This is a genomic window from Hathewaya massiliensis, from assembly GCF_902143515.1.
Lineage (GTDB): Bacteria > Bacillota > Clostridia > Clostridiales > Clostridiaceae > Hathewaya > Hathewaya massiliensis.
The window spans coordinates 57,672-115,342 of record NZ_CABFVD010000009.1 but is presented as its reverse complement, the minus strand read 5'-3'; the positions used below and the strand labels follow the sequence as shown (position 1 = coordinate 115,342).

Here is a 57,671-nt window from a genome sequence, read left to right as displayed (position 1 = left end):
ACCTGAAAATTTTGCTATAAATCCTGAAGATCCTAAGGCTAATAATAATGTTATGCCTCAAATGTCATTTTTAAGGAATGCTAAAAGTTTAAGAATAGATGTAAGTGATGAAAGTGGGCAAGTACTAAAAATAATTGAAGATAAAAAAGATATAAGAAAAGAAATTCCTATAATGCAGCAAATAGCAAGTAAGGTGAATTTTGATTGGTTATGGGATGGAAGAATTTATGATAAATACAAAGGAGAACGCGTTCCTGTAGATGAAGGACAATATTATATTAATATAAGAGTTAAAGCGGATATTGATAATGCTAAGGAGCAGATTCTAACTTTTCCAATAAAAGTAGATAAAACTGCACCAACAGTAAAGGTACCAAAAATATTTATTGCAGATTCTTCTAATTGTAATATAGAATTTGAGGCACTTGATTATAAAAATGGATCAGGTATAGAACATTTTTTATTCTTAGTTAATGGTCAAAAATATATGGAAGGTGAGGATAAAAAGTTATTTAAACTTGAAAAAGATAAGGTTACAGGAAGCTATAATAAAAATCTTAAATTACCTATAGAAGATGGTAAATCTTCTTATGAGGTTCACATAGGTGCTTCAGATTATGCAGATAATATGGGGGTAGGAAATGCCTTGATAATTTGTCCGTCAAATTCAAAAATAGATATGAAGTTGAATAAAGAAGTTTATAAAGAGGGAGAAGAGATTTTGCTAGAATATAAGCCCCAAAATGCATTAGATGAATCTTCTATAGATCATTATGAAGTGATAACAGACAATAATGAGTCTTCTAAGATTAATGGTAAAAATCTTTCTTATACTATTAAAAATGGTTTATTAAAAGGAGAACACTGCATAGCAGTTAAAGCTATAGATGCTAAAGGTAAAGTATTAGATGCAAATGCTATAAAGCTAAACATTGAAAAAGCACAAGAAGGGGATCTTGATGGAAAAGAAATTAAAATAGAGAATATAACTGGTAAGAGAGAATTTTACAATGGAAAGAATGCAGAAATAAAAATAAAAGCATCAAATTTAACAGATACAGTAAAAAAATTGAATTTTTCTGTATGTTTATATAATGAAAGAGAAGCATTAATAAATACATGTATTATAGAAAAAGAGATAGAAGGAAATGAAGATGTTGTCTTATCCTCTTCATTAGCGATACCAAAGGAAGGAGATTTTAAGATAAAAGTATTTTTCTTAGATTCCTTTGATAATTTAAATAAGTTAGCCGAAACGGCAGAATATAAAGTTAAAAGATAAAAGATGATAAATAAAAGATAATAAATAAAAAGTAGGAGATATAATAAATAAGTGTATTTCCTACTTTTTTAGTATTTTAATTTAATATAAGCAAACTGTTAATTTTATATGTATTAAGTGATATAATGGACATGGTTAAATATTAAACATAATATAGTAATATAGTATTTAAGTTTGGGGGGAGGATATGAAAAAGATAAACGGTATTATATATGCTATTCTGTCTTCTATGGCTTTTGGGGCTATGCCTATATTTGCAAAATTAGCATATAATAATGGATCAAATCCAACTACTGTATTGAGTTTTAGATTTTTAATTACCTGTTTAGTTTTATTAGTATATTTTGGGGTTACTAAAACTAATTTTAAGGTTACAAAAAAACAATTTTTAATTCTATTAGGTATAGGAGTTATAGGGTATACTGTAACATGTCAAATGCTTTTTAGAGCTTATAATTATATGGGCGTAGGCTTGGTTACTGCAATTCACTTTGTTTATCCTGCTTTTGTGTGTATTATAGGATATTTATTTTTCAAGGAAAAGTTAGGCAAAAATAAAGTTATAGCACTTATATTATCTGCTATAGGAGTATATGTTTTAGTTGGATTACAGGTAAAGTCAATAAGTATGATTGGAGTTTTATTAGCATTTTTTTCAGGGATTGCTTATGGAAGTAACATAATAGCATTAAGTATGGAGGAGATTAAAAACTTAGATAATAAGGTTATTACTTTTTATTCTTCATTGTTTGCGGGAATTACCATGGTCATTATTGGGGTTTTAAAAGGGGAATTAGTATTGAAAATTAATTCTCAGTTAGCTTTTTCATACATAGGTATTTCCTTAATATCAACTATTTTAGCCGTAGTATTATTTTTAAAAGCTATAAAAATAATAGGTGCATCTTCTGCAGCTATTTTATCTACTTTTGAGCCTATTGTCAGTATAGTTTTAAGTATATTGATTTTTGGAGAAGTGGTTACAGCTGCTATGATAGTAGGAACTCTACTTATTCTTGCATCTGTTGTACTTTTAGCTATAGAAAAATAAGAAGTTAAGCAGAAAAGTTAAATTTAAAAAGAATAGGATACTTCAAAAGGAGTATACATTAATTTACTATGAATAAAACCATGAATAAAGGGGTACATTTTAGTTTTCCATTTATTCATGGTTTTTTTTATTATTTAAGTCTATTATGTATTATGCAACAGCTCTTTTAACATAATTATTAGAATTCTTTGGTCCATGCCTCTTTATATAGTTTTTGACTTAATGCCTAAATCGCTATGATATTTATAATAGTCCATAGTTTCTATAATATAAGTTTTATTTTCATATTTTGCATATTTAACATTAGTATGTTTTTCATAATTATTGCTAGAGAAAATACCACTAAAGAAATCTCCAATTGCAGTAAAAATCTTTACAAAAAAGTCTTTAATGCTTTCAAAGAAAGTTCCAATTTTAGCAAGAAAACCTTTAGTTTCTTCGCTATTTAAGTTTTCTTTTAACTTCTTTGAAACATCATTTAATTGATCTTTTATTTTGTTAAAATCTAAATCCAAGTCGTTGATTTTAGTCATTAAGGAAGTTATTTTTTTTATATCTTCGTCACTTAGTTTTGATTTGTAGTTATTAGCTACATTAGTAACTATTTTTTCTACTTCTTTTTCATTTTTAGGTTTTTCCTTAACAACATCCTTTTTAATTTCATTTATTAAATTAGCTGCATCTTTCTTTCCTATTTTTTCACCTAATTGTCCAGTAACCATTAGCTCTTCATTTGCAACTTTCTTTTTATTTTCATCAATTTTTTCTCCACCCTTACTACTTTCAAAGCCTTTTAAAATACCTGTAAGGGCTGCTGTACCTGATACAACAAAGGGAGCAGCTGCTTTAACAGTAGCATTTTCTATACCTGCAGTTATTAAGGCATTTTTTATCATATCTTCAGTAACCCAAGAAATATTATGAGTATAGATGTTTAATCCACCTTTATCAGTTGGTTCTACATAGGCACAGGATATGGATCTTGTCCCAATTTGACTTTTAGTTGCTATATTAGCTAGATACTTGTCTTCTTCAGCTTTAGTAACTTCTAAGATATTGGCATCATTTTTAGTAACTCCAAAGTATTTTAGCATTTCTTCTTTTTGTTCTTTGCTTAAATCTGCTCCTAGGGTAACTACTTTAAAAGAATCTGCATAGGCTTCTTGCGATTTAAAAGCTATGGTCATGGATAGTGTAAGTACTAAAATTAAAAATTTACTTATAATTTTTTTAAATTTCATGTCTCATTCTCCTTTATTTATCTGAGGAATAGTTCAAATAGAACTTACCCACTTTAAGAAGTTCTTTCTTTAGGATTTTTAAAGGATTTCTAAGCTTAACTTGAGGGAATACCTCATTTAAAACCTAGAAAGCTTTTTCATTTAGTATATTATATCATATATATATTAATTAAAAATTATAAAAAGATTACAAAATTCTGTATAAAGATTAAAATTATATTTATTTACAATTTTAATCTTTATTTTTGCTTTGTTAAAGATTTTCATCTAAGACAGACTTATTTTTAAATAATTTTAATCTATAATTTTATCAGAAAAAGGTTCTTCTATATTTTCGAAATTCAGTTCAATGATAGATTTAAATAAGTCACCATCAAAATCTATATACATAGTACCACCATGTAGTTCTACTATACTTTTGGCTATGGCAAGTCCTAAGCCACTTCCATCAATCCCAGAATTCCTAGATTTGTCTCCTCTAGTGAACCTTTCAAATATCTCTTTCTTGTCAAAATCAAGTGCAGTAGAAGAGACATTTTTAAATGAAATTCTAATACCTTTTGATATCTCTTCTATTTCTATATAGACTCTTGTATTATTTAAGGAGTATTTTATTGCATTGTTTATTAAATTTTCTAATACTCTGGATAGTTTTTTACCGTCTAAATTCATATCAATTTTAGGAGCATAGGATTTAAAAATAAACTTTAATTCTTTTTGTACATACATATCTGTATCAGAGTACTCTGCTAGAGATTGATTTACCAGTTCTACAATATCTACTGTGCTTTTTTTAAGCTCCATTTTCCCACTATTTATTTTAGATATTTCAAATAAATCTTCTATTAAGTTTTTTAATTTTAGGCTTTTTCTATTTAATATTTTTAAATATTCTTCTCTTTCTTCTTCGGAAATATCCTCTCTTAATAATATATCTGTATAGTTTATTATAGAGGTTAGGGGGGTTTTTAGATCATGAGATACATTAGCAACTAGTTCACTTTTAAGCTTTTCATTTTTAATTTGATCTTCAATTGACACCTTAAAGCCTCTATTTAATTTATTTATATTATTTGCAAGCTTAGAAAGGGAGTAGTCACCATTTTCTTTAATCACATGATCTAAGTTTCCAGAAGTTATCTTCTCTATGCCTCTTATTATAGAATCAAGGTATGTTGAGAACTTAATTGCTTTAGAAAAAATAAATATAAAATGAAAGAGTACTAGAAATAATAAAATAAGGGTGCTTTTTAAATTAAGTAACCCCAATATTATAAGGAATATTGTAAAAAGACTAGATAAAATAAATGTTACTAATTTAAATAGTGTAGATCTACTTTCAAACCAAATTTTTATGGATTTTATGACCTTTAACATTAAGATGTTTTTAAAGCCATTTTTAATCCTATCTTTACCTAGGAAATATAAAAACAATAACATTACTAGAAATACTACGACATATATTACCAACCTTTTTTTGTAAGAAACTATGCCATTTTTAAAATTAGTTATCCTTGTATTGTCGGAGGTTATTTCCTTTTCAGTAGTTTTATATAAATCATAAATAATGCTTTCAATTAGAGGCTTTTCTTTTTCAGAATATGTATAATCCTTTGGAAACCAATAACCTTCTATAAAATTTTTAGAATCTGATACTAAAGATTTGCCATAGACCATACTTGCTGGGGAACTTTCAGAGTTATAAGATAGATTGTACCATTTTCCCCTACTTGAAATATAATTATATAATTCTCCGTTTTCCACAGAAAATTTCTTTAAATTTTTCTTAATAAAGTCTATATTATTAAGGTCATTACTTAAGAAAGTTTGTTTATCCTTATCAATTATAATGAATTTTACTAGGTTATTATAATTTTTGCCACCTTCTTCAATATTTAAAGTCTCTCCTATTTTATCTAATTCACTTTGAGGTTTTTCAGATAAAATACTTAGGTTGTCTAGGTTCCTATATATAAATAAGTTTGATACACTGGCACATTTTTCAACCCAAAGACTATAATCCATCCAGCTAAGATTAGGCTTTGACTTATTATAGGATTTTATTTCACTTAACTTTTTATTATTATCGGAGATTGACTTTTCAATTCTTTTTATCCGTAAAGCATCAGTAGTTATATGGTTTATGGTACTTAGTGTTTTAAAAGAAGAAAAAATTATAATTATTAGAATTAAGACAACACTTTTTTCAAGTAAATACTGTAATTTTGGATTATTTGAAGTTTTATTTTTCAATTTTATATCCAACTCCCCATACAACTTTTATATACCTAGGTTCCTTAGGATTTATTTCAATTTTCTTTCTAAGTCTTCTAATATGTACTGCCACTGTATTTTCAGTTCTAAAAGCAGGTTCATTCCAAACTTTTTCATATATATCTTCAGAAGAAAACACTCTACCACGGTTTTCAGCTAAAAGAAGTAATATATTAAACTCTATAGGAGTTAACTTAACTTCTTCCTCATCTAGGGTAACCACATGATTACTCTTATTTATGACTAAGGTATCTATAATAATCTCATGTTCTGAAGGTATCTGAGTAAAATTACCTAGACTTAAGTATCTTCTAAGTTGTGACTTAACTCGTGCAACTAATTCTAAAGGGTTAAAGGGCTTGGTAACATAATCATCAGCCCCTATACCTAAGCCTAAAATTTTATCTGTATCTTCACTTTTAGCAGATAACATTATAATAGGAATATTTCTTTTTTCACGTATTTTCATACAGGTTCTTATACCATCTAGTTTTGGCATCATAATATCAAGTAATATTACATGTATTTCTGTATTTTCTAAAACATCTAAGGCTTCTAAACCATCGCATACTTTTATTATATTAAGGTTTTCTATACTTCTTAAATAAATTTCAATAGCATCTCTAATTTCCTTTTCATCATCTACAATAAGTACGTTATAATCCACTACAATCCCCTCACTTATATATAAGTTATCAATTCTTATGCATAAAAAAACTAAAAGGTTCCTTTTGGCTATTTTTTATATTTGAAATATTTTTAATATTTCTTGTGTGATATATTTTCCCTTTGTAATCCTTTGCTTGATTGTCACAAATATAGGCATAGTCATATTTACCTTCTTCAACCCAAGACATAAATATATACACATGAGTTGGAGTTCCATTTTTATTTAAGTTTTCATCTGTAGTAAAACATATATCCCCAGGTTTTAATTTTTTATAATCTTTTTCAACTTTCCAACCTTCTTTATTCATTATACCTAAAAGCTCAGTTGTATTACAAACATCTTTAGGTATTTTTTCCTCATTCATTCTAAGAACTTCAGCTAGAAAATAGACACAGGTATTAGAAGAATCACCATTATTAAGATAAATAGCATTATTATATGCTTTAACTCTGTTTTCTTTAATTTTCATTGAATTATATATATTTTCTCTTAATTTATAATTATGTTTCTTATTTTTATTATCTAAATTTTGCTCTAAATAAATTAAGGGTAAGATAATTGTTAGTATAAGAGCTGATATTATAAATTTTGTCCCATTAAATTTTTTTATCTTATGTTTTTTCTTAGTTTTTTTACTATCTACATATTGCATAAACTCATTCCCCCTAAATAAAATTTTATATTAAAATAAGTAGAGCTTTGAATTTAGTAGGAGTTTTATTCCTATTAAAGCTTAGAAATACTATCTAGAGATATAGATGCTCTTATTTATGATTTTGAAGAAGATGGAATATTAGAGTGGATAATCATTGAATAAACTCATACTTCTATACTAGGATAAATATATTAAGAAAGTTATAATAAAAAAATTAAGAATTCCGTACAATTTGGTAATTGACTTAGTAGAGATTTATATTTAAAAGTGTATATGTGATTTACTAAAGATTTGTGATAAAATGATTTTAAATAAAGAGAGTTCTAAGATTTAGCAGAAGTATTTACTCTTATAAAGCTTAGAAATTATTATTCAGGGACACACACTCTTTTTTCTCTTATTTTGAAGAGATGTAGCATTGGAGTTGTTAGTAATCATAAGAATTTTAAAGGAGAGAAGATAGCCATGACTTATATAGCTAATAGAAATAGGTATGAGAACATGAAGTATAATTTTTGTGGCAATAGTGGGTTAAAACTTCCTGCCATAGCTCTGGGATTTTGGCATAACTTTGGAGAAAAGGATTGCTATGCTACAGGAAGAGAAGTGGTAAAAAAAGCTTTTGATCTTGGAATAACATATTTTGATTTGGCAAACAATTACGGATTTCCAGCTGGCTCTGCTGAGGAGACTTTTGGAAGAATTATAGAAAAGGATCTAAAACCCTTTAGAGATGAAATTATAATAGCTACAAAGGCTGGATATTACATGTGGCCTGGCCCTTATGGGAATGGTGGGTCTAGGAAATATTTAATTTCTAGTTTAGACCAAAGTTTAAAAAGAATGAATTTAGAATATGTAGATATATTTTATCATCACAGGTACGATGAGGAGACTCCTCTAGAAGAAACAGTTTTAGCTCTTTCTCAAATTATAAGAAGTGGAAAAGCATTATATATAGGTATATCAAATTATAACGAGAAGTACACTAAAAAAATATGTAAAATGCTTAAGGAAGAGAAAGTTCCTTTTATAGTAAATCAAGTTCCTTATTCAATGCTAGATAGGGAGGTGGAAAAGGGGCTTATTGAAGAGAGTTTTAACAATGGTTTAGGCACTGTGATCTATGAACCACTAGCTCAAGGAATTTTAACGTCGAAATATTTAAATGGGATTCCAGAGGATTCAAGAGCAGCTAGTATATCTCCTTTTTTAAACAAAGAGGATATAACTGAAGAGGTTTTAAAAAAGGTCAGTGAGCTGTCTAATATAGCAAAAGAAAGAGGACAATCTCTTCCACAAATGGCTTTAGCTTGGATACTAAAAGATAAGCGAATAAGTTCTGTTATAATAGGAGGAAGTAGGGTTAGCCAAATAGAGGAAAATGTTTTATGTTTAAATAATACTTCTTTTTCTAGGGAAGAATTAGAGGCAATAGAGAAGATACTAGGTTAAACATATAAATATAATTTATGCTTATCTATATAAATATAATAGCTGTTTATCTATATAAATATAGGGAAATACTTCATGGTATTTCCCTATAAACTTTTATCCCATGACTATCTACTCTAATACTCCTATAGCAATCTTTGGAAGTGATTCCTACCAAATAGAATATTTGGACTCTCTGCTTTTTTAAAAAGTGCTAGAAAAGAGTGTCTACGTCTCTGGATAAGGGTTTTCCCTATATTTTTTGAACGTTTATTGCCATAGGACCTTTTTCTTTTTCAACCATATCAAAAACTACTTCTTCACCTTCATGTAAATCTTTATTATGAGTTTTTTCTTTAACTCCAGATGCATGCACATAAACATCATTACCATTATTACAAGAAATAAAACCATAACCTCTATTATTATCAAACCATTTTACAACTCCTGTGTACATACTCATTATAAATTCCTCTCCTTATAAGATAAGTTTTCTATATTTAGTATTATCAAAATATATTTATAAATTCTATAAATCTAAAAATAATAGAAATTTTTAAGGTAATGAACTTGTGATGAAGTAACTTTCATATTAATATTTTCCTTTAGCATAGTCTTAGAATTAAGTGTTTTTTATTAAAGTTTTTGGAGACTTTCTTCTAAGATAGCTTTAAATTAAATAATCATATTTATATTTGTATACATTTAAGTTAATAAGTTATAATTAAAGGTATAATTATTGTAAAAGGGTGTGAAATTTTTTGACTAATAATTCTTTAGATATTTTAAATAAGTATTTTGGATATGCCTCCTTTAGAAAAGGACAAGAAAATATAATTAAGGAAATTATAAGTGGCAAGGATGTAGCATGTATAATGCCTACAGGTGGAGGAAAGAGCATATGTTATCAGATTCCAGCCTTGATGCTTCAATCTATAACTTTAGTTATAAGTCCACTTATCTCTCTTATGAAGGATCAGGTAGATAGTTTAAAGCTGCTAGGTATAGAAGCAGATTATATAAATAGTTCTTTAAGTAATTCTGAAATTATGGATATTATGAATAGACTTAGAAATAATGAAATTAAAATATTATACATAGCACCTGAAAGGCTTGACTCTATGGATTTTTTTAATGTAATAAGTAATATGGAAGTATCCTTAGTTGCCATAGATGAAGCCCATTGTGTGTCTCAGTGGGGTCACGATTTTAGGGTGAGTTATAAAAAGATAAATAGATTTATTTCTTTATTAAATAAAAGACCAGTAGTTGCTGCTTTTACGGCAACAGCTACAGAAGAGGTAAGAGAGGATATAATAAAGTTACTAGGATTAAGAGAGCCTAAGGTGTTTATAACGGGATTTAATAGAGAAAACTTAGAAATAGAGGTTTTAAAGGGAGTAAATAAAAAATCTTATATATTAGATTACATAGAAAAAAATAAAGATGACAGTGGAATAATCTATGCAGCTACAAGAAAGGAATGTGATTCACTATATACAGCCCTAAAGGATAAAGGATACTCTGCAGGCTTATATCATGCAGGGCTAAATAATGAGGAGAGGGCTAAGGCGCAAGAGGATTTTGTATATGATAAGCTAAATATAATTGTTGCCACCAATGCTTTTGGTATGGGTATAGACAAATCCAATGTACGGTATGTAATTCATTATAATATACCTAAAAATATAGAAAGTTATTATCAAGAGATAGGTAGGGCTGGAAGGGATGGAGAGCCTAGTACATGTATACTTTTATTTTCACCCTCTGATATTCATACTCAAAAGTATTTAATTGATATGAGTATTGAAAATCCAGATAGAAAGGTAAATGAATATAAAAAGCTTCAAACTATGGTGGATTTAGTGTATACCACTTCTTGTTATAAATCCTTTATACTAAATTATTTTGGAGAAGAATCAGAAGAGGATTGTAATAATTGTAGTAATTGCAATTTACAAGGGGAACTAGTAGACAAAACCGTAGATGCTCAAAAAGTTCTATCCTGTATTTATAGAATGAAAAGGCCTTATGGTACTACTATGATTGTAGATGTTTTAAGAGGCTCTACTAATAAAAAATTAAAATCTCTTGGACTAGATGAAATAAGCACTTATGGTATAGTAAAAAACTATACCAAGGATCAGTTAAAAGAATTTATTAACACTTTAGTATCCCATAGATTTATAGACTACATAGAGGGAGAATTCCCGGTTTTAAGGTTAAATAATTTATCTCTTAAGGTTTTAAAAGGAGAAGAAAAAGTATTCTTAAAAGAAGTTGTAAAGGTTAAAAAATCTAATAAAAATAATGAACTTTATGAAATATTAAGAGGGCTTAGAAAAGAAATATCTGAAGCGGACAGAGTTCCACCTTATGTGGTATTTGGAGATAGTTCTCTTAAGGAAATGAGCACTAGATATCCTACAACCTTAGAACAATTCTTAGATATAACAGGGGTTGGGGAGAGTAAAAAAGAAAAATATGGGGAGAAATTTGTAAGTATAATATGCGATTATGTGATAGATAAAAATATAGAAGTAAACTGGGAATATAAAAAAGAAGGTAAAAAATCTTTAAGTACAGCAAAGGATGAGAGTATTATTAAAAAAGAAAGTCTTAGGGAAGAAGAAAATATAGATAAAGAAAAATCAAGTGACATAACTATTAAAATGTTAAAAGAAAAGCCCTTAGGAGAAGTAGCAAAAGAAAGAGGCTTAGTTATTGGAACTATTTTTTCTCATGTTTATGAGTATTTAAAGAAGAATGGAACCTTAGATTTTGAAATAGATTTTGGGGAACTTATTAAAGAAGAAAATGAAGAGGTTATTTTAAAGGCTATAGATAAGGTTGGGTATGAAAGACTAAAACCTATAAAAGAAGTGCTTCCAGATAAGGTAAGTTATGATGAAATTAGAGCAGTAATATTAAAAAAATCCTGTTCTTAAAGTTTAAAATTAAGCTATCTCAAAAGTGAATTTTAAAATCTACTTTTGAGATAGCTTTTTATTATATAACTAGTGATTTTAATACCCTCATATTTTGTGAAAATGTAGTGTGAGAGTTTATTTTTTATATAAAGGTTATTCTAATTTATCTTTAAATTTATCAACTATAATAGCTATAGCATTATCACCACATATATTACATGCAGTTCCAAAGCTATCTTGTGTTATATAAAGAGCTATCATAAGAGAAAGTTGCGCATCTGTAAAACCTAGGGTAGATTTAAGTACACCTAAAGCTGCCATTACAGCACCACCAGGAACTCCAGGTGCAGCTACCATAGTTACTCCAAGCATAGCAACAAAACCTGCTATTTGAGAAAAGCTTGGGGCTTGATTATTAAGTAACATTATAGCAGTAGCACAAGCAGTTAAGGTTATGGTACTTCCAGATAAGTGAATTGTAGCGCAAAGTGGAACTACGAATTCTCTTATACCCTTTGAAACCTTATTATTTTCTGCACACTTTAAGTTTACAGGAATAGTAGCTGCAGAAGATTGAGTACCTAAGGCTGTTAAATATCCTGGAATTTGATTTTTAAGACATTGAACAAAGTTTTTCTTGCCTACTATAGAAGCAATAGCAAATTGAACAGTAATTATAATTAAATGCATTGCAATAATAATTAAAAATACTTTCCAGAATACAGAAAGGACTTTTTGTACTTCGCCTGCATAAGTCATGTTAGCGAATATACCCATTATATGAATAGGAAGTAATGGAATAATAACAACAGAAATAGCTTTTTCAATTATTTCCTGAAATTCTATAGATGCATTATGAAGGGTTTTTCCTTTTATAGAAGCAATACCTAAACCTAATAAGAAAGCTAAGATAAGCGCGGTCATTACAGACATTAAAGGAGGTATTTCCAATTGAAATAAAGGACCCAGCAATTTTTCCTCAGGATTTGCAGCATTTCCTATGGATTCAGTAGCTTTAATGAAGTTAGGGAAAATACTGCTAGATACAAAGTAAGAAAAGAAACCAGCAACTAAGGTTGAAGTATAGGCAAGTAAGGTTGTTAACCCTAACATTTTACCAGCACCAACCCCAAGGTCAGCGATTCCTGCAACTACAAAGCCTAAAATTATAAATGGTATTAGGAAGTTTAAAAAGTTGCCAAAAATTGAATTGAAAGTAGCTAGAACTTGTACTAAAAATTTTGGAGCAATGTTCCCAACTAATATGCCAAGAAAAATAGCGGCAATTAATTTGGGGATTAAACCCAGTTTTTTCATTAGCAATCACCTCTTTGATTTTAATTATCATTTAGTCTTATAATTATTAAAGTTAATTATACAATAAGTATTTAAAATATTCAATAATTAATAAAAGATTTACAAATAAGTATACCAAAATAGTATTTAAACTTAGTATTTAAATTATTTCATAAACATATGCTTTAATTCTATGGTATTCTTCAAAGTTAGAGCAAAAGACATTTCTAAAGCTAAGAATTCCCTTTACTGAATGTAAAAAGTCTTTCAATTTAAAAGTAGAAGCGATTTTTTTATTTTTTGAAATTAAGTGAAATTTAAAAGAAATCTTGCAAAAACTCTTCTAAATAAGAATAAAAAAGATGAGAGGCTTCTAGATGACCTTGTATTTATTTATATTAGTATTATAATTAAAATGAAAGATTTAATTCATTTTATCCGATAACTATGTTTATAACTATGCTTACTAATATTCACATGTTTTTAAAAAGTGCTAGTAAAGAGAAGATGATTATTGGATAACTAGTTTTGAGTCTAAGTGGAGGGAGAAATCTCTTTAAAGCTTAGAGAGCTAATTATGATTTACATATTTTTATGTGTTTAAAGTTTTTTATATAAAATGGAGGGGTATTTATGGAATTTAGAATTGAAAGTGACTCTATAGGTGAAAAGAATGTGCCTAAAGAAGCTTATTATGGAGTACAAACTTTAAGAGGGTGCGAAAATTTTAGAATAACAAACCGTTCTATGCACACACAATTTATAATAAGTCTTGCTGAGGTAAAAAAAGCTTCGGCTATAGCAAACTATGAAGCAAAATTATTAGATAAGAAAATTGAAGAAGCTATTATTAAAGCTTGTGATGAAATAATTAGTGGAAAATTACATGAGGAATTTATAGTAGATCCTATTCAAGGTGGAGCAGGAACTTCTGCAAATATGAATGTAAATGAAGTTGTAGCAAATAGAGCTGGAGAAATATTAGGCGGAGTGAAAGGCGCATATGATATGGTTCACCCAAATGACCATGTAAATATGGGACAATCTACTAATGATGTTATTCCAACAGCAGGTAAGATAACTACTATAAATTTACTAGATAGGGCTTTAGCATCACTTAATGAATTAGAAGATGCTCTTTTAGTAAAAGCTAAAGAGTTTGATGATGTTATAAAAATGGGAAGAACTCAAATGCAAGACGCTGTGCCTATTAGATTAGGCCAAGAATTTAAGGCGTACAGTTCTGCTATTAAAAGAGATATAAAGAGAATTGAAAAGGTTAAAGAAGATTTAAGGGTTGTAAATATGGGTGGAACAGCTATAGGAACTGGAATAAATGCTGATGAATATTACTTTAAAGAGGTAGTTCCAGCTCTTGCTAAGGTAACAGGTATAGAATTTGTACAAGCTGAAGACTTAGTTGACTCAACTCAAAACCTAGATGTAATTGTGGCTGTATCAGGAGCTATTAAAACTTGTGCAGTTAACTTATCTAAAATGGCAAATGACTTAAGGCTTATGTCATCAGGACCTAGAACTGGATTTGGAGAAATTAATCTTCCACCAAAACAAAATGGTTCTTCTATTATGCCAGGAAAGGTAAACCCTGTAATACCAGAGGTTGTGAGCCAAGTAGCATTTAATATTATAGGAAATGATATGACTATAACCATGGCTGCAGAGGCTGGACAATTAGAATTAAATGCCTTTGAACCTGTAATATTCTACAATTTATTTGAATCCATAGATACATTAAAAAATGGTGTAAATACCTTTATTAAAAATTGTATAATAGGAATAACTGCAAATAGAGAAAGATGTGAATCCTTAGTAGAAAATAGTGTAGGTATAATCACTGCAATATGTCCACATGTAGGATATAAAGAAGCAGCTAAAATTGCAAAAACTGCATTAAAAACAGGAGAGCCTGTAAGAAAAATTGCAATAGAAGAAGGGATATTCACAGAAGAACAACTAGATAAAATATTAGATACAAATGGAATGACAGAACCAGGAATATCTGCAAAAGAACTTATTTCTAAATAGATTATTTAAACCATATTAGGATATGAATCTTAATATGGTTTTTTTATACAAACTTATTTGTAACCAATTTGTAGCATCTTTTAAATAATATTGTAGCTTATTCATATAGCATTTAACCTATAATAATAAGTGTAAGGATTTAAAATATTATTTTAGGAGATGTGTATTCATGATAAAGTTATCAAGGATATCAAAGGTATTATTAATATCATTATTAATTACAACTACTGTAGGGGTGAGTGCCTATAGTATATCAAATAAAAAGTCTATAGCGGAGAATGAGAAAACAAAAGTGTTATCAGAAAATAAGGAAAGTTCTGAAAAAGATAATATAAACATTCCATTAACTGATAAAAAAAATAATGAAGAGAAGAAAGATAATTTAGTAACAGTAAGCGAAGAGAAAAAAGATAATGAAAATCAGGCGTTAAAGGCAACAGATAATAAGAAAAATAATTCAGCATTAGTGGATAATAACAAAGTAGAAAAAGAAGTTAAAAAAGAAGCTAAAAAAGAAGTTAAAAAAAATAAAGTTGAAGATAAAAAGTTACCTAAGGATGAGAAAAAACCTGTAGATGTAAATAATACAGAATTAAGTAAAGAAGAAATTCTAAAAAAAGCTAGAACAGCCTTAGATTTATGGTATTCAAGTATAGAAAATTTTGAGAACATTGAGTATGAAACTATACAGGAAAAGATATGTTATACTAGTCCTAGATTTACATCAAAAGATCAAATAGTAGATGTGTTTAAGGGAACCTTTACAGAAAGTGAAGCTAAGAAAATAGCAGACGATGTATCTCTAACAGAAGATGGTAAGCTTTATATAATAGTAGGTCAAATAGGAGATGTAATAACCTATAGACAACCAATAACAGAGTTTAAGGCAATACAAGAAGGAGATAAAATAAAGGTATCTCTTACTGAAAAGAGGGGTACTGTGCATGGTCCTGAGCTTAGAAAACAAGAATTAAAGCTTATTCGTGAAAATGGGAAATGGGTTTTTACTAAGTGTTGGTTCTTATTTAAGTAATGTCCAATTTGGAATTACGGTGTGAAGAGGGATAACTTGTGACGATTAATATTCTTATTTAAGTAATATTCAACTCGGAAACTAAATAAAAAAGGTGCAAAAATTTTTGCACCTTTTTTATATTTCTATAACAACAGGGCAATGATCTGATCCCATAACCTCATTTAAAATGCTAGCTCCCTTAACTTTATCTAGAAAATTATTTGAGACAAAGTGATAGTCAATTCTCCAACCAGTGTTTCTTTCTCTTGCTTTAAATCTATAACTCCACCAAGAATACTTAATTTCTTCGGGGTTAAAATGTCTAAAAGTATCTGTGTATCCTTCCCCAATAAATTTATCTATCCATGCTCTTTCCATTGGTAAGAAACCAGAGGTTTTTTTGTTAGCCTTTGCATTTTTTATATCCATAGGGGTATGAGCTGTATTATAATCTCCACAAATTATAAGATTTTTACCATTATTAACTTCCTTGTTACAGTATTCTAATATTGCATCATAAAAATCCATTTTATAATTTAATCTCTCTTCACTCATTTGACCATTTGGAAAGTATATATTAAGTAGTGTAAAACTAGAGAACTCAGTTATAAAAATTCTTCCTTCAGAGTCAAACTCAGGTATTCCAATACCATGTTTAACGGAAATAGGTTCTTCTTTAGTAAAGGTAGCAACTCCACTATATCCTTTTTTCTCTGCAAAGGAAAAATAAGAATGATATCCTTTTATATTTTTAAGAGAGTCTGTAAGGTCTGCATCTTGAAGTTTGGTTTCTTGTATACATAGTATATCTGGATCATATTCCTCTATAAATTCTAAAAAATTTTTCTTCATTATAGCTCTAAGGCCATTTACGTTCCAAGAATATATTTTCAAATCACTCACTCCTAATTAATAATTATTCTTAATAAGAGATTACCCTATAATAATAAAAATTTCAACTCAAATATTTTAAATGGATAAGTCTATTATTTTAAAAATGGAAAGGGTAAAATATATATATTTAAATTAACCATAAATAATCTATGGAATATATTAATGGTGAAAGCAATTTTAAGAAGGGATTTCTTTGGTTATTCATATAGTTAGAAGGGGAGATACAATTTATTCCATTGCAAGAAACTATGGTGTCACTGAGGCGGATATTATAAACGCGAATAAAATTCAAAGTCCAAACCAGTTAGTCCTTGGACAAAGTTTAATAATACCGGCTAAAGAAAGAACTTATAGAGTAAATCCTGGTGATACCATATGGAGTATATCGAGAAGATTTTTAGTTCCACCTGAGAGGATTCTAGAACTGAATAATATATCTAGCAGTGATTTTATTTATCCTGGACAGGTTTTAAGAATACCTGAAAAGGAGAGAGCTTATGGTGATATAGAAGTAAACGCATTTATTCAGCCTAGTACAGAGGAAAGAGAGAAAAGTGTTTTATCTGAAAGCATACAATACCTAACTTATGTGTCGCCCTTTAGTTATCATGTTAATAAAGATGGTAGTTTAACCCCATTAAAGGATGAAAATATCCTAGCTATAGCAAGGGAAAATAAAGTTGCTCCAATGCTTTCTATAAGTAATATATCTGGAGCAAATTTTGATACACAATTAATAAGTGATATTTTAAAAAATGATGAATTACAGAAAACTTTAATTAATAATATTCTTAATGTATTAAAGGCAAAAAATTATTATGGGGTTATAATTGATTTTGAAAGGATACCTCCAAATCAAAGAGAAGATTACAATAACTTTTTAAGAAAGTTAAAAATGGCTATATCAGCAAGTTATAAACTATCAGCTGCCCTAGCACCTAAGACTTACGATGCAAAAGAAGGAAGTTGGCATGGTGCTCATGATTATAAGACTATAGGAGATATTGTAGATTTTGTAATAATAATGACCTATGAATGGGGATGGTCAGGTGGCCCTCCAATGGCCGTAGCTCCAGTAAATGAAGTTGAAAAAGTTATTAGATATGCTGTTTCAGTAATTGACCCAAAGAAGATAATGATGGGCGTACCTTATTATGGTTATGATTGGACTCTTCCATATACTCCAGGAGGAGAATTTGCAGAGTCTATAGGAAATGTAGAAGCTATAGATAGGGCTAGGAGATATGGAGCAGAGATAAAATATGACATAAAAAGCAAATCACCTTATTACACTTATTTAGATCAGAATGGAAGAGAGCATGTGGTTTGGTTTGAAGATGTGAGGAGCATAGAACGTAAGGCAGACTTAGTTAGAAGGTATGGACTAAAGGGAGTTAGTTACTGGGCATTAGGAAGACCATTTCCACAAAACTGGGAAGCACTAGATAGATTATTTAAAATTAAAAAATTGTATTAATAGAAATAGCCCTAATTGGGCTATTTTTATTAGTACCAACTATATTTTTTCTATTTTAAAATATGATAAGAGGGGAAAAGCAACATATTTTTACTTTATATGTTTTTATTAATAATAAAATTCATGATTTAAATGATTTAAAACTAAAGATAAAACATTTTTATCTAAATGCTGTAGATTAAAAATAATATCATCAATACTTAGAAGTTCTATATTCATAAGAGAACAATAATCGATACACTCCTTAGTATACTTTCCAGTACATGCTATAAATCCCTTTGAAATCTTATTATCAATCATAAATTCTTTTAGGTCCACAGCTAGAGGTTTACATAATGATTCTGTTTTACAGAAAACTCTACATTCTAGAACATAGTTTTGGGAATCTTTATGTAAGTGAAATCTTTTACCTTCAAAAAAAGGATAAAAGGTATCCACAGTAAAGTCTTTTAATTTAAATATATAAAGAATAAGGTCGGAAAACTCTACTAGTGTTAAGGAAGAAATTTTAAATTTAATTTCATCCCAGTTTATAAAAAAAAGATTATTTTTATTATTACTATATGAATAATTTTTGATAATAAAAGCTATTTTGCTCGTAATTTCAGAGAATACTCCAGTGGCTAAATTCATACCACACCTCCAAATGCCTTATTTATCATTTTTATGACATTTTATTACTCATTTTTTATATTATATCATCAAACAACTAATTTTTTAATTAAAATTATCAAAATTAATAGATAAGTTACATAAAATTATAAAATTTAATAATGCTATATATAGATAGTATTATTAAATTCAAAGATTATATACAGATAGTATTAATTAATCCCCAAATTATATACAGATTAAGTTTGAATAATTTGATTTATTTTAAAATACCTATTCACTACAACCTTATAAATATGTTAAAATAATTTAGTTAAGAATTAGAGAGGCGGTAGAAAAATGAGTACAAAAGAATCATACATGTTAGTTTTAGGAGCTTCTGTAGTTGATATATTTGGATTTTGTGTGGAAAATTATATCAAATGTAATTCTACACCAGGAAGGGTGAAAATGTCTTTTGGTGGTGTTTGTAGAAATATTGCAGAAAATATGGCAAGGGTAGGAGTTAAGACTAAGTTTATATCCATTTTAGGTGATGATGAAAAGGGAAGCAGCATGATTCAGCATTCTAGGTATATTGGATACAATATGAGCGACTCTTTAGTTTTAAAGGGGGAGTCCACGCCAACTTATATGGCTATTTTAGATGAAAGAGGTGAAATGGTATCTGCAGTTGCAGACATGAAGAGCATAGATAAGATTTCTCCTGAATTTATAGACTCTAAATCTGAAGTTATAGAAAATGCAGAGTATACTATTCTAGATACAGATAATCCAGCTATATTAGAATATATATTAAAAAAATTCTATGGTAAAACTAAGTTTATATTGGATCCAGTATCAGCCTGCAAAGCAGAAAAAGTTAAGGCTTTAGTTAAGTATTTTCATACCATAAAGCCTAATAGATATGAAGCAGAAGTTTTAAGTGGAATAAAGATAAATGGCATAGATGATTTGAAAAAAGTAGTTAAATATTTTCATTCACTAGGTGTTAAAAATGTATTTATAAGCCTTGATGAAGAGGGGATTTTCTTTTCCGATGGAGAAAAAATGGGACAATTTAAGGCAGAAGATGTAGAAGTTAAAAATGTCACTGGAGCAGGGGATGCTTTTGTAGCAGGAATAGGATACGGTTATATTAATGGACTATCTATAGAAGATACCGTAATATATGCCATAACTATGGCAACTATAACTATACTTCATGAAGACACTATTCATCCTAGCATGAACAAGAATTTTGTAGAAAAGTACATAGATAATATAAAATGGTCTAAGGTTATGATAGAATAACCTATACATATTCTAGTTAAACTGAAATTTTATAATCTATATAAACTAATGGTTACCTTATGTTATAATGGTTTGTAGAAAAGTGAGGTGATTTTATGAGTGGTATAGCAGGAGAAGGTTGCGAGGTTTTAATCCCTTCTAATGAGAGAAAACCTTTAAAAGATATAGAGAGAAGTATAATAACAAAATATAGAAAACATATTTGGACAAAATTTATTAGAGCTATAAAGGATTATAAACTTGTAGAAGAAGGGGATAAAATTCTTGTAGCTATATCTGGTGGTAAGGATAGTTTATTACTTGCAAAATTATTTCAAGAGTTAAAACGTCATGGGCAAATGAATTTTGAATTAGAATTTGTTTGTATGGATCCTGGTTATCATGCAGATATTAGAAAGTTATTGGTGGAAAATTGTGAGTATTTAAATATACCTTTAAAAATATATAATTCAGATATATTTGATGTGGTAGATAACATAGCAAAGGATTATCCTTGTTATATGTGTGCGAGAATGAGAAGAGGTGCTCTTTATTCTAAAGCACAGGAACTTGGGTGTAATAAGGTTGCCCTAGGACATCACTTTAATGATGTTATAGAGACAACTATGTTAAATGTATTATATTCAGGAAATTTTAAGACTATGCTCCCTAAATTAAATTCATCTAATTTTAAGGGTATTCAACTTATACGTCCAATGTATTATATAGAAGAGATACATATAAAGAAGTTTATACAAAAAAGTGGAATATGGCCTTTAAACTGTGCTTGCATGGTAGCTGCAAAGAAAATAGGAAACAAGCGTTATGAAATTAAAGATTTAATTGAAGAATTAAAAAAAGGATTTCCAGATGTAGATAAATCTATTTTTAGGGCAGCACAAAATGTAAGTATGGATTCCATATTAGGATGGGAAATAAAAGGAGAAAAGCATTCTTTTTTAGAAAATCTTGATGATGAATTCAATTAGCTTAAGAGGAATAAAAAAGTACTATAAAGCAAATTTATTTTTATTAGATTATATTTAAACTGTTTATAAGCAATATATAACCCATGCATAAAGTTTTTTAAACTTTTTTGCATGGGTTAATTTTTAGTTATATGCCATTATCTTATGTGAATTAAGTAGAAATAAATTCCCTTATCACCCCAACCTAAATCAAAAGGAACATGATACCTATCAATTGTATGAGAGTTCACCAAAGGATATCCATGGGAATCAAAGCCAGTTATTATAGCATTATGATCTATATCATTTTTTTTAGCATAGGATACCACATCACCAAGATATAGATTTTCAAAACAAGAAGTTGAATTAATCTCATTTTCTTTTAAAAAGTCTTTAAATTCTCCTCTTTTAACAAGTCTACCTTTTCCACTATATAATAAAAAATTCTTAAAGGCATCGGCATTAACCCAAGCAGAACTGCCTTCATGACCGCCAGTAGATACTTTTACAGAATGCCATCCATTACCTTGTTTTAACTCTCCACCTTCTTCGTCACCTAGACATTGAGAAATATAGTTTGTGCAATTTCCACCTATACCAGTAAAGTTCTTATATTTTTTGTTGTATTTTGGAGTCATGCCACCATTAGCCCAAGTTACCCCAGAATATCTATCTGCATATTGCGCAGCTTTTTCTCTATTGTATGCGGATTTATGACTGGGTATAATATTAGAAGAGCTTCTTGGAGGTAATTTTGTTAAATCATATTTTTGCGGCTGTGGCTCTGGAAGTTTTTTTTCTTTTATATCTACATTGTATGCTTTTAGTCCATCTTCAAAACAATCTAAGTAGTAGTCATTGAAAACCTTCCAATTTCCATCACGTTTTTTAAGTTTTAAAGTGTGAAAAAGAGCTACACCAAAGACATTTTCAATTGGATTTTCATCATCCTTATAGATATATTTAAATTTGTATTCTTCATCTACTCTAATTTTCTTTAAATCTCCTGAACCACTTACGTTTTTAACCATAGCTTGAGAAGAAATTTCTGTAAATTTAATTCCTCTTATGGAAGCCCAATCCCTTAAATATCTAAAACGCCTAATTTCATGATCTACAGAATATCTTCCATAGTTTTGAGAGGTATCATAATATTCGAATAAGGGCTCTAAATCACCAGAGAAAAATATTTCGTTTTTTGTGTCAAAAAGTTTTTGTAGATAATTTGTGAATTCTTCCTTCTCTGATAGAGAATTATCTATATTATTATTTTTATTAGTAGCATTATTATTTGCATAGACATTACCAATACTGGGAAATACTAAAGAAATACAAAGTAAAGCTGGTAAGGTTTTTTTTATAAGAGTTTTCCACATAATAACTACGCTCCTTAAAAGTATTTTCCTAAATAGTATAAGTAAGATTAGAGTTTTTATAATAGGATTATTTATGAACTGTTTCAAATAAAGACTAAATATATTATAATAATATAAGATTATATATAATAGTGGTGTAAAATTATATATAATAATAACATACTAATATAAATCTAAACTAAGTGTGTATTAAATTATAATTTATATACACTTATAGAAAATAGAACGGAACACACAGTATCTTATAGGCATAGGATAAAACTTAGAAACATATGGAGAGGAGGAATATTATTATGAAATCAACAAGAAAAAATAAAAAAACTTCAAAAAGTCCTTTTATAATAATTACTATTATAGTTATTGTTGCTTTAAGTATGGGTCTATATTTTAATAATAAAAAGAAAAAGGAATATAATTATATATATACATTAATAACAGAAAATAGATTGGAAGAGGCAGAAAAGGAACTTTCAAAATCTTTAAAGGAAAATGAAGACTATAGAAGTTATTCCTACAGAGCTTATGTAAGAAGCCTTTTAAATAAAAATATAGAGGGCAGAGAAGATATAAAAAAAGCCATAGGTTTAAAACCTGAAGAAGAATTTCCCTATGTAGTTAAAGGCCTTATGGATTTAAAAGATAAAAATATTAAGGATGCAAAAATAGCAATAGATAAGAGTAAAAAGTTTAATCCTAAAAATGAAGTAGACTATGTAATACTAGGAAATATCTATATTACTTCTAATAATAAAGATAAAGCTTTAGAATACTTTAATAAGGCAATAGATAAATCCCCTTCATACTCTATGGCTTATGTTGGAAGAGGTGAATTTTTTACTTCTGAAAAAAAATATGAAGAAGCTATAAGGGATTATGAAAAGGCATTGGAACTTAACCCTACAAATCACTATGCAGTAAAGGGTGAAATAGATTTACTTGTTAGTAAAGGTGATTACAATAAAGCTATTCAGTTTGGAGAGAAGAAGCTTTTAAAAAAAGAAAATATAACAATAGATGTTTTGAGTTCTATTGCTAATGCTTATGATAATAATAAAGATTATAAGGGACTTATAAATTTAAGCGAAAAAATAATAAAAGAAAATGAAGAATCTTACTTAGGATATCTTTATAAAGGATGGGCATATTATAATTTAAATGACTACAAAGATGCCATTAATTCTTTTAATAAGTCTATAGAAAAATACGACAAGGAAAGTTCAGCATACAATATAAGAGGATGGAGTTATAATTCTCTTAGAAAATATAATGAGGCATTAGATGATTTTACAAAAGCTATTAAATTAAATCCCAATTATTTTGATGCTTATAGAGGGCTTGCTTGGACATATAATAATTTAGGTAAGCAAGATAAATCACTAGAGATATGTCAAACAGCTTTAAAAATAGATGAAAAAAATGCAAATTTATATTCATGTATTGGATGGAATTATTTAGAAAAGGGAGATAAAGGGAAGGCAAAGGAATATTTTAATAAAGCAATTTCAATAAATCCTAATGATTTAGATGCTAAAAATGGAATTAAAACTTTAAAACAATAAAATAATAAAAGAAGAAAGTTGTCCCAGTAGTTTCTGAAGGACAACTTTTCTATTTTTTAATATATTAAGTTATTTCAAGGTTTTCATATTTAAGAATTACTTCTCTAAATTCAGAAGTAAATTTAATGAAATTTAACCTAGGATCATCTAGGGCATAGTCTATATATTTAGGATAAAGCTTTATAGCTTGCTGTAGATTTTTAAGGGCACTTTCATTATCTGCAATTTTAGAATAATAACAAGCTTTAATATAATAAGGAAGAGGATATTCAGGACAAGCTCTAATAGTTTTATTTAATATTTTAAGAGCCTTTTTATCATCCTCTAATTTAATTAAGGCATCAGCTTTTAAACAATATGCATGAAATATAGTATTATCTACAGCAATTATTTTATCTAAAAGGGCTATCTCATCCTTATATTGATTTAAAAAATATAAGGTCTCAGCTTTTAATAGCATAGCCTTAATATCTTTTGGAGAACTTTGAAGATATTTTTCTGAAAAATATAGGGATTTTTTATAATCCTCCAAATTGAAAAAAACTAAGGCTTTATTAAATATCAAGTCATTATCTTTATAACCTAAATCTTCTGCAAGCTTAAAATTTTCTAGTGCTTTCTCATATTCACTTTTAAGATTTAAAGCTTTTCCCATATTAAAGTAAGTTAAAGGATTACCTCCAAATGTCTCTAAGACCATATTGGTATACTTTAATGCTTTATCAGAGTTATTTAATAAAATATAAATAGAAGAAATTTCATTAAATAAGGATTTCTTATCTTTAAAATTATCTTCTAAATTTAATAGTTCATTTAGAGATTCATTATAATTACCTACGTTTTTTAATAGCCTAGCTCTTTCAAATGATATACTTTCATCTATGGATTCCATTGAAACTTTATTAATATAATTTTCAATAATCTTTAATGCCATATAATCATGTCCTAGGTTTGAATAATATTTAGCAATTTCTGTGATATTATATTTGGAGTTGCAATTTATAAGACTTATCTTAGGGAAAATTTTTTTGCAACATTCATAAATATATTTTGTATCTTGTCTTCCAATAAGGTGAAAATTTCTATTGTTTAAGTCCTTAAAATTTATTGTAAAAATTCCAGTGCTTTTATAGGGAAAAACTCTAAAAGAAGATCTACTTTTAATATTAATTTCAGAGGCATTTTCTAAATTAACTTCAAAACTACTATTATCCTTAGGAATACATGTTTTTTTATTCAAGTTTAAGTTATCATAAAAAATTTCTCTGCTCAACAAAGACTCTATAAATTTCTTATTATTTGGATTATGCAAAAAGAAATTTTCGCTAATTTTTGTGAATAAGATAGAATCTTCTAGTATATAAGCTTTATACAATTTATAATTGGAAATCCCTTTTATTTCTAGAGCGTAGAAATAAGGTAGATTCTTTGAATTAGTACCTAAAGATTCCCTGTATAGATATTTATTATTAAACATTGTGCATCTCTCCTTCAAGATTTAAAAATGTTTATATAAATTTTACAACAACTGCAATAAAAAGTACATACAGTATTTCAAATATTCAGAAAAATATAAAAATAATTACTATAACAGCTACTTAATATATTATGCATCTACTTACAATTTGTACAGAAATAAAATACAAGAAAATAATATTAGTTATTTTAAAGATTTTGCATAGATTTAAGATAATAAATCTTTATATAACAAAGTATAAGAATTAATGGTAGAATAATATAGTAAAGTATTTAATCCATAGAATAATAATAGTATAAACTAATTTTTAAGGGGAATAGAAGAATATGAGAAAAATATACATAAGTGATTTAGATGGAACTCTACTTAAGAATAATGCAAGACTTTCTGATTATTCAAGAGAAAACATGGAATATCTCTTAGAAAAAGGTGTGAATTTTACTGTAGCTTCAGCTAGAAGTTATACTTCTATAAAATATATATTAGGAGATGTGCCTTTAAAACTTCCTATAATAGAACATAATGGTGCTTATATTTCTGATTATAATACAGGAAAACATATAATAATAAATAGCATAGAAGAGGAGGTTTCAAGGGAGGTAATAAGATTAACTAAGGAGTATGGTTCATCACCCTTAGTATCTGCTTTTACGGGAAAAGAGGACAAGTTGTATTACGGTGAGGTTATTAATGAAGGCATGGAGCTAATTCTTAAGAAAAAATCAGATGATAAAGATCCGAGGCTTACAAAGCTAGAAAATATAGAAGATGCTTTAAAAGATCAAATAACTACTCTCACTATTATAAATAAGAGAGAAAATCTAATAGATTTATATGAATTTTTAAAAGAAAACTATGGAAAGTATCTCCACATGACCTTTGAAGAGGATCAATATTACCCAGGTTGGCACTGGCTAGTCATAACCTCTAATAGAGCTACTAAGGCTAGGGCTATAGAGACTTTACTGGAACTAGAAGGTGTTAGTAATAGTGAGGTTACGGTTTTTGGAGATAGTTATAATGATATACCTATGTTTAAAATAGCTAAAAATGCCGTAGCAGTTTTAAATGCGAAGAAAGAACTTAAGGATTATGCTACAGATATTATAGGTACAAATGAAAAGAACAGTGTAATAAATTATATATTAAAAAAAGAAGGTATAATTAATAGTAAAGATGATATAGATAGGTCTATTTAGTTTTCAGGTTCACAATCTCTTTAATATTGAAAACCACTGATTATACTTATTGAAATAAAAAATAAAATACTGTATAATTATTTATTATAGAAAATATGTTTAAATATGAGTGATTAGAAGCAACCACTTTGAAAAACTTCAAGGCGGTTGTATTTTTTTGTCTTAAGGTATATAAACTAGATGTACAGAAGGGAGAATTTTATGAATAGAGAAGAAAAAATTTTTTCATGGATGTTTAAGGATAAGAAATTATATAAAAATCTTTTAAAAGTTGCATTACCTATTGTAATTCAAAACTTTATAGCCTCATCCTTAAATATGGTGGATACCTTGATGATTGGAAAAGTTGGGGAAAAGGAAATTGCAGCGGTTGGTATAGCAAATCAATACTTTTTTCTTTTTAACTTATTTATTATAGGTATATATGCGGGGTGTGGGGTCTTTATAGCTCAGTTTTGGGGGAAAGAGGATAGGGACAATATAAAAAAGGTAGTGGGTTTTGGAAATTTTATGGGAGTAGCCATTTCCATAGTATTTACTGTAATAGCCTATTTTTGTGCTTACGGTATTATAAGTTTATTTAATAAGGAAACTATTGTAATAGAACTTGGTATTAGATATTTGAAGGTAGTTTGTTTTAGCTATATATTTACAGCTATAAGCTTTAACTATAGTACAGCACTAAGAGCTATACATAATGCAGTTCCACCTATGGTAGTAAGTGCTTTTGCTATCGTATGTAATATGTTTTTTAATTATATGTTTATATTTGGAAACTTCGGAGCACCTACGATGGGAGTTGAAGGAGCAGCTCTAGCAACTTTAATTGCGAGAGTTTTTGAGTGTATTGTTTTAATTTTATATGTGTATTATAAAAATAACGTTATTAATGCAAAAATTAGGGACATGCTTAATTTTAATGTAGAATTTATATTAAATATATTTAAAACTGTAGTTCCTGTGGTTTTAAATGAGGCTTGCTGGGGCATTGGAACCATAGTTTACTCTATAATTTATGGGCGAATAAGTACAGAAGCTTTAGCTTCAGTACAAATTTGTACTACAGTACAAAACCTATTTATGGTGGTCATTTTTGGAATAGCCGGTGCATCTACTGTACTTATTGGTAATAAGGTAGGAGCTGGACTTATGGATGAAGCTAAGGATGATGCCATAAGAATTTCTATATTATCTTGTTTAATTGGTATAGTAATTGCAATTTTATTAAGCTCTACGTCAGGGTATATACTTTCTTTCTTTAATGTTTCACAAGAAGTAAAATATACTTCAAAAATTATACTTTATGTAGTTTCAATTATCTTAATTATAAGAGTTTTTAATATTACTTGCATTGTAGGATTACTTAGAGGTGGCGGAGATACAGGTTATTCTTTAAAATTAGAAGCTATAACTATGTGGCTTATAGGGGTTCCACTTGCCTTTATAGGAGCATTTATAATTAAATTACCAGTTCAGTATGTAGTGGCATTGGTTACTGTAGAGGAAATTATTAAATCAATTTTCTGCTTTAAAAGACTTCGCTCTGATAAATGGATAAAGAATATTATAGAGAATATGTAGAAAATTTATAAATAGAGAGTCTAAATCTTCCATTTGGTAGGAATTGCTTTCACAGAGTTCCATGGGAGATTAGAGCGGCTAGTCATGGTATAAAAGGTTTCAAATAGGAAACAGAATAATTACAAATCGATTTATAGTATGGAGTTAGACTTAAGATTATTATAAAATATAATTAAATTCTTAACATCATAAGGAGACGGGAATATGAAAAAAATAATAAGCTTAGGTTTATCTATAATAGTAAGTATTAGTTTTATAGGGTGTGGAAGATTTGATAAGATAGAAGAAAGTAATAATACAAAGATAGAAGAAAATACGGATGTAAATAAGAAAAGATTAGAAGAGGAACAAAAGAGGGTAGAAGAAGAACAAAAGAGATTAGAAGAAGAACAAAAGAGAGCTGAAGAAGAACAAAAGAAGCAAGAAGAAGAGCAAAAGAGATTAGAAGAAGAAAAGAAAAAACAAGAAGAAAAAGAAAAAGAGGAAAAAAAGAAGCAGGAACAAGAAGAAAAACTAAACTCTGATAAAAATATTAACTCTTTAAATAATGAAAAAAAATCATGGTATTATATACCTAATAAAGAGCATAAAGTTCCAAGAGCTGCTGAAACTAAGGAGTTTTTAAGTAAATATAATTCTTACTATATAGGAGATACCGAAGAAAAAGTAATATATTTAACCTTTGATGAGGGGGTTTCTGAAAGTTATGCAGAACAAAATTTAAGAACTCTAAGAAAACATGGAATTAAATCTACCTTTTTTGTAACAAGAGATTTTCTTAAAAATAGGCCTGATTTAGTTAAGGCTATATTAAATGATGGACATACCATAGGAAATCATACAGCTAATCATCCTTCTATGCCTACTTTAGCAGATAATAAGGATAAGTTTCAAAAAGAAATCATATATATAGAAGATTTATATAAGAAAACTACAGGACAAAATATTACAAAATTCTTTAGGTATCCTATGGGACATTATAGTGAAAAATCTTTAGGAATTATAAAAAGTATGGGATATAAATCCTTCTTTTGGAGCTTTGCTCATGCTGATTATGACATAGATAATCAACCATCTGTAGAAGTCACAAAGAAAAAGATGGTGGATAGTGCTCATAATGGTGCCATTTATCTGTTACATGGATTATCAAAGTCTGATGCAGATGCCTTAGATTATTTTATAACTACTTTAAAAAAACAAGGATATAGCTTCAAAAATGTAAGTGAAATATAATAAACAGAGCGGCTAGTCATCGGATAAAAATAAATTGTATATAAGTTAACTTTGTGTTAATATATATTAAAACTTATAAATAGGGGGAGTAATATATGAGCAAAGTTCAAATATTTGAAAACTTCTTAGAAGAAAAGGATATTGAAGAGGCTTTTGAAAAAGCTGAGCAAGACGATGTTCACTATTATAAGAGCGTATTCCAAAATCAATTTGGAGAATTTAGTTATTATGTGATAATATACCCAACACCAGTAGTTGAAGTAGTAACAAAAGTTGTTAACTTAACTGGGCATAAAGCTATGGTAAAAGCTCTTGAAACCATAAACGAATTTAATATGAGAACTAAGGGGATAAAGTACTATATAGACAAAAGAAACAATGTAAATGTAACTTATGAGTTTGTTGGTTCAGATGAAGAATTTGATGCGGATAAGGTTTTAGGAACGGCACTAGCATATTTTAAAGCTATGGAAAAAGATATTGCAGAACTTATAGTAATACTTGAAAAAGAAAAGGGCAAAGCTCAAGAATAATATTAGTCTGTTTAAATTTAATAGTATTGATTACATAAATAAAAAGAATTTTTCTAGAAAACCTTTAAGTTTTCCTTAGGAAAATTCTTTTTTTATTTCAGCTTATGACTATCCTACTTAATATTCATTATTTTAAAAGATAATAGACAGTTATTATGCCGTTATAAATCCTTATTATGGTATTAATAGTATATAATAGTATTAGGGGTATTTTGTTTATTATATATTATACTTTTATAAGATTAATATAAATTTAAATTATCAACGAAATTTTAATATATATGCCACAATTTTATTAGTATTATTATTTTTAAAAGAGACAAAATATTATTGTAATACAAAGATAGTTTAAAGTAAAATATAAAAAAATAGAGTCCAAATATTTTGCTCAAAGGGCATAGAATGGTAGAAATAGGAGGTCATACAAATGAAGAATGCAGAAAAGAGAGAAGTAAAGAATAGATTAAACCAATTAAGTGAAACTATGGATAACTATGTTAGAACAGAAAGACATTTAGAACAACATTCAGATATAGGATCTAGAGGAAACTTAGAAAATGCTAGAGAAATACAAGAAGTTAGAAGAAACGAAATGGAAAACCTTAAAAATAAAATAACTTATGGTGGGGATTTTTCAAATCAAAGTAGGAAAGAAGAAGCAGAAAATTTAAAAGAAAACTATATTGAAACGGAAGGTTATATAAATCATAACGCAGAAAATATGACTAGTGAAGATTTAAATAATTTAAAGCAAAAGCAAAAAAACAGAAAAAGAGAATTAGATAGAATGTTCTAATATAAAAGTACGCAATCGTTAGTGATTGCGTACTTTTTATACATAAGATTATTCAATTACTTCTAGATTTGAAATCAAAGTATATATAGCTTAAAATTTCAAATTAGTATTCTCCTATATTTTGTAAAAACTCTTCAAAGCCTATTCTATTTACAAGCTTAAATATTCTCTCTCCAGGCATACCATTTTCTTTGTAATAAGTTATTATTTTATCACAGACTTCTTTAGCTTCATCTAAAGCATAGATTTTTGGAAGTTTCTGACCTAGGCTGTAGTTACGTCCAAATCGTCCACCAACAAAAATTGAAACTCCTGATTTTTCTTCTTCAAAAGCATTGAATTTACACACTTTTGTGCATTCTCCACAGTCTACACATTTATCTTTATTATAGGATATTTTACCTTCTTTTTTCCCAATAGCCCCTTCTTTACAAACCTTTAAGCACATACCACAATTTACACAAGATTCCTCATTAAACTTAGGAATAACTTGTCCCATTATTCCTAAATCATTTAAAGAAGCTTTAGCACAGTTATTAGGACATCCTACTATACCTATTTTAAATTTTGAAGGCATATCCATTGCAAAGTATTTTTCGTGAAGCTCTTTGCAAAGCCCTTGTGTATCTATTAAACCATGGGTACAAATTGTACCTTTGCAAGCCATGAGTGGTCTTACCTTCTTACCAGTACCTCCATAACTTAAATTTGAATTCTCTAACTCCTCTTTTACTTTTTCTATATATTCATATTTTATCCAAGGTATTTCACAAGATAGTCTGGTAGTAAAGCCTAAGTAACCTTTTCCATAGTTCTCAGCAATAGAAGCCATCTTAGATATTTCTTTGCTTGTAAAATTTCCAGCAGAACTTAATACTCTTACAGAAAAAAAGTCACCCTCTCTTTGCTTTAAAAAACCTTCCCCTTTTAACTTTTGAATTTCAGATCTTAATATCATATTTATCCTCCAAATATAGCCAAGATTTTTAACTAAAATAATTATACCTCATAAAGGAAGGTTTTAAAAATTATAAAAATTTATAGTTGACATAAGGAATGCTTATGCATATAATTATATTAAACAAATTAAAATACATTAAACCTATCGAATAAGTATGTATTAAATTAAAGTAAAAGCCATGATAAGGAATAGTAACTTAAAGAAAACTTACAGAGAGAAATCTCCTAGGCTGAAAGAGATTTCAAGTGGAATTTAAGCCAATGCACCTTTGAGCTCTATGTCGAAATTATAGTAGACTGTTGCGGGAAGGCCCGTTAAAGCCTTGAGGTATGTTAGTACCAAAAATAAGATATTGTATCTAGAAGGAAAAGATACAATAATTAGAGTGGAACCGCGGGATATCCTGCCTCTATTACGGAGGCAGGATTTATTTTTTGAATTTTAAGGAGGGGAATTTATGAATTCTGTTAATTATTTTGATACTATTGCAGAGAAGTGGAATGTAATAAGAGAGGGATACTTTAAAGATGAACTAAAATATAAGGCTTTTGGCGAAGTTGATATAAAGGATAAAATTGTAGCAGATTTAGGCTGTGGTAGTGGTTTTATTTCTATGGCTCTATTAGACCAGGCTAAGATTGTATTTTCCGTGGATAGTTCTAGAAATATGCTTAAGATTTTAAATGAGGAATCGAGAAGTAAAGGTTACAATAATCTCTATAGTATAAAAGCAGATTTGGAAGATATTCCATTGTTTGATGAATCTATAGATGTAATTTTTATAAACATGGCACTTCATCATGTAGTAAACCCTAGTAAATCTATCGGAGAAATGTATAGAATTTTAAAGCCAAAGGGTACTTTAATTATTACAGATGTTATGGAGCATGATGGACAGTGGGCTCGAGAAGAGATGTATGATAAATGGCTGGGTTTTAAAGAAGAGGATATATTATTTTGGTTTAGAGAGTCTAAGTTTAGAGAAGTAAAATATAAAGATATAGGACTTACTTGCACAGGTTATTCAGCAAAGGGAGAGTTTTTAGAAACAGGGATTTTTTTAGCAAAGGCTATTAAATAAATTTTGGAGGGATATATTATGAGATTTAATTCATTACTAATTCATGGTGGCGTAGATGGAGATGCAAAAACAGGAGCTGTAAATGTACCAATTTATCAAACTTCAACTTATAAACAGCCTTCATTTGGAGTTAATACAGGATATGAGTATTCAAGAACTGGAAACCCAACAAGAGACGCCTTAGAAAAACTTATAGCAGATTTAGAAGAGGGGGAGAGGGGGTTTGCATTTGCTTCAGGACTTGCAGCAATAACTGCTGTGATATCTCTTTTTAAAAGTGGGGATAAAATCTTAATTCCAGATAATTTATATGGTGGAACTTTTAGAGTTTTAGATAAGATTTTTAATAATTTTGGTATAACTTATGAGATTACTGATATGAGTAATAGAAGTTCAGTAGAAGATAAAATTTCTGAAAATGTTAAGGCAATTTTTATAGAAAGTCCTACAAATCCATTAATGGATATTACAGATATAAGGGAAATAACAGCCCTAGCAAGGGAGAAAGGAATAATTTCCATAGTGGATAATACTTTTATGACTCCGTATCTGCAAAAGCCTATAAACTTAGGGGCCCATATTGTAGTTCACAGTGGTACAAAATATTTAGGAGGTCATAGTGACTTAATTGCAGGACTTGTGGTGGTTAATTCAAAGGAGTTAGGAGAAAAAATTCATTTTATTCAAAACTCTACAGGAGGAGTTTTAGGACCTTTTGATTCATTTTTATTAATTAGAGGAATTAAGACTTTAGGAGTTAGAATGGATAGGCATGTGGAAAATGCAAAGTATATAGCTGAATTTTTAGAAGGAAGAGAGGAAGTATTAAAGGTTTATTATCCAGGACTTAAATCTCATAAAGGTCATGATATAAATATAAAACAAGCTAAGTCCTTTGGAGGAACACTTTCCTTTATTATAAAAGAGAATATAGATTATAAAAAATTTCTTGAAAGTCTAGAGATTATAACTTTTGGTGAGAGTTTAGGAGGGGTAGAGTCATTGATTTGCCATCCAGCTTCCATGACTCATGGGGCTATTCCAAAGGAGATAAGAGAGAAGGCTGGAATTGTTGAAAATTTAGTTAGACTTTCCATAGGAATAGAAGATAAAGAAGATCTAAAAGAAGATTTAATAAGAGCTTTTAATAGGGCAAAGGAGAAATAAAATGAACTATTACAATAATATTAAAGAGTTAATAGGCAATACTCCTTTAATTAAAATAAATAATTTTCATACAAAGAGTAGTGTTAATATTTTTTCTAAGCTAGAATACTATAATCCTACTGGAAGTGTAAAGGATAGAGTAGGATATTATATGATAAATGAATATGAAAAGCTTGGAATATTAAAAAAGGGAATGACTATAGTAGAAGCTACTGCAGGGAATACAGGATTAGGAGTACTATTAGGAGCTTTAAACAGAGGGTACAAAATAATATTAGTAGTTCCAGATAAGTTCTCTATAGAAAAAATAACTTTGATGAAAGCTCTAGGGGCAGAAGTTATTTTAACCCCAAAAGAAAAAGGAATAAAAGGGGCTTTAGAATATGCAGAGGAACTTTTAAGTTCCATAGAAAACTCTATATCTTTAAAGCAATTTGAAAATATTAATAATCCGGAGTCACACTATAGTGGTACAGGAAAAGAAATATATAATGCTCTACATGGAGACATTGATTATTTTGTTGCAGGTGCTGGTAGTGGAGGAACATTTACTGGTGTTATGAAATATTTAAAAGAGAAAAATTCTAAAGTTAAAGGGATTTTAGTGGATCCTTATGGATCCACTATGGGAGGAGGAGAGGAAGGTAGTTACAGCATAGAAGGTATAGGAAACAATTTTATACCCAAGGTTATGGATATGGATCTTGTTTATGATGTTATTAAAATAAGAGATGAAGAAGCATTTTACTTTAGTAGTGAACTTGCAAGAAGAGAAGGAATAATAGCAGGACCTTCTTCGGGAGCTGCTATGGCTGCAGTATTAACCTTAGAAAAAACCATAGGATCAGGAAATATTGTAACCTTATTTCCTGATAGGGGCGATAGATATTTTTCTAAAGGAATATATAAATAATATATATAATAAAAACTAGGAGGAATTAAAATGGTTAAAGTTGAAAGCTTTACAATTGATCATACAAAGTTAAAAGCACCTTTTGTTAGAAAATGTGGTGTTCAAGAAGGGAAGTTAGGAGACAAAGTTTCAAAATTTGATTTAAGATTTATGATGCCTAATAGAGAAGTTATGGATACGGGAGCGATTCACACCCTAGAACATTTATTAGCTGGATATATGAGAGAGGATATGGAGGGAATAATAGACATTTCACCCATGGGATGCAGAACTGGTTTTTATATGATAACTTGGGGAGATACAGAGGCTAAAGTTATAATAAAAGCCTTGGAGTATTCTCTAAAAAAAGTTATGGAAACAGAAGAGGTACCTGCTGCAAATGAAGTACAATGCGGAAACTATAGGGATCATTCTTTAAAGAAGGCTAAGGAGTATGCTGAGAAAGTTTTAAAGGAAGGCATAAGTGATAAAATTTATGGATAATTAATATAAGAAATTAAAATTAATTTTCACAGGGGCAATTAATAAATATGTTATAATTTATTTATACTATGTTAAATAATATGAAGTATAATATGGTTATACAAAACATTTAACATGGTTTAAAATATTGAATAATAGGTGATTTTATGAATCTTATAAAAATACTAAACGAAATTAACAGACAAAGTGAAGAAAATAATGATAAAATTGCCCCAGTGGAAATTTTAAGGGCCTTTACCAATGGAAGATCCGGTGCCGGAGTTTTTATGATTGAGTATGGACCTGATAACAAGGTAGGTATTTTAAAGTTAACAGGTAGTAGTTCTGAGGCCATATCTTTTAAAAGAGCCTATGAAATAGCTAATAAAAATAACATGCATAAATACATTGCAAAACTTGTTAAGGCCTATGATATAAAGTTTAAAAATGAACCCTTTGTATATGCTAATTTATATGATCTTGCAGGAGATGATATATATAATTCTGAAACTTTTTTAGATAAAGTAGTCCATGAGGATGAACTTAAGGATCAAATAATGTCAAAGCTAACTAAGTTCGCTTTTACTTGGAATAAAGAACATGAAAAACAATATCTATGTCCTAAAGAAATAGTAAAAGGAGAGATGTCCTATAGATATATGGATGAAAAATACATAAAAGCTTTTGAAGATTTAGGTATTAGAAAAGATATTAAGTGGATTTCTTTAGATGGTAGTGAAGTTATTCTACCAAATCCTTATTACTTTTTTAGTGATGTAGATGCTTGGAATGGACTTCAAGTAACATGCCTAACCTCTTGGGCCCATGGAGATTTCCAAGGTAATAATATAATTATTACAGAAAACAAGCCAATTATAATAGATTTTTGTGATATATTAGAAAACTGTAATGTATTTCATGACATTAGATATTTGGAGTCCATAACTTTATCCGATTACTTGGATTTTGATACGGAGTTTGATAGGGAACTTTGGCAAAAAATATGTAAGTGTGTTAGTGAAGGTATATTGGAAGTTGATATTCCAAGGGGGAAAGGAATGTCTCTTTTAAGACAGTTAATACCAAGACTTAGGGATAATGTAAAACTTATAGTTTCAGATAGTAGAAATATTCTATATAACCCTTCTTTTTATCTTGCAGGGGTTGCTTGTGGGTTAATTAATTTAAGAAAGATGAGAAGTTCAGTTAAAAGAAAGGCAGCTTTAATTTATGCGGCATATAATCTAAAGATGTTTTTGGAAGATGCTGCTGTAAATATGTACAAGCCGGATTTAGGGTCTTGTATGACTTTAAGTTGGAAAAATCCAAAGGAAAAGAGCTATATGGTGAAATTAGAGGATATAGTGTAAAAATAAATAATTGATTATTAATTATATAGCTTTAGAAAATTTAAAAACAATGAAGGACGGTAAATACCGTCCTTTTATTTATGCAAATTTTTGATTTCTATGTATTTTTAAAGCTACCTTTAGTACACTAATAGCAATTTAAATTGAAGTTTTTACAATATTCCTCAAAAATACTATATAAAATATCTATTGAAAGATTTTAATTAGAGATATTTTCTATTTAACAAAGTAAAACTTAAGTGATACACTAATTGAGGGCAATCTAGTACATAGAAAATATAGAATTAGTTTCTAGACTTACCTTTTACCTAAAACATTATAAAAATATGTTTGAAAAGGGGGAAGCACAATGAATAAATACATAAGCAAACGTATTTTTACAGGAATTATAACCATAATATTTTCCTTTTGTCTTACCTTTTTTATAATAAGATATGCGCCTGGTGACCCTATAAAAGTTATAGCAGGCACAGAGAATCCTAATCCTGAGCTTATACAGCATATTACAATTAAATACGGGTTAGACAAGCCTATTCCAGTTCAATTTGTAAATTATATTAAAAATATATTAAAAGGTGACTTAGGATATTCATATATAAGTAATGAACCTGTATCAAAGTTAATTGGAGAAAAAATATTTGCTACAATTATACTTACACTTACAGCATCTATATTATCAGTTTTAGTTGGGACTTTTCTTGGTATATGTGCTGCAAGGAAAGTTGGTTCCATATTAGATAGGATAATGTGTGGGATCTCTTATGTTTTTGATGCTCTTCCAGGATTTTGGTTAGGGCTAATTCTTATTCTCATATTTGCATCCACATTAAAAATTCTTCCTACCTCAGGAATGTATGATATAAGAGCAGGTAATAAAGGGTTTGTCTATGTTTTAGATGTTGTTAAACATATGATTTTGCCTGTTACCACTCTTTTTATAATTCAGACTCCAATATATTTTAGAATTTCAAGAGCCTCAGTGCTACAAACTATGTCAGAGGATTTTATATTAGTTTTAAGAGCTACAGGAATGAATGAGAGAAGGATATTTAACAAATATGTATTAAGAAATGCCATAATACCAACCATTACAATACTAAGTATGTCTTTGGCCTTTATGATTGGAGGAGTTACACTTATAGAAATAGTTTTCGCATGGCCTGGCATGGGAAGGCTTGTAATGGATGCAATAATGAAAAGAGATTACCCACTGCTAACAGGAATATATTTGATGCTATCAATATCTATTTGTGTAGTTATGATAATTACAGATATTATTTATGCCTTAATAGATCCAAGGATTAGGTTTGAATAAGGATGTGATGTTTATGAGGAAGAAAATTAGATACATAACTAATAAAATAAATTCGGTTAATGAACTTAAAATAGGAATAATACTTCTTATAATTTTAATATCAGTGGCAGTATGTGCACCACTAATTGCTACAAAAAATCCTAATTTTTTAAATGAAGATTTAATTGCAAAACCATCATCTAAATATATATTTGGCACAGATGGTCTTGGTAGAGATGTATTTAGTATGGTGATTTATGGATCTAGAACATCACTAAAAATAGGAATTGTAGTTGCAGTAATTTCATCTGCCATAGGAGTTTTGGTAGGGGGTATATCAGGGTATATTGGCGGAAAAACTGACAAAATAATTTCAGAAATCCTAAATATATTTATGATGCTACCAACCTTTTTTTTAATACTTATAGTTATTGCAATCTATGGAAGTAGCTTAACTAATTTAATTATTGTTATGGCCTTAACTAGTTGGACAGGAACTGCAAGATTAATGAGGGGACAAGCAATAGCTTTGAGAGAAAGAACTTTTATTAAAAGTGCACAGACAATTGGAGAAAGTCATACTAGAATATTATTTAAACATATTATACCTAATGGACTTTTCCCTATTATAGCAGATTCTACTATGGCAGTTTCATCTGCCATTTTATCTGAAGCAGGTTTGTCTTTTCTAGGGCTTGGAGATCCCAATATTATAAGTTGGGGTAAGATTATTTCTCATGGTAAGATATATCTTCCTAATAGTTGGTGGATATGTACATTTCCTGGCCTTGCAATTATATTTACCGTACTTTCTTTTTATTTAATTGGTGAGGGAATTAATCGTATATTAAATCCTAAATATAATGAGACAAATTAAGGGGAGATAAAATGTCATTACTAGAGATTAAAAACTTAAATGTTATATATAAAGTTAAAGGAAAAGAAATTAAAGCAGTAAAAGATTTTGTATTAAATGTAGAATCACAGGATTCTATTGGAATAGTGGGAGAGTCTGGTTCAGGAAAATCTACTCTTGCCATGGCGATTTTACAATTACTTTCTCACAAAACATCTGAAATTACAGGGCAGATTCTATTTCAAGGATCTGATTTATTAAAAATAAATGAAGAAGAGTTAAGAAAAATTAGGTGGAAAGACATAGCGGTGGTATTTCAAAAATCAATGAATTCATTGAGTCCAGTACATAAAATTGGTGTTCAAATGAGTGATATATATAAAGTTCATGAACCAAAAACAAAGGATAAGGAAATTAAGGAAAGAATATTGGAATTATTTAATCTTGTAAATCTTCCTCATAGAGTGTTTGATTATTATCCACATGAATTATCTGGTGGTATGATGCAGAGGGTAAGTATAGCTCTTAGTCTAATATTTTATCCTAAATTATTAATACTAGATGAAGCTACCACAGCACTGGATGTGGTGACTCAAGGACAAATATTAGATGAAATTCTTATGCTTGAAGAAAAGCTAAAATTAACAAGAATAATGATTACTCACGATGTATCTATAGTAGCTTCTACCTGTAAAAAAATTGCTGTTATGTATGCAGGGTATCTTCTAGAATTTGGTTATGTATCAGATGTGCTTATAAAACCTAAGCATCCTTATACAAAAGAACTTTTAGCTTCCTATCCCTCTCTTACAGGGAAAAAGGAAGAATTAACTGGAATAAAAGGTTCACTACCTAATCTTAGTATGGAGCCTAAAGGGTGTATATTTGCAGACAGGTGTAAAAAGGCCAAAGAGATTTGCTTTATAAAGAGTCCTGAAATGATTGATTTATCTAAAGAGTGGAAGGTGGCATGTCATTTGGTTGGAGGTGAAGAAGGTGAGTAGTTTACTAGAAGTAGATAATTTAACTAAGGAATACGTTCAAAAAAAGAAAAATCAAATTATTAAAGCTGTTAATGGAGTAAATTTTTCTCTAGAAAAGGGAAAAGTTTTAGGGGTCATAGGTGAGTCAGGATGTGGAAAATCTACTCTTGGAAGGTTATTGGTGGGATTAGATAAGCCAACACATGGTAGCATTAAGTTTGGAGGAGAATCAATAGAGAAAATTTTTAGGAAAGATCCCTTAGAATTTAGAAGAAACTGTCAAATGATTTTTCAAAATCCTTTTGACACCTTTGATCCAAGAAATAATATTAAAAATATTTTAACTACTGCATTAAAAATACATAGTATAGGAAGTTCTAAGGAAGAAAGAATAGATATTTGTTTAGATATCATGGAGAAATCAGGCATAAAACCAGCAAGGGATTTTTTAAATAGATATCCTCATGAACTTTCAGGTGGACAACTTCAAAGAATATCTATAATCAGAGCAATGCTTTTAAATCCAAAACTCATTATTGCAGATGAGCCTGTTTCTATGCTAGATGTATCTGTTCGTGCAGATATAATAAATGTATTATCAAAACTTACAAAAGAAGAAGGTGCAGGAATGGTTTTTATAAGCCATGATATTGCCACTACTCGATATATATCTGATGATATTGCAGTAATGTACCTTGGAAAAATAGTTGAAATAGGAAAAACAGATCATATTATTCAAAATCCACAACATCCATATACAAAGGTTTTAATATCGAATTGTGGCTCTATAGATCCAGGTGAAAAACGTAATGTAATTAAAATTAGTGGGGAACCACCAACACCAGTAAACCTAAACCAAGGTTGTTACTTTTCATCAAGATGCTATAAGGTGTGTGGCAATTGTAAAGAATCATATCCACCTATGGTGGAGGTAGGACAGGGACACTATGCAAGTTGCTTTTACTTAGATCTTAATAGTTAAATCTGGAGGTGATAAAAATGATTATTAAGCTACAGAGGTACAATTATTGGAATTCAGCTTAATAGTTTATTACTAAAGCTGTACCAATAAATATTAAAATAAATGGGGGAAATAAAAGTGAAAAGAATATCCTTAATATTGGCTATGTTATTATGTTTTGGCTTATTTGCGGGTTGTGGAAATGCTAACAGTGATAGTAGCAAAAACACTAAAGATAGTGAAAATAAGGCACAGCAAACTGCAAAAGAACCTAAAAAGGGTGGCACATTTGTAGTATCTGTGGAGAGGGAACCACAAACATATAATCCTGATGCACAAGCTGATGATGGTGCATATATAGTAATTCAAAATGTTTTTAATAAACTTGTAAAAATTAATGGAAACGATCAAGTTATCCCAGACCTTGCAAAGAAGTGGGATTTTTCAGAAGATGGTAAGACAATAACTTTCCACCTTCAAGAAAATGTAAAGTGGCATGATGATAAAGAGTTTAGTTCCTCAGATGTAAAATGGACTTTTGATCAAATAATAAAAGAAAAAGGATTTGCTTCAGATTCTCTTTCAGACATAAAAGAAATTACTTGTCCTGATAAAAATACGGTAGAATTTAAGCTAAAGGAACCTAATTCTGGTTTGTTAGGATATATTGCTTGGTTTGGTACATATATAATGCCAGAACACGTATATAAGGGAACTGATTGGCTTAAAAATCCAGCAAATCAAAAGCCTATAGGAACAGGCCCATTTAAATTTGTTGAACACAAAAAAGGACAAAGTGTAACAATTGAAAAAAATGATAACTATTGGGGTGATAAACCTTATTTAGATAAAGTTGTATTCTCCATAATTCCTGATAAAAATACTGCATATCAATCATGGTTAAACGGAGAAATTGATGAAACTAGAAATGGAGTACCAACAAATGAACTTGGCAAGTATAAGGACAATAAAGAGTATGTAATATATAACAAACTTTGGCCAAACAAAGGTTATATACATTTCAATGTAAAGAAAGGCAAATTTGCAGATTTAAAAGTTAGACAAGCAGTAGCGTATGGTATTGATAGAGATGAAATATTTAATAAAGCTTTAAAGGGAATGGGACAAAAATCAGAATACTTTATATCACCACTTTATGATTGGGCAATAAATAAAGATGCTAAACTTCCAGAAAGAGATATTAAAAAGGCAAAAGCATTACTTGAAGAGGCAGGATATAAAGCAGATGATAAAGGAATTTATTTTACTACAACAATGGATACTTATCCAGGATTTGAAGATATAGTAGAAGTTTTAAAGTCGAATTTTAAAGAATTTGGTATAGATTTAAAGGTTAATGCAATGGACGATGCGTCTTATGACGATAAGGTTTGGAATGGTCGTAACTTTGAATTAACAATGCTTGGAGGATATCAAGGTCCAGATATATCAGCTATATCAAGCCGTTTTGCTGCTAAAGGATCAATGAATTTAGGTGGATACAACAATCCTAAGATGGAGGAACTTTTAAACAAGGGAGTAACTCTATCATCAAAAGAAGATAGAGCACCTGTATATAAGGAAGTACAAAAATTATTATCAGAAGATTTACCAGCGGTGTTCTTATATGAAAAAGGAGCAAAATTAGTTGTTAAATCTTATGTAAAAGGTCATCCAGCTGGAGATGTTGCTGATAAAGCATCCGAAGCAGAATTTACTTATGTTTGGTTAGATAAATAGAAATAAAATAAGCACTCCATAGGAGTGCTTATTTTATTTTGAAAAAGTATTTTTATTCTATTCAGTAAAGTATAATTTAGATAAATCTTCAAACATATAAATTGGAACTAATTTAGCCTCTTCAACTCCAGCTAATTTTTTAGTAGCTCCAACTTTTGATATAGAGTAATCAAGAGTGTATACAGAAGCATCTTCAGCTATGATTTTTTGAACTTTTTCATACATTTCTTTTCTCTTAGCTTCATCTTTTTCAACTTTAGCATCATCAAATAATTTATCTAGTTCCTTATTTGAGTGTTGAGAAGCATTAAAGGATGCTTTAGTGCTATAAACTTCGCCATAAGCACTTGGTTCATCTCCCATAACGTAACCGTTTATTATAAGATCATAATCTCTTTCTTTTTCACCCATAAGTTTAGCAAAGAAAGTTTGAGTGTCTATAGACACAGCTTCTACATCAATACCAATTTCTTTTAATTGTTGTTGAACTACAAGAACCATTTTCTTTTCAGTTTCGTCTTCACCTTTATACATGAATTTAAGTTTTCCCTTAGATACACCAGCTTTTTTCATTAATTCTTTAGCTTTGTCCATGTTATGTTCATATTTTTCTATATCTTCAGTATAAAATTTTGCAGAAGGTGGCATTACGGAATAAGCTTTTTTAGTTAATTCAGTTGTACCAGCATCTGATTTTAATATTTCTTCTTTATTTAAAGCATAAGAAATTGCTTGTCTAACTTCTTTCTTTTGAAGTATAGGATTTTTTGTGTTAAATACTATGTAATTAACCATTCCTTCATCAAAAGTGTAAGTTTTAAAGTTTTCATCTTTAGAGTATTTTAAATATTTTTCATCAGAAAGATATGTTGCTGTAATTTCACCATTTTGGAAAGCAGCTGAAGTTGCATTAGAGTCTGAAGAAATTCTAAATACAAATTTTTCAACGCTTGGTTTTCCATTATGATAGTCATTGAATCTTTCAAGAGTTAGCATTTCACCTTTTTTCCATTCTTTAAATTTAAATGGACCTGAACCAACAGGTTTTGCTGTTGAAGCTTCAGCTTTTTCCATGCTTTTTTCTTTCTCAAATATATGTTTTGGAATAGGTCTAAAGTCACCTAAAGCTGATTCAAATGGAACATATACTTGAGGTAATTTAAATTCAACAGTTAAGTCATCTTTTTTCTCAACTTTTACATCCTTATCATTTATAACAAAGCTCCCTCTAGCCTCAATGTTTTGATTTTTATCTAGCAGAGCTTTAACTGTATAAACTATGTCATCAGCAGTGATTTTTTCACCATCATGCCATTTTAAACCATCTTTTAGTGTTAAGGTATAAGTTAGCATATCTTCAGAGATTTTTAAATCTTTTGCAAGACAGTATTCTTTTTTACCATTATGTTCTCTAAATAGTGGATCAAATAGAGCATTACTTACAGTATAAGTAATTCTATTATATCTAAAGAATGGATTTAAGCTAGTAGGGTCTGTAGATGCTGATAGAATAACAGTGCCTCCATCCTTTTTCTTGGCAGTATCAGCTTTTTGTTCTTGAGCTTTGCCATTATCTTTTTTCTTGTCGTCAGCAGCTTTATTACCACATGCAGCTAAAGAAAGTGCTAGACTGACAGAAAGTAAAGTAGCAATAAGTTTCTTTTTCATTTTGTTCCCCCCAAAATTATAAATTAAAATTTATTAATAAGCACTATAGACTATTAAGTTTATAATACTTTTTAAACTTTTAAATAAATTATATTACTTTTATCAATGGACATTATTTTTTATTTATCTTAGGCTCCAAGGCAACTCTTAAGACATCTCCAAGTATATTAAAACTTAATACGGTAAGTAGTATGGAAAGGCCCGGGAATAGGGCTATAAATGGAGATTGTGATAAATATCCTTGCGCTGTTTGCAACATACTTCCCCAGGAAGCAGTTGGAGCTTGAACTCCAAGACCTAAGAAACTTAGGGCGGATTCTGTTAATATAGCGCCCGCAATTCCTATGGAAGATACTACAATAACTGTAGGCATAACATTTGGAATTATATGTTTTTTTATCATATGCCAACTAGAAGCACCCATGGAATGGGAAGCTAGTACATACTCCCTTTCTCTATAGGAAAGAGTTTCTGAACGAACTATTCTAGCAGTGTCCATCCAACCAAATATACCTATAATTATAATTACATTTTTTAATCCTGGCTTTAAATAAGCATTTGCAATTAATATAAGAAAAAAGGTTGGAATGCACATTAAAACATCAATACACCTCATTATAAGTTTATCTGTTTTTCCTCCAATAAACCCACTAAAGGTTCCAACAAAGGTTCCAATAACTACAGAAATTATCATGGATAAAAAGCCTACAGTAAGGGAAACCCTTCCACCATAGAGTATTCTAGTGAAATAATCTCTTCCTAATTCATCTGTACCAAAAAGATGTTTAAGTGAAGGTGGATTTAATCTTTCTGATATAGTTATTTTATTTGGATCATATGGAGATAAAAATGCAAATATAGAGCAAAGAAAAACTACAATTAAAATTGTACATGAAAAGAAAGCTAGTTTATTTCTTTTAATTTCTCTAATTAGATTATCTATATATCTATTTTTATCTAGAAATAATTCCTCTTCTGATAAAGAAGATAAATCTCTATTAATAAATTTAAAGTTTTCTTCAGTAAATAATTGTTTTCTATCTAAGGTTTTATTCATTTTCATCACCCACCACCCTTATTCTAGGATCTATTACCCCATATAGTAAATCTGCAATTAAGTTTCCTATTATAAGTAATGTAGATGACAACATTGTAATAGCCATTATAACAGGATAATCTAGGCTTAAAATTGAACTCATACCTAATTTTCCCATGCCTGGCCATGCAAATATAGTTTCAGTAATAAATGCACCAGTAAATATTCCGGGTAAACTCATACATAAAATAGTTATTAAAGGTAGTAGTGAATTTTTAAGTACATGTCTTCTCATTACTCTATTTTTAGAGGCTCCCTTTGCTAAGGCGGTTTCAACATAATCTTCTTCCATTTGTCCTATTATGCTAGAACGAACATATCTTGTTAAAACTGATACATTAGGAAAGGTAAGTACTAAACAAGGAAGTACCATATGCCATATAACATCTAAAATAGAGTCTTCAACTCCTATAGTATGCATACCTATGCTTGGAAATAGTTTCAACCTAGAAGCAAATAGACTTATCATCATCATACCAAACCAAAAGCTAGGAATAGATATTCCTATATATGTAATAACAGTAAAAATAGTATCCCATAATTTATTTCTATGTGTTGCTACATATATTCCTAAAGGTACAGATATTATTATTGATAACAATAATGAACTTCCCATTAGGAGAAGTGTAGGCCCCATTCTAGAACCAACTTCTATAGAAACTTTTTGGTGAGTTATCATAGAGTAACCTAAATCTCCTTTTAAAATATTGCCAAGCCATATAAAATATCTTATTACCATAGGTTTATCTAGTCCCATATTGTGTTTTATTCTTAGAATTTCTTTATAATCCATATCAGGAGTTATAAAGGCTTGTACAGGATCACCAGGAGCCAAATTCATAAGAATAAATGAAACAAAAGAAATAAAAAACAGCATGGGTATAATGTTTAATATTCTTTTAAATAGCAGTTTTTTATTCATAAAATCACCTTTGAGTATATAATTTTCTTAACATGTCAAAATATTTGTAGAAAATACTTTTATTTTGCTAGCCAAAGCAATTCTATAATAAAATAAGAAGATATTCAATGAAAAGGGGAGAACTATAGAAAGAATTTATAGATAAGCATTGTATTATAGTATAAACAAATAATGTTTAATGTTCTTTTAGGAAGTTAAATTAAATATTAGAGTATATATAATTTTATGGAAAAGGAAAACACAATGATAATAATAAAAAATCACATATTTAAATTAGTATCTGTAATTTTATAAAAAATAAAAACACCTTGTAATATTTAAAATTACAAGATGTTTTTATTAAAGAAAGTTATTTTCATGGCTTAGTCTTTAGTAAATTACAAATTTTTAAAAGTACTAAATAAGATTATATTACTAAAAAAATATACTTGTTAAAAATCCACAAATTATAGCCGATAGGTATAAGACTAAGGTTATATAAATAGCAGATTTTCTGTTTTCTTTTTCTCTAAATAATAAAATAAGAGCTAGGCCTGCATTTGCACTTAAACCACTTATTAGTGCGCTATAACTTAAGGTTCCCATGGAATATACAGAAACCAATGCTACAGAAGTAGCGCAATTTGGAATAAGTCCTATTAAAGAAGAAATCAATATTTGAAGTGTAAGATTTCTAGAGCCAATATCTATTAATGAGGATAGTTCCTTTATTTCTAATAATATATTTAATATAAATGTTACTATTAAAATATATAGGGTAACTTTTAATAGTTTTTTTCCAGAGTGCTTAAAAATATGCCCTATACTAGTATGATCTTCTTCAGTATTAAAATCACTATGTGTATGACCATGATGGTGATCATGGTTTTGGCTATGAAAATGGACACTTTCTTCTATACAACAATCGCAAGGACTTACTTCCAAGTCTTTTATAGGATTTAGAGCTAACTTAGTATTCTTTTTAAATATGAAATCTATAGAATACCCTATTAAAACTCCTAATACTAATTTTGTTATAATAAGAGGAAGTACAGTTTTAGCATCCTTTGGATTTGATATCATCAGTGGAATGGCCTCATCAGAGGTGGATATAAAAACTGATATCATGGTACCTAAAGTAATAAGTCTTTCAGAATAAAATCCTACAGCTAAAATTGATATACCACATTGAGGTATGATTCCAAGTAGGGCACCTAATAGGGGGCCTAATTTACCTGCTTGTTTAATTTTATTGTTAAATTTGTTACCATATTTACTTTCTAGATACTCCATTAAGAAAAATACTATAAAAAGTAGAGGGATCATTTTAATGGTATCTTCCAGTGCGTGAGTTAAACTATGTATTAAAATATGCATAATATTAATCTTCCTTTACAAAAATTTTAGCACATGCAAATGAATTGCATATGCATATTATAAATGGAATTTAATATAAAATCAAGGGGTTTTCCAAAAGTTGTTTAGTTTTCTTTTATTAGAGTGGATAGTCATGGGATAAATTAAATATGAATATAATAAAACTAAAAAATAAAATCAAAGGGATTGTCCAATTTAATTAAGAACAATCCCTTTGATTAAAACAAATTTTTATCTACTTAAATTATTATTTTCCTATAAATGATTGTGTCCAGTATAATCTTCCATTAGAATCTTTAGCAATTCCAACACCAAGGTCTGTGAAACTTCCATTTAATATATTAGCTCTATGGCCAGCAGAATTCATCCAACCGTTCATAACTTCACTTGGAGTTCTTTGTCCCATAGCTATATTTTCACCTGCAGTTCTATAAGATATACCAAATTTACTCATCATATCAAAAGGTGAACCGTAAGTTGGTGAAGTATGTGAGAAATAATTTTTAGTTGCCATATCTTGTGATTTTAAAGTTGCAACCTTATTAAGTTCAGCATTTAATTTTAAAGGTTTTAATCCTGCCTTAGCTCTTTCTGCATTTACAAGGTTTAAAACCTCTTGTTGGTATTGAGAAAAATTACTACTAGTTTGAGTAGTAGGGTTTGCAACTGGTTTTACAGCAGAGGTAGCTGGCTTTGGAGCAGGAGTAGTTGGTTTTGTAACAGGTGTAGCTGGTTTTGCAGTAGGTTTAACTGGTTTTGCAGTTTGATTACATGAACCACCAGCACAAGAGTTAACTAAGTTGTTTTGAGTACATGAGTTACTATTGCAAGAAGTTCCTAATATATTTTGGTTACATGATTTACTTAAACCACAGTTTGCTAATATATTATTTATAGTATTAGCGTTTAAATTTCCGCAAGTATTATTTAATATTTTAAAGTTTGAATTATTTACTGAGTTACAATTTAATACTTTTACTGGGTTACAAGTTGAATTAGTTGCTACATTGCAATTTAGACCAATTGCATAAACTGAAGAACTTAAAGACATTGAAATTAAAGTTGCAGTAGTGATTGATAAAATTTTTGATAGTTTATTCATTTTATCATTCCTTCCTTTTTTTATAAGATTTGTTTGGTAAGGACTTGTGACTATATTAACACAGTATTTTTTTCATTCAAAGTTAAAATTATTGGACTGTTAGGAAGGACATGCCATAAAACCGTATAAATCTACTATAGAAATGAATCATATCATTAATTTACCAGTATAAAAATGTAAATAAAATATGAACGATTATTGATAAATCATTGATATAGCTCAAAAACAATAAAAAACTCTACTGAAATGTTATGAATAAATCAGTAGAGTCTCTTTACTATTTTATATTTGGTTTAACAAATTGAGCTGGGTAAGAATCCTTTGTCATTTTATCAAATTCAAATCCTTGTTCTCTTAAACCTTTTATTATTTCAGGAAGTGCATCTGGAGTAGTAGTCTTTGGATTTAAGTCATGCATTAATATTACAGCATGTTTAACTTGTTTGCTTTCGGATAATACACTTCTAACAATTTTGTCCTTTTGTTGAACCATGGCAGAGGCATCTGTAGAATCTACATTCCAATCAAAATGTGTATATTCTTTAGCCATTTCATCTACTATTTGTCTCATTATTTTTCTGCCACCGTAATTATAACTTATAGTATTGTTTGATCCGCCAGGGTATCTTAATATATGACTTGGAGCCTCGCCTGTAACTTCTTCTAAATATTTATCTAACTTTTTAACATCAGCTTTAAAATTATCTACAGAAGAATATACTTTTCCGTAGTCATGACTATATGTATGATTTGCTAGAACATGTCCATCTGCAACTATTGCTTTATATTCTTCTTCTAGGCCAGGATGTCCATTTACAAAGAAAGTTGCTTTTATGTTATTTTCCTTTAATATTTTAAGTATTCTAGTAGTATTTTTAGATGGACCATCATCAAAAGTTAAGTAAGCTATTTTGCTATTTTCTCTTTTTTTAACTACATCTGCTTTTAACTTTTTAACGTCATCTTGCAATTTATTTATTTCCTCTAAGGATTTTTTATTGTCTTCTTTTAAAGTAGATACTTTTGATTCTATTTTTTTATTTTCGTTTTTAGATATTATTGCTTGTGTTTGTGTAAATATTGCCATAGCGAAGGAAGCTAAAAACAAACAAAATACCACAACTTTAACTAAACTTAAAGATTTTTTATTACTTCTTCTATTAGTACGCCTCATTAGTGGAACCCCCTTATATTATTTAAGTTTATCTTCTAATTGTTGTTTTTCTTTTAAAAGCTTGTCCTTTTCTTGGGATAGATTATTTTTTTCTTTTTCTAAAGATTGTACTTCACTATTTAACTTAGATGTTTGTTCTTTTAGTTTACTAACAGAACTATTATTAAAGTATACAAGTGCAAGACTAGCTATAATTAAAACACACATTAAAATTCCAAATCTTTTTTTCATAAAATTCTCTCCTAACTAAATTATAATTCCAATAATATTATACACTTTTTTGTCATATATTAAATTACAATTGTGTAACAAATAAAAATTTTGGCGATTAAGGAAGAAGATTTAGAGTTTTAATGAATTTACAAACCTAGTTATATGCTAATATTTAGTGTAAAATAGATTCATAACTAAAATATAATTTTATATGTAATTAAAATATAATTTTACCATTGGGGAGTGAAAATATGGGGCGATAATTAAGGCTATAGAAGCTATAATTAGCATGATGATTATTATTTTTTTTGGATTTATGTTAACTAAAAAAGGTTGGTACACAAGGGAAACTTCGAAAAACTTAATAAAAATAGTTGTGAATTTTTCCATACCTTGTATGATGTTTAACACGGTAGTAAATAATTTTAATAGAGAAACACTTATAAGTACTTTTAATAATATCCATGTACCATTTGTATCTATAGGGGTTTCCTATTTGGTAGCTATTATATACTGTAGAATTTTTAGAATTCACAAAAATAGGGGGCTTTTTAAATCCATGTTTTTTAATTCTAACACTATATTCATGGGTATACCTATAAACTTAGCTCTATTTGGAGAAGATAGCCTACCTTATGTATTAATTTATTATGTTGCAAATACTATGTTTTTTTGGACCTTTGGAGTATATGAAATAAGTCTAGATAATAAAAAGTTAAAAGCCAAGAATTCTATTAGAAAAACACTAAAAAATATATTTTCACCAGCTCTATTAGGATTTGTATTTGCAATATTATTTACCATTTTAAATATTAAATTACCTAAAGCTATATTAGATAGTAGCAAATATTTAGGAAGTTTAACTACTCCTGTAGCCATGCTATTTATTGGAGAGAGCTTATATTATACAAATTTAAAAAAACTAAGATTTACTAGAGAAGTAATTGGTGTTTTACTTGGAAGGTTTATAATTAGCCCACTTATTTTATTAGGTTTTGCGCAGAGTTTTAATGTGGAGTCTTTTCCTAGGAATATATTTTTTATACAGGCAGCTATGCCAGTTATGACTAATACAGCTATTATTGCTGAGGCTTATGAAGTAGATGGGGATTATGCAGCTTTAATGATAGCATTAACCACTGTAGGTTCTTTGATTATGATTCCGCTATATATATTTTTTTTAACTTATATAATAAATTAACATAAATGGGGGAAATAAAATTGAAAAATTTTGTGAGTATTAATTGGTTAAAAGATAATTTAGACAGAGAAGATTTATTTATATTTGACTGTAGATTTAATCTAGAAAATTTAGGGTATGGAAGGAAAATGTATGAGGAAGCTCATATAAAAAATGCTCATTTTATAAACTTAGAGGGAGATTTATCTTTAAAACCTAGTGAACATGGGGGTAGACACCCACTTCCATTTGTAGAAGAATTTGTGAAAAAGCTGGAATCTTATGGACTTTCTAATAATAACAGAGTAGTAATTTATGATGATGGGGATTTTTCAAGTGCTCCTAGATTTTGGTGGATGCTAAAATATATAGGATTTGAAGAGGTCTATGTTTTAGAAGGGGGTTTTTATTCATGGAGTCTTAAGGGATTTCCTATGAGTAAAATAGAACCTAAGAGAACACTAGGTAGTATACAATATGATATAGATAAGAATATGATTTGTGATATAAATTATGTAAAATCTAAAATAGATTCAGAAGATACATTAATTATAGACTCAAGAGATAGAAATAGATATTTAGGTATAGAGGAACCTATGGATAAAAAACCTGGACATATACCAAATGCAAAAAACTATCCATGGAAAGAAAACTATGCAAATTTTACAATTAAGCCAGAGAAAAAAATTAAAGAAAGATTTAAGAATTTAGCTGAATTTAAAGAGATAATAGTATATTGTGGTTCTGGTATAACAGCTTGTGCTAATATAATAATTTTAGATGAAATAGGAATTAAAACTAAGCTTTATAGTGGAAGTTATAGTGATTGGGTTAGCTATGAAGATAATCCAGTGGTACTTTCAGAAGATTAATAGAAGGGAGGGAAATTTAGTGAGTTAAGATCTAGGTATAAAAACTCACTAAATAAGATTATGTTAAATAGTAAAAAAGATATAAGAAATTATATATATAATTTAAGAGAAGAGATGAAAATTGAAGATAAAGAAATATGGGATAGGGAGATATACAATAAATTAATTGCTCATAAGGCTTATGAAAATGCAAAAACCATATTTATATATGTTAGTTTTAAGGGGGAAGTTGATACCCATAGTATAATTAATAAGGCGTTAAGTACTGGCAAAAAAGTATGTATACCTATGGTAAATAAAAATAAAAAAATTATGGAGGCATACTATATAAATTCTATGGAAGATCTTGAGGAAGGATATTTTGGAATTATGGAGCCTAAAGAGGGTTGTAAAAAGGCTGAAAATGAAAACATAGATCTTATAATCTCACCAGGAGTTGCTTTTGATATAGAGGGTGGAAGAATAGGATATGGTGGAGGGTTTTACGATAAATTTATAGCTAGTTTAAAGGAAAATAAACCTATAATTGCCTTTGCTTATAAATTTCAAATTTTAGATAAGATAATATTAGAAGATAGGGATAAAAGGGTGGATGAGGTAATAAGTAATAATTAATAAAATAATTCAGTTTAAATATTCAAAAAAATAAGTAAATGGTATATAATATGATGTGAAAACTACCTTGAGATGAGTCAATTTTAGAATAGGCTCTAAACAGAATAAGATAGCTTGGGGTAAAAATTATAGAAAGGTAGGTGTGAAAACCTGGTAGTAAGTATTTGTATTAAATATTAGTGCAAGAACTTAATATTCAGGGAAATTTTATGAACATTAAAGAAAGAGTTGAAAAGTTAAGAGGTTTGATGAGGGAAAAGGGAATTCATGCTTATATCATTCCTAGTTCAGATGCACATCAAAGTGAATATGTGGCACCACACTGGGGAGGAAGAAAATGGATTTCTGGTTTTACAGGCTCTGCAGGAACAGTTGTTATCACTTTAGATGAAGCTGGTCTTTGGACAGATGGAAGATACTTTATTCAAGCAGAAAAACAATTAGAAGGTTCAGGAATTAAACTTTTTAAAATGGGACAACCTTCTGTACCTACTATTAAGGAATGGTTAAAATCAGTTTTAAAAGAAGGACAAACTATAGGATTTGATGGAAAAGTTATTTCAAGAACTTTTGCAGAAACTTTGGAGAGTAGTTTATATAAAAAGAATATAAAATTTGATTTGAAATGGGATTTATTAGATAATTTATGGGAAGACAGACCAGCTATTCCTGAAGATGAAATTTTCACTCTAGATGTTAAGTATGCTGGACTTAGCAGAGTAGAAAAAATAAATAATTTAAGAGAAGAGATGAAAAAATTAGAGGGAACTCACTTTTTACTATCTTCTTTAGATGATATAGCTTGGCTATATAATATAAGAGGAAATGACGTACCTTGTAACCCAGTTGTAATTTCTTATGTATTAATTTCTATGGATGAAGCTATTTTATTTGTAAATGAAAAGAAGGTTCCAGCAGAAGTTAGAAAAGAATTAGAATGTGACGGAATTATTATAAAGGATTATAATGATATAGAATCCTACTTAAATAAATTAACAGAAAAGGATTCCGTAATATATGACCCATTAAAAACAAATATGTGGTTATATAATGCTATGAAAGAAGAAGTTAATAAAATTGAAACTCAAAATATAACAACTAAAATGAAGGGCATAAAGAATGAAGTAGAGCTTGAGAATATGAGAATAGCTCATATTAAAGATGGCGTTGCCATGGTTAAATTCTTATATTGGCTAGACAACACCCTAGGAAAAGATAAAATAAGTGAAATCTCTGCTACTGAAAAACTAGAGTCTTTTAGAGCAGAAGGTGAAAACTTTAAAGGTATAAGCTTTGGAACTATAGCAGGATATAAAGAACATGCGGCTATGATGCACTATAGTGCTACTAAAGAATCAGATTATGAACTTCAAAATCAAGGTATGTTCCTTGTAGATTCAGGCGGACAATATTTAGAGGGAACTACAGATATTACAAGAACTATGGTTTTAGGAGAGCTTACAGAGGAAGAAAAGAGAGACTTTACTCTAGTTGTTAAAGGGGTAATTAATCTAAGCATGGCTAAGTTCTTATATGGTGCTACAGGAACTAACCTAGACATTTTAGCAAGAAGACCATTATGGGAGTATGGTATAGATTATAAGTGTGGTACAGGACATGGAGTAGGTTTCTTCTTAAATGTTCACGAAGGGCCACATGCTATAAGAGTTAACTATGTACCAGCAGTAATGGAAGAGGGTATGGTAGTAACTAATGAACCAGGGGTTTATAAAGAAGGAAAACATGGTATAAGAGTAGAAAATATTTTAGTAGTAAGAAAAGATGAGTCTACAGAATCAGGACAATTTATGAATTTTGAAACTATAACATTCTGTCCAATAGATTTAGATGGTATAGTTGTTGAGTTATTAAATTCAGATGAAAGAGCATGGCTAAATAATTATCATAAAGAAGTTTATGATAAACTTTCTCCATATTTAGATGAAGAACATAGAGCTTGGTTAAAATATCAAACAAGAGCTATTTAAGATTAACTTTAAAATAATATTTTTCTTTATGTAATAAACAGAGTTCTCAGCTTCAGATAGAATTTTTATTCCAATTGAAACTGAGAACTCATTATCAAGGGCTGTAGTTGCTCTTTACTCCAACTTTGAAAAAATATGGGGAATTAGAGCGGATAGCCCTTATTTTTATAAAATATATAGTAAAATCTAAGAATCTTTTGAGTTTAAAATTTCATTGAACTTACTTAATTTTAAGTGAATCCTATACTTAATTACATCCGTTATGGATTCTTTATGAGAGGTTTTAAAATTATTTTCGCATAAAATATATAGACAGTCTTCTATAGTGGAAGCGGTATATATATGGAAGTTACCTTCTTTAATTGCTTGTAGAACCTCATCTTTTAATATTAAATCTTCTTTATTTGTATAAGGAATTATAACACCCTGAGAACCATCTAATCCCTCAATACTACATACCTCAAAAAAACCTTCTATTTTTTCATTTACCCCACCAATTGGTTGAATTTCTCCCCTTTGATTAATAGAACCCGTAATTGCAATATTTTGTTTTAATGGTATATCAGATAGGGAAGAAAGAAGAGCTAAAAGTTCTGCACAGGAAGCACTATCTCCTTCAATTCCTGAATATAATTGTTCAAAGACTATGCTGGCATTAAAAGAAAGGTGGGTGTTACTTCCTAAAAGTTCACCAATAAATCCTGATAATATCATAACTCCTTTGCTGTGAATATTTCCACTCATTTTAGCTTCTCTTTCAATATTCACAATACCTTTTCTTCCTGCATAGGTTGTAGCTGTTATTTTATGAACCATACCCATTTCTATATCTCCAAAGTCCATAACAGATAGTCCATTAATTTGACCAATTTTAGAACCAGAGGTATCAACCAAATATTTTTTATCTTTATACATTTTTATTATTTTGTGCCTTATTAAACTGTGCATTTCTAAATTTTCATTTAGAGATTTAACTATATGCTCTTTTTTAATAAAAGGTGAATCTTCTTTTTTTGCAAAATAATTAGCCATATCCACAATATCTAAGAGTTTGCCAATGGATGAGGTCAAGTATTTTCTACTTTCACAAATCCTACACCCATATTTTAAAAGTTCAACTACACCATTTTTCTCTATGTGAAGAAATTTATTCGTTTCTATATAGTTACTTATATATCCTATGGTTTCATATATATTTTTTTCATTATTTTCTACTTCATCATCAAATTCAGCTTTTATTTTAAATAGTTTTTGAAAGTCTCTGTCGTGATCTAAAAGTATAGAATACATAAGATTACTACCTATTAATATTACCTTTAGGTTTAGTGGAATATTTTCTGCCTTTAAACTTACTATGGGAAGGATTTCTAGGTTGCCTTTAATATTTTCTACAGAAATACTCTCATTTTTTAAACATCTTTTAAGATTTTCATAGGAGTCAGGATTATTTAATAAATCGTGAGCATTTATTATTAAAAAGCCTCCATTTGCTTTGTGAAGACTTCCAGCTTTTATATGGGTAAAGTCTGTTATTAAATTTCCTATTTTGTTCTCATATTCTATCCTACCAAATAAATTATAGTAATCAGGTGAATCTTCAAAAATAACAGGAGCACCTAAGTCCTTATCATTGCTTATGATTAGATTAACCTCATATCTTTTAGAAAACGCGTCATCTAGCATATTTTCTAAAAGTTTAGAATTAGCTTCTAGTTTTTTATTTTCAGCATCATTGCTATCTTCAAAGTTATCATTTAAGAAATTTTCAATATTCTCTATAATATCCTTTTTTACTTGATGTAAATACTTACAAATCTTAGGATTATCACAATAAGTTTTTTCTAAGCTTTCCATTTTCTCTTTTAGTAATTTTTCAGCAATACTATTATCTAACTTTAATATTTCATCTTCCATGTTTTTTTCTAAAAGTTTAGTTTGTTTTATAGTATCAATAGATATGAGTCGCAATTCAGAGGCGTTTTTATTTATAATATCCTTTTCCTCTTCACTTAAGGAATTATAATCTTCATTTAAGAGTTCTTTTCCATCTTTTATGGGTACAAATACGAAGCCCTCATCAGAGTCTTCTTTTATTAAGAGGTTCATATTTTTAGCTTTAGAGTTTAACTCATCTGTGATAGACATTATTTTCTGTTCATAATTGCTTAGAATATTATTTCTTTCTTTATCATATGAATTAGAATTAAAGTAGTCTGGAGCTTCTTTGTATAAGTAATTAACAAGTTCTTCCATGTTAGTTTTGAATTTTTTACCTTCACCTGTTGGAAGTGAAATAGCATGAGGATTATTCTCATCTTCAAAATTAAAAACATAGCACCAATCTTTAGGTGCAGGAATTGTTTTGGCATAGTGTTTAATTTTATCTATTATATATGAAGTTTTTCCACTACTACTATGACCAGACACATATATATTGTATTCTTTTTTATTTATTTGAATCCCCATATCTAAAAATTTTTCAGCTTGTTCTTGACCTATTATACTTTTGAAAATTGGAATATCTTTTGTAGTTTTAAAATTTGGGGTTTTAAAATTAAGATTTAAATCCTTATATAAAATTTCTTTGAATTCACACATATATAGGTCCCCCTTAGCGATTATAATTTTGTTCATACATTATATCATATATTAAAAAATTTTATATAATATTACTTATTTTAGTGTTATAATAAAAATGAATTAATAATTTTGGAGGTCACAACTTGGATATAAAAAAAAAGCTACCGCTTGTAATAAGTTTACTTATTATGGTTCCATTAATTCTTTTAGGTACATTGTCCTATAGATATTTTTCTAAAACCTTAA

Annotated in this window: 49 protein-coding genes and 1 other annotated feature (2 of these 50 cut by a window edge); of the genes, 30 read left to right on the top strand and 19 right to left on the bottom strand. The window is 28.8% G+C overall.

The features are described from left to right. On the top strand, nt 1-1,282 hold the 3' portion of the coding sequence (locus FNZ64_RS14530) for a S8 family serine peptidase (protein WP_142415731.1). 2,516 nt of this gene lie to the left of the window's left edge; the window shows 1,282 of its 3,798 coding nt (coding positions 2,517-3,798); its start codon lies off the left edge, out of view; it ends in the stop codon at nt 1,280-1,282. A 187-nt stretch (nt 1,283-1,469) separates the two neighbouring features. Further along, a complete protein-coding gene (locus tag FNZ64_RS14525; protein ID WP_142415730.1) occupies nt 1,470-2,333 on the top strand; it encodes a DMT family transporter in 864 nt (287 codons plus the stop codon). Between the two features lie 203 nt (nt 2,334-2,536). Here FNZ64_RS14525 and FNZ64_RS14520 read toward each other — a convergent pair whose 3' ends face one another. From FNZ64_RS14520 to FNZ64_RS14505, 4 genes are all read right to left on the bottom strand, one after another. Then, a complete protein-coding gene (locus FNZ64_RS14520; protein ID WP_142415729.1) occupies nt 2,537-3,574 on the bottom strand; it encodes a DUF1002 domain-containing protein in 1,038 nt (345 codons plus the stop codon). Nucleotides 3,575-3,868: 294 nt separating this feature from the next. Further along, a complete protein-coding gene (locus FNZ64_RS14515; RefSeq protein ID WP_142415728.1) occupies nt 3,869-5,827 on the bottom strand; it encodes a sensor histidine kinase in 1,959 nt (652 codons plus the stop codon). Continuing rightward, nucleotides 5,817-6,515: a response regulator transcription factor gene (locus tag FNZ64_RS14510; RefSeq protein ID WP_423244956.1), complete on the bottom strand. Its 699-nt coding sequence runs from the start codon at nt 6,513-6,515 to the stop codon at nt 5,817-5,819. Before FNZ64_RS14510 ends, FNZ64_RS14515 begins: the two co-directional genes overlap by 11 nt. A gap of 28 nt (nt 6,516-6,543) precedes the next feature. Then, nucleotides 6,544-7,170, bottom strand: a complete 627-nt coding sequence (locus tag FNZ64_RS14505; protein WP_142415726.1) for a hypothetical protein — start codon at nt 7,168-7,170, stop codon at nt 6,544-6,546. A 468-nt stretch (nt 7,171-7,638) separates the two neighbouring features. Between FNZ64_RS14505 and FNZ64_RS14500 the strand changes: the two genes are divergently transcribed. Further along, complete coding sequence (locus FNZ64_RS14500; RefSeq protein ID WP_142415735.1) at nt 7,639-8,628, top strand: aldo/keto reductase; 990 nt, start codon at nt 7,639-7,641, stop codon at nt 8,626-8,628. Nucleotides 8,629-8,860: 232 nt separating this feature from the next. Here FNZ64_RS14500 and FNZ64_RS14495 read toward each other — a convergent pair whose 3' ends face one another. After that, nucleotides 8,861-9,070 (bottom strand): cold-shock protein, encoded by a 210-nt coding sequence (locus FNZ64_RS14495; RefSeq protein ID WP_142415725.1) that lies wholly within the window; start codon nt 9,068-9,070, stop codon nt 8,861-8,863. Nucleotides 9,071-9,368: 298 nt separating this feature from the next. On the opposite strand from FNZ64_RS14495, the gene recQ reads away from it, so the two are divergent. Continuing rightward, nucleotides 9,369-11,555: a DNA helicase RecQ gene (gene recQ / locus FNZ64_RS14490; RefSeq protein WP_142415724.1), complete on the top strand. Its 2,187-nt coding sequence runs from the start codon at nt 9,369-9,371 to the stop codon at nt 11,553-11,555. Nucleotides 11,556-11,690: 135 nt separating this feature from the next. Here the strand turns inward: recQ and FNZ64_RS14485 are convergent, their stop codons facing one another. Beyond that, the gene (locus FNZ64_RS14485; RefSeq protein WP_142415723.1) at nt 11,691-12,854 is read right to left on the bottom strand and encodes a dicarboxylate/amino acid:cation symporter; all 1,164 of its coding nucleotides are present in this window, start codon (nt 12,852-12,854) and stop codon (nt 11,691-11,693) included. Between the two features lie 612 nt (nt 12,855-13,466). On the opposite strand from FNZ64_RS14485, the gene FNZ64_RS14480 reads away from it, so the two are divergent. Both FNZ64_RS14480 and FNZ64_RS14475 read left to right on the top strand, forming a co-directional pair. Beyond that, nucleotides 13,467-14,879 carry an aspartate ammonia-lyase gene (locus FNZ64_RS14480; RefSeq protein WP_142415722.1) on the top strand — a complete coding sequence of 471 codons (1,413 nt, stop codon included), beginning with the start codon at nt 13,467-13,469 and terminating at the stop codon, nt 14,877-14,879. 169 nt (nt 14,880-15,048) lie between these two features. Beyond that, a complete protein-coding gene (locus tag FNZ64_RS14475) occupies nt 15,049-15,912 on the top strand; it encodes a hypothetical protein (RefSeq protein ID WP_142415721.1) in 864 nt (287 codons plus the stop codon). 117 nt (nt 15,913-16,029) lie between these two features. On the opposite strand, the gene FNZ64_RS14470 is transcribed toward FNZ64_RS14475, so the two are convergent. Further along, nucleotides 16,030-16,788: an exodeoxyribonuclease III gene (locus FNZ64_RS14470; RefSeq protein ID WP_142415720.1), complete on the bottom strand. Its 759-nt coding sequence runs from the start codon at nt 16,786-16,788 to the stop codon at nt 16,030-16,032. A gap of 193 nt (nt 16,789-16,981) precedes the next feature. On the opposite strand from FNZ64_RS14470, the gene FNZ64_RS14465 reads away from it, so the two are divergent. Then, nucleotides 16,982-18,265 (top strand): glycoside hydrolase family 18 protein, encoded by a 1,284-nt coding sequence (locus FNZ64_RS14465; RefSeq protein WP_142415719.1) that lies wholly within the window; start codon nt 16,982-16,984, stop codon nt 18,263-18,265. 108 nt (nt 18,266-18,373) lie between these two features. Here the strand turns inward: FNZ64_RS14465 and FNZ64_RS14460 are convergent, their stop codons facing one another. Then, a complete protein-coding gene (locus FNZ64_RS14460) occupies nt 18,374-18,898 on the bottom strand; it encodes a hypothetical protein (protein WP_142415718.1) in 525 nt (174 codons plus the stop codon). A gap of 318 nt (nt 18,899-19,216) precedes the next feature. Between FNZ64_RS14460 and FNZ64_RS14455 the strand changes: the two genes are divergently transcribed. Together FNZ64_RS14455 and FNZ64_RS14450 are read left to right on the top strand one after the other, a co-directional pair. Beyond that, a complete protein-coding gene (locus FNZ64_RS14455) occupies nt 19,217-20,170 on the top strand; it encodes a carbohydrate kinase family protein (protein WP_142415717.1) in 954 nt (317 codons plus the stop codon). A 95-nt stretch (nt 20,171-20,265) separates the two neighbouring features. Beyond that, nucleotides 20,266-21,138, top strand: coding sequence for a tRNA 2-thiocytidine biosynthesis TtcA family protein (locus FNZ64_RS14450; protein ID WP_142415716.1), 873 nt, complete (start codon nt 20,266-20,268; stop codon nt 21,136-21,138). 137 nt (nt 21,139-21,275) lie between these two features. On the opposite strand, the gene FNZ64_RS14445 is transcribed toward FNZ64_RS14450, so the two are convergent. Then, nucleotides 21,276-22,493: an amidase domain-containing protein gene (locus FNZ64_RS14445; RefSeq protein WP_142415715.1), complete on the bottom strand. Its 1,218-nt coding sequence runs from the start codon at nt 22,491-22,493 to the stop codon at nt 21,276-21,278. A gap of 293 nt (nt 22,494-22,786) precedes the next feature. Here FNZ64_RS14445 and FNZ64_RS14440 point away from each other — a divergent pair, with 293 nt between their 5' ends. Next, nucleotides 22,787-24,052 carry a tetratricopeptide repeat protein gene (locus FNZ64_RS14440; RefSeq protein WP_185903809.1) on the top strand — a complete coding sequence of 422 codons (1,266 nt, stop codon included), beginning with the start codon at nt 22,787-22,789 and terminating at the stop codon, nt 24,050-24,052. Nucleotides 24,053-24,116: 64 nt separating this feature from the next. Here FNZ64_RS14440 and FNZ64_RS14435 read toward each other — a convergent pair whose 3' ends face one another. Then, complete coding sequence (locus FNZ64_RS14435; RefSeq protein WP_142415713.1) at nt 24,117-25,529, bottom strand: tetratricopeptide repeat protein; 1,413 nt, start codon at nt 25,527-25,529, stop codon at nt 24,117-24,119. A gap of 326 nt (nt 25,530-25,855) precedes the next feature. On the opposite strand from FNZ64_RS14435, the gene FNZ64_RS14430 reads away from it, so the two are divergent. From FNZ64_RS14430 to FNZ64_RS14410, 5 genes are all read left to right on the top strand, one after another. Further along, a complete protein-coding gene (locus tag FNZ64_RS14430; RefSeq protein WP_142415712.1) occupies nt 25,856-26,728 on the top strand; it encodes an HAD family hydrolase in 873 nt (290 codons plus the stop codon). A 201-nt stretch (nt 26,729-26,929) separates the two neighbouring features. Continuing rightward, nucleotides 26,930-28,309, top strand: coding sequence for an MATE family efflux transporter (locus tag FNZ64_RS14425; RefSeq protein WP_243129295.1), 1,380 nt, complete (start codon nt 26,930-26,932; stop codon nt 28,307-28,309). A gap of 204 nt (nt 28,310-28,513) precedes the next feature. After that, nucleotides 28,514-29,542, top strand: coding sequence for a polysaccharide deacetylase family protein (locus FNZ64_RS14420; RefSeq protein ID WP_142415711.1), 1,029 nt, complete (start codon nt 28,514-28,516; stop codon nt 29,540-29,542). A 95-nt stretch (nt 29,543-29,637) separates the two neighbouring features. Next, nucleotides 29,638-30,075: a type III secretion system chaperone family protein gene (locus FNZ64_RS14415; protein WP_142415710.1), complete on the top strand. Its 438-nt coding sequence runs from the start codon at nt 29,638-29,640 to the stop codon at nt 30,073-30,075. Between the two features lie 427 nt (nt 30,076-30,502). Further along, entirely contained in the window at nt 30,503-30,871 is a 369-nt protein-coding gene (locus FNZ64_RS14410) for a hypothetical protein (protein WP_142415709.1), read from the top strand. Between the two features lie 103 nt (nt 30,872-30,974). Here the strand turns inward: FNZ64_RS14410 and FNZ64_RS14405 are convergent, their stop codons facing one another. Beyond that, a complete protein-coding gene (locus tag FNZ64_RS14405) occupies nt 30,975-31,835 on the bottom strand; it encodes a 4Fe-4S binding protein (protein WP_142415708.1) in 861 nt (286 codons plus the stop codon). Nucleotides 31,836-32,001: 166 nt separating this feature from the next. Then, nucleotides 32,002-32,246 (top strand) — a binding site (T-box leader). 43 nt (nt 32,247-32,289) lie between these two features. Here FNZ64_RS14405 and FNZ64_RS14400 point away from each other — a divergent pair. From FNZ64_RS14400 to FNZ64_RS14355, 10 genes are all read left to right on the top strand, one after another. Next, nucleotides 32,290-32,913, top strand: a complete 624-nt coding sequence (locus FNZ64_RS14400; RefSeq protein ID WP_142415707.1) for a class I SAM-dependent methyltransferase — start codon at nt 32,290-32,292, stop codon at nt 32,911-32,913. 18 nt (nt 32,914-32,931) lie between these two features. Further along, complete coding sequence (locus FNZ64_RS14395; RefSeq protein ID WP_142415706.1) at nt 32,932-34,080, top strand: trans-sulfuration enzyme family protein; 1,149 nt, start codon at nt 32,932-32,934, stop codon at nt 34,078-34,080. Nucleotide 34,081: 1 nt separating this feature from the next. Next, complete coding sequence (locus FNZ64_RS14390; RefSeq protein WP_142415705.1) at nt 34,082-34,993, top strand: PLP-dependent cysteine synthase family protein; 912 nt, start codon at nt 34,082-34,084, stop codon at nt 34,991-34,993. 30 nt (nt 34,994-35,023) lie between these two features. Then, the gene (locus FNZ64_RS14385; RefSeq protein ID WP_142415704.1) at nt 35,024-35,476 is read left to right on the top strand and encodes an S-ribosylhomocysteine lyase; all 453 of its coding nucleotides are present in this window, start codon (nt 35,024-35,026) and stop codon (nt 35,474-35,476) included. Between the two features lie 146 nt (nt 35,477-35,622). After that, nucleotides 35,623-36,825, top strand: a complete 1,203-nt coding sequence (locus FNZ64_RS14380; protein ID WP_142415703.1) for a hypothetical protein — start codon at nt 35,623-35,625, stop codon at nt 36,823-36,825. A gap of 349 nt (nt 36,826-37,174) precedes the next feature. After that, nucleotides 37,175-38,140, top strand: a complete 966-nt coding sequence (locus tag FNZ64_RS14375; RefSeq protein WP_142415702.1) for an ABC transporter permease — start codon at nt 37,175-37,177, stop codon at nt 38,138-38,140. A 13-nt stretch (nt 38,141-38,153) separates the two neighbouring features. Continuing rightward, nucleotides 38,154-38,996, top strand: a complete 843-nt coding sequence (locus FNZ64_RS14370) for an ABC transporter permease (RefSeq protein ID WP_142415701.1) — start codon at nt 38,154-38,156, stop codon at nt 38,994-38,996. Nucleotides 38,997-39,007: 11 nt separating this feature from the next. Continuing rightward, nucleotides 39,008-39,979 carry an ABC transporter ATP-binding protein gene (locus tag FNZ64_RS14365; RefSeq protein WP_142415700.1) on the top strand — a complete coding sequence of 324 codons (972 nt, stop codon included), beginning with the start codon at nt 39,008-39,010 and terminating at the stop codon, nt 39,977-39,979. After that, nucleotides 39,972-40,940 carry an oligopeptide/dipeptide ABC transporter ATP-binding protein gene (locus FNZ64_RS14360; RefSeq protein WP_142415699.1) on the top strand — a complete coding sequence of 323 codons (969 nt, stop codon included), beginning with the start codon at nt 39,972-39,974 and terminating at the stop codon, nt 40,938-40,940. Before FNZ64_RS14365 ends, FNZ64_RS14360 begins: the two co-directional genes overlap by 8 nt. Before the next feature lie 117 nt (nt 40,941-41,057). Then, nucleotides 41,058-42,659, top strand: a complete 1,602-nt coding sequence (locus FNZ64_RS14355; protein ID WP_185903808.1) for an ABC transporter substrate-binding protein — start codon at nt 41,058-41,060, stop codon at nt 42,657-42,659. Nucleotides 42,660-42,716: 57 nt separating this feature from the next. Here FNZ64_RS14355 and FNZ64_RS14350 read toward each other — a convergent pair whose 3' ends face one another. The 7 genes from FNZ64_RS14350 to FNZ64_RS14320 all read right to left on the bottom strand — a co-directional run bounded on the left by FNZ64_RS14350 (nt 42,717) and on the right by FNZ64_RS14320 (nt 50,208). Beyond that, entirely contained in the window at nt 42,717-44,327 is a 1,611-nt protein-coding gene (locus FNZ64_RS14350; RefSeq protein ID WP_142415697.1) for an ABC transporter substrate-binding protein, read from the bottom strand. 112 nt (nt 44,328-44,439) lie between these two features. Beyond that, nucleotides 44,440-45,384, bottom strand: a complete 945-nt coding sequence (locus tag FNZ64_RS14345; protein WP_142415696.1) for an ABC transporter permease — start codon at nt 45,382-45,384, stop codon at nt 44,440-44,442. Next, nucleotides 45,377-46,345, bottom strand: a complete 969-nt coding sequence (locus tag FNZ64_RS14340) for an ABC transporter permease (protein WP_142415695.1) — start codon at nt 46,343-46,345, stop codon at nt 45,377-45,379. The genes FNZ64_RS14345 and FNZ64_RS14340 overlap by 8 nt, the downstream gene beginning before the upstream one ends. Nucleotides 46,346-46,759: 414 nt before the next feature. Continuing rightward, nucleotides 46,760-47,701, bottom strand: a complete 942-nt coding sequence (locus tag FNZ64_RS14335; RefSeq protein ID WP_142415694.1) for a putative manganese transporter — start codon at nt 47,699-47,701, stop codon at nt 46,760-46,762. A gap of 247 nt (nt 47,702-47,948) precedes the next feature. After that, nucleotides 47,949-48,803, bottom strand: coding sequence for a CAP domain-containing protein (locus FNZ64_RS14330; RefSeq protein ID WP_142415693.1), 855 nt, complete (start codon nt 48,801-48,803; stop codon nt 47,949-47,951). A 277-nt stretch (nt 48,804-49,080) separates the two neighbouring features. After that, entirely contained in the window at nt 49,081-49,977 is an 897-nt protein-coding gene (locus FNZ64_RS14325; protein WP_142415692.1) for a polysaccharide deacetylase family protein, read from the bottom strand. Nucleotides 49,978-49,995: 18 nt separating this feature from the next. Further along, nucleotides 49,996-50,208, bottom strand: coding sequence for a hypothetical protein (locus tag FNZ64_RS14320; RefSeq protein WP_142415691.1), 213 nt, complete (start codon nt 50,206-50,208; stop codon nt 49,996-49,998). A 241-nt stretch (nt 50,209-50,449) separates the two neighbouring features. Between FNZ64_RS14320 and FNZ64_RS14315 the strand changes: the two genes are divergently transcribed. The 4 genes from FNZ64_RS14315 (at nt 50,450) to FNZ64_RS14300 (ending at nt 54,845) form a co-directional block, all read left to right on the top strand. After that, nucleotides 50,450-51,391 carry an AEC family transporter gene (locus FNZ64_RS14315; protein ID WP_341472641.1) on the top strand — a complete coding sequence of 314 codons (942 nt, stop codon included), beginning with the start codon at nt 50,450-50,452 and terminating at the stop codon, nt 51,389-51,391. A gap of 20 nt (nt 51,392-51,411) precedes the next feature. After that, nucleotides 51,412-52,242: a sulfurtransferase gene (locus FNZ64_RS14310; protein WP_185903807.1), complete on the top strand. Its 831-nt coding sequence runs from the start codon at nt 51,412-51,414 to the stop codon at nt 52,240-52,242. 60 nt (nt 52,243-52,302) lie between these two features. Next, the gene (locus tag FNZ64_RS14305; protein WP_142415688.1) at nt 52,303-52,857 is read left to right on the top strand and encodes a 5-formyltetrahydrofolate cyclo-ligase; all 555 of its coding nucleotides are present in this window, start codon (nt 52,303-52,305) and stop codon (nt 52,855-52,857) included. A gap of 209 nt (nt 52,858-53,066) precedes the next feature. After that, on the top strand, nt 53,067-54,845 hold the full coding sequence (locus FNZ64_RS14300) for an aminopeptidase P family protein (RefSeq protein ID WP_142415687.1): 1,779 nt from the start codon (nt 53,067-53,069) through the stop codon (nt 54,843-54,845). A gap of 186 nt (nt 54,846-55,031) precedes the next feature. Here FNZ64_RS14300 and FNZ64_RS14295 read toward each other — a convergent pair whose 3' ends face one another. Next, nucleotides 55,032-57,443 carry a Lon protease family protein gene (locus FNZ64_RS14295; protein ID WP_142415686.1) on the bottom strand — a complete coding sequence of 804 codons (2,412 nt, stop codon included), beginning with the start codon at nt 57,441-57,443 and terminating at the stop codon, nt 55,032-55,034. Between the two features lie 125 nt (nt 57,444-57,568). On the opposite strand from FNZ64_RS14295, the gene FNZ64_RS14290 reads away from it, so the two are divergent. Beyond that, nucleotides 57,569-57,671, top strand: the 5' end (the start) of a protein-coding gene (locus FNZ64_RS14290; RefSeq protein ID WP_142415685.1) for an EAL domain-containing protein. The gene runs 2,744 nt beyond the window's last position; only the first 103 of its 2,847 coding nucleotides appear in the window; it begins with the start codon at nt 57,569-57,571; its stop codon lies off the right edge, out of view.

Bases quoted from the DNA above. Each gene is read 5' to 3' on its own strand.
- FNZ64_RS14525 (WP_142415730.1), top strand. From the start codon at position 1,470: ATGAAAAAGATAAACGGTATTATATATGCTATTCTGTCTTCTATGGCT.
- FNZ64_RS14520 (WP_142415729.1), bottom strand. From the start codon at position 3,574: ATGAAATTTAAAAAAATTATAAGTAAATTTTTAATTTTAGTACTTACA.
- FNZ64_RS14505 (WP_142415726.1), bottom strand. From the start codon at position 7,170: ATGCAATATGTAGATAGTAAAAAAACTAAGAAAAAACATAAGATAAAA.
- FNZ64_RS14500 (WP_142415735.1), top strand. From the start codon at position 7,639: ATGACTTATATAGCTAATAGAAATAGGTATGAGAACATGAAGTATAAT.
- FNZ64_RS14495 (WP_142415725.1), bottom strand. From the start codon at position 9,070: ATGAGTATGTACACAGGAGTTGTAAAATGGTTTGATAATAATAGAGGT.
- FNZ64_RS14485 (WP_142415723.1), bottom strand. From the start codon at position 12,854: ATGAAAAAACTGGGTTTAATCCCCAAATTAATTGCCGCTATTTTTCTT.
- FNZ64_RS14480 (WP_142415722.1), top strand. From the start codon at position 13,467: ATGGAATTTAGAATTGAAAGTGACTCTATAGGTGAAAAGAATGTGCCT.
- FNZ64_RS14475 (WP_142415721.1), top strand. From the start codon at position 15,049: ATGATAAAGTTATCAAGGATATCAAAGGTATTATTAATATCATTATTA.
- FNZ64_RS14460 (WP_142415718.1), bottom strand. From the start codon at position 18,898: ATGAATTTAGCCACTGGAGTATTCTCTGAAATTACGAGCAAAATAGCT.
- FNZ64_RS14455 (WP_142415717.1), top strand. From the start codon at position 19,217: ATGAGTACAAAAGAATCATACATGTTAGTTTTAGGAGCTTCTGTAGTT.
- FNZ64_RS14450 (WP_142415716.1), top strand. From the start codon at position 20,266: ATGAGTGGTATAGCAGGAGAAGGTTGCGAGGTTTTAATCCCTTCTAAT.
- FNZ64_RS14445 (WP_142415715.1), bottom strand. From the start codon at position 22,493: ATGTGGAAAACTCTTATAAAAAAAACCTTACCAGCTTTACTTTGTATT.
- FNZ64_RS14440 (WP_185903809.1), top strand. From the start codon at position 22,787: ATGAAATCAACAAGAAAAAATAAAAAAACTTCAAAAAGTCCTTTTATA.
- FNZ64_RS14435 (WP_142415713.1), bottom strand. From the start codon at position 25,529: ATGTTTAATAATAAATATCTATACAGGGAATCTTTAGGTACTAATTCA.
- FNZ64_RS14430 (WP_142415712.1), top strand. From the start codon at position 25,856: ATGAGAAAAATATACATAAGTGATTTAGATGGAACTCTACTTAAGAAT.
- FNZ64_RS14425 (WP_243129295.1), top strand. From the start codon at position 26,930: ATGAATAGAGAAGAAAAAATTTTTTCATGGATGTTTAAGGATAAGAAA.
- FNZ64_RS14420 (WP_142415711.1), top strand. From the start codon at position 28,514: ATGAAAAAAATAATAAGCTTAGGTTTATCTATAATAGTAAGTATTAGT.
- FNZ64_RS14415 (WP_142415710.1), top strand. From the start codon at position 29,638: ATGAGCAAAGTTCAAATATTTGAAAACTTCTTAGAAGAAAAGGATATT.
- FNZ64_RS14410 (WP_142415709.1), top strand. From the start codon at position 30,503: ATGAAGAATGCAGAAAAGAGAGAAGTAAAGAATAGATTAAACCAATTA.
- FNZ64_RS14400 (WP_142415707.1), top strand. From the start codon at position 32,290: ATGAATTCTGTTAATTATTTTGATACTATTGCAGAGAAGTGGAATGTA.
- FNZ64_RS14395 (WP_142415706.1), top strand. From the start codon at position 32,932: ATGAGATTTAATTCATTACTAATTCATGGTGGCGTAGATGGAGATGCA.
- FNZ64_RS14390 (WP_142415705.1), top strand. From the start codon at position 34,082: ATGAACTATTACAATAATATTAAAGAGTTAATAGGCAATACTCCTTTA.
- FNZ64_RS14385 (WP_142415704.1), top strand. From the start codon at position 35,024: ATGGTTAAAGTTGAAAGCTTTACAATTGATCATACAAAGTTAAAAGCA.
- FNZ64_RS14380 (WP_142415703.1), top strand. From the start codon at position 35,623: ATGAATCTTATAAAAATACTAAACGAAATTAACAGACAAAGTGAAGAA.
- FNZ64_RS14375 (WP_142415702.1), top strand. From the start codon at position 37,175: ATGAATAAATACATAAGCAAACGTATTTTTACAGGAATTATAACCATA.
- FNZ64_RS14370 (WP_142415701.1), top strand. From the start codon at position 38,154: ATGAGGAAGAAAATTAGATACATAACTAATAAAATAAATTCGGTTAAT.
- FNZ64_RS14365 (WP_142415700.1), top strand. From the start codon at position 39,008: ATGTCATTACTAGAGATTAAAAACTTAAATGTTATATATAAAGTTAAA.
- FNZ64_RS14350 (WP_142415697.1), bottom strand. From the start codon at position 44,327: ATGAAAAAGAAACTTATTGCTACTTTACTTTCTGTCAGTCTAGCACTT.
- FNZ64_RS14345 (WP_142415696.1), bottom strand. From the start codon at position 45,384: ATGAATAAAACCTTAGATAGAAAACAATTATTTACTGAAGAAAACTTT.
- FNZ64_RS14340 (WP_142415695.1), bottom strand. From the start codon at position 46,345: ATGAATAAAAAACTGCTATTTAAAAGAATATTAAACATTATACCCATG.
- FNZ64_RS14335 (WP_142415694.1), bottom strand. From the start codon at position 47,701: ATGCATATTTTAATACATAGTTTAACTCACGCACTGGAAGATACCATT.
- FNZ64_RS14330 (WP_142415693.1), bottom strand. From the start codon at position 48,803: ATGAATAAACTATCAAAAATTTTATCAATCACTACTGCAACTTTAATT.
- FNZ64_RS14325 (WP_142415692.1), bottom strand. From the start codon at position 49,977: ATGAGGCGTACTAATAGAAGAAGTAATAAAAAATCTTTAAGTTTAGTT.
- FNZ64_RS14320 (WP_142415691.1), bottom strand. From the start codon at position 50,208: ATGAAAAAAAGATTTGGAATTTTAATGTGTGTTTTAATTATAGCTAGT.
- FNZ64_RS14305 (WP_142415688.1), top strand. From the start codon at position 52,303: ATGTTAAATAGTAAAAAAGATATAAGAAATTATATATATAATTTAAGA.
- FNZ64_RS14300 (WP_142415687.1), top strand. From the start codon at position 53,067: ATGAACATTAAAGAAAGAGTTGAAAAGTTAAGAGGTTTGATGAGGGAA.
- FNZ64_RS14295 (WP_142415686.1), bottom strand. From the start codon at position 57,443: ATGTGTGAATTCAAAGAAATTTTATATAAGGATTTAAATCTTAATTTT.